The organism is Hasllibacter halocynthiae, assembly GCF_003003095.1.
Taxonomy (GTDB): Bacteria; Pseudomonadota; Alphaproteobacteria; order Rhodobacterales; family Rhodobacteraceae; genus Hasllibacter; species Hasllibacter halocynthiae.
This window is the reverse complement of the sequence record NZ_PVTT01000002.1, coordinates 826,218-882,372: the sequence shown is the minus strand read 5'-3', so window position 1 is coordinate 882,372 and position 56,155 is coordinate 826,218. Positions and strand designations below refer to the sequence as shown.

At 72.2% G+C, this 56,155-nt stretch carries 52 protein-coding genes and 1 riboswitch (2 of these 53 only partly in view); of the genes, 18 read left to right on the top strand and 34 right to left on the bottom strand.

What is annotated here, in order from left to right:
• The 5 genes in view from BCF33_RS11220 to BCF33_RS11200 are tightly spaced (at most 50 nt apart) and all read left to right on the top strand, a layout consistent with a single transcriptional unit that may run on beyond the window.
• Window positions 1-5,465 carry the 3' portion of a VCBS domain-containing protein gene (locus BCF33_RS11220; protein WP_106161010.1) on the top strand. Its footprint begins 4,801 nt before the window's first position, so only the last 5,465 of its 10,266 coding nucleotides appear in the window; its start codon lies off the left edge, out of view; its stop codon occupies window positions 5,463-5,465.
• Window positions 5,462-7,654, top strand: coding sequence for a type I secretion system permease/ATPase (locus BCF33_RS11215; protein WP_106161009.1), 2,193 nt, complete (start codon window positions 5,462-5,464; stop codon window positions 7,652-7,654). Before BCF33_RS11220 ends, BCF33_RS11215 begins: the two co-directional genes overlap by 4 nt.
• Window positions 7,651-8,823 (top strand): beta-barrel domain-containing protein, encoded by a 1,173-nt coding sequence (locus BCF33_RS11210; protein ID WP_106161008.1) that lies wholly within the window; start codon window positions 7,651-7,653, stop codon window positions 8,821-8,823. The genes BCF33_RS11215 and BCF33_RS11210 overlap by 4 nt, the downstream gene beginning before the upstream one ends.
• Window positions 8,824-8,873: 50 nt before the next feature.
• A complete protein-coding gene (gene bamE, locus BCF33_RS11205; protein WP_158259411.1) occupies window positions 8,874-9,308 on the top strand; it encodes an outer membrane protein assembly factor BamE domain-containing protein in 435 nt (144 codons plus the stop codon).
• A complete protein-coding gene (locus tag BCF33_RS11200) occupies window positions 9,305-10,642 on the top strand; it encodes a TolC family protein (protein WP_158259410.1) in 1,338 nt (445 codons plus the stop codon). The genes bamE and BCF33_RS11200 overlap by 4 nt, the downstream gene beginning before the upstream one ends.
• Before the next feature lie 117 nt (window positions 10,643-10,759).
• Here BCF33_RS11200 and BCF33_RS11195 read toward each other — a convergent pair whose 3' ends face one another.
• The 5 genes from BCF33_RS11195 to def (BCF33_RS11175) are packed head-to-tail and all read right to left on the bottom strand — an operon-like array spanning window position 10,760 to window position 13,409.
• Window positions 10,760-11,020 (bottom strand): hypothetical protein, encoded by a 261-nt coding sequence (locus BCF33_RS11195; protein WP_106161005.1) that lies wholly within the window; start codon window positions 11,018-11,020, stop codon window positions 10,760-10,762.
• Between the two features lie 2 nt (window positions 11,021-11,022).
• Window positions 11,023-11,937 (bottom strand): methionyl-tRNA formyltransferase, encoded by a 915-nt coding sequence (fmt, locus tag BCF33_RS11190; protein WP_106161004.1) that lies wholly within the window; start codon window positions 11,935-11,937, stop codon window positions 11,023-11,025.
• Window positions 11,934-12,431 carry a peptide deformylase gene (def, locus tag BCF33_RS11185; RefSeq protein ID WP_106161003.1) on the bottom strand — a complete coding sequence of 166 codons (498 nt, stop codon included), beginning with the start codon at window positions 12,429-12,431 and terminating at the stop codon, window positions 11,934-11,936. The genes fmt and def (BCF33_RS11185) overlap by 4 nt, the downstream gene beginning before the upstream one ends.
• Window positions 12,428-12,877 carry a peptide deformylase gene (gene def / locus BCF33_RS11180; protein WP_106161002.1) on the bottom strand — a complete coding sequence of 150 codons (450 nt, stop codon included), beginning with the start codon at window positions 12,875-12,877 and terminating at the stop codon, window positions 12,428-12,430. Before def (BCF33_RS11180) ends, def (BCF33_RS11185) begins: the two co-directional genes overlap by 4 nt.
• A 4-nt stretch (window positions 12,878-12,881) precedes the next feature.
• The gene (gene def, locus BCF33_RS11175) at window positions 12,882-13,409 is read right to left on the bottom strand and encodes a peptide deformylase (protein WP_106161001.1); all 528 of its coding nucleotides are present in this window, start codon (window positions 13,407-13,409) and stop codon (window positions 12,882-12,884) included.
• Between the two features lie 114 nt (window positions 13,410-13,523).
• Between def (BCF33_RS11175) and BCF33_RS14090 the strand changes: the two genes are divergently transcribed.
• From BCF33_RS14090 to BCF33_RS11160, 3 genes are read left to right on the top strand one after another with little or no spacing between them, the layout of a single operon-like run.
• Entirely contained in the window at window positions 13,524-13,937 is a 414-nt protein-coding gene (locus BCF33_RS14090; protein ID WP_106161000.1) for a hypothetical protein, read from the top strand.
• The gene (locus tag BCF33_RS11165) at window positions 13,934-14,137 is read left to right on the top strand and encodes a helix-turn-helix transcriptional regulator (protein ID WP_106160999.1); all 204 of its coding nucleotides are present in this window, start codon (window positions 13,934-13,936) and stop codon (window positions 14,135-14,137) included. The genes BCF33_RS14090 and BCF33_RS11165 overlap by 4 nt, the downstream gene beginning before the upstream one ends.
• Before the next feature lie 31 nt (window positions 14,138-14,168).
• Window positions 14,169-15,362 carry a MalY/PatB family protein gene (locus BCF33_RS11160; RefSeq protein ID WP_106160998.1) on the top strand — a complete coding sequence of 398 codons (1,194 nt, stop codon included), beginning with the start codon at window positions 14,169-14,171 and terminating at the stop codon, window positions 15,360-15,362.
• Window positions 15,363-15,397: 35 nt separating this feature from the next.
• Here BCF33_RS11160 and BCF33_RS11155 read toward each other — a convergent pair whose 3' ends face one another.
• Window positions 15,398-15,745, bottom strand: a complete 348-nt coding sequence (locus tag BCF33_RS11155; protein ID WP_106161605.1) for a hypothetical protein — start codon at window positions 15,743-15,745, stop codon at window positions 15,398-15,400.
• 41 nt (window positions 15,746-15,786) lie between these two features.
• Window positions 15,787-16,227, bottom strand: a complete 441-nt coding sequence (locus BCF33_RS11150; protein WP_106160997.1) for a response regulator — start codon at window positions 16,225-16,227, stop codon at window positions 15,787-15,789.
• 199 nt (window positions 16,228-16,426) lie between these two features.
• Between BCF33_RS11150 and BCF33_RS11145 the strand changes: the two genes are divergently transcribed.
• Window positions 16,427-17,593, top strand: coding sequence for a lytic murein transglycosylase (locus BCF33_RS11145; protein ID WP_106160996.1), 1,167 nt, complete (start codon window positions 16,427-16,429; stop codon window positions 17,591-17,593).
• 175 nt (window positions 17,594-17,768) lie between these two features.
• Here BCF33_RS11145 and BCF33_RS11140 read toward each other — a convergent pair whose 3' ends face one another.
• The 4 genes from BCF33_RS11140 to BCF33_RS11125 all read right to left on the bottom strand — a co-directional run bounded on the left by BCF33_RS11140 (window position 17,769) and on the right by BCF33_RS11125 (window position 24,345).
• Window positions 17,769-21,185: a chromosome segregation SMC family protein gene (locus BCF33_RS11140; protein WP_106160995.1), complete on the bottom strand. Its 3,417-nt coding sequence runs from the start codon at window positions 21,183-21,185 to the stop codon at window positions 17,769-17,771.
• A 151-nt stretch (window positions 21,186-21,336) separates the two neighbouring features.
• Complete coding sequence (locus BCF33_RS11135) at window positions 21,337-21,639, bottom strand: hypothetical protein (RefSeq protein ID WP_106160994.1); 303 nt, start codon at window positions 21,637-21,639, stop codon at window positions 21,337-21,339.
• Window positions 21,640-21,673: 34 nt separating this feature from the next.
• Window positions 21,674-23,305 carry a thiamine pyrophosphate-dependent enzyme gene (locus BCF33_RS11130; protein ID WP_106160993.1) on the bottom strand — a complete coding sequence of 544 codons (1,632 nt, stop codon included), beginning with the start codon at window positions 23,303-23,305 and terminating at the stop codon, window positions 21,674-21,676.
• Window positions 23,302-24,345, bottom strand: a complete 1,044-nt coding sequence (locus BCF33_RS11125) for an NAD(P)/FAD-dependent oxidoreductase (protein ID WP_106160992.1) — start codon at window positions 24,343-24,345, stop codon at window positions 23,302-23,304. The genes BCF33_RS11130 and BCF33_RS11125 overlap by 4 nt, the downstream gene beginning before the upstream one ends.
• Before the next feature lie 62 nt (window positions 24,346-24,407).
• Between BCF33_RS11125 and mnmC2 the strand changes: the two genes are divergently transcribed.
• The 4 genes from mnmC2 (at window position 24,408) to BCF33_RS11105 (ending at window position 28,138) form a co-directional block, all read left to right on the top strand.
• The gene (mnmC2, locus tag BCF33_RS11120) at window positions 24,408-25,067 is read left to right on the top strand and encodes a tRNA (5-methylaminomethyl-2-thiouridine)(34)-methyltransferase MnmC2 (RefSeq protein ID WP_106160991.1); all 660 of its coding nucleotides are present in this window, start codon (window positions 24,408-24,410) and stop codon (window positions 25,065-25,067) included.
• Between the two features lie 309 nt (window positions 25,068-25,376).
• Window positions 25,377-25,961 carry a ubiquinol-cytochrome c reductase iron-sulfur subunit gene (gene petA / locus BCF33_RS11115; protein ID WP_106160990.1) on the top strand — a complete coding sequence of 195 codons (585 nt, stop codon included), beginning with the start codon at window positions 25,377-25,379 and terminating at the stop codon, window positions 25,959-25,961.
• A 12-nt stretch (window positions 25,962-25,973) separates the two neighbouring features.
• Complete coding sequence (locus tag BCF33_RS11110; RefSeq protein ID WP_106160989.1) at window positions 25,974-27,323, top strand: cytochrome b; 1,350 nt, start codon at window positions 25,974-25,976, stop codon at window positions 27,321-27,323.
• An 11-nt stretch (window positions 27,324-27,334) separates the two neighbouring features.
• Window positions 27,335-28,138: a cytochrome c1 gene (locus BCF33_RS11105; protein ID WP_106160988.1), complete on the top strand. Its 804-nt coding sequence runs from the start codon at window positions 27,335-27,337 to the stop codon at window positions 28,136-28,138.
• A 116-nt stretch (window positions 28,139-28,254) separates the two neighbouring features.
• Here the strand turns inward: BCF33_RS11105 and BCF33_RS11100 are convergent, their stop codons facing one another.
• The 3 genes from BCF33_RS11100 to thiB are packed head-to-tail and all read right to left on the bottom strand — an operon-like array spanning window position 28,255 to window position 31,425.
• A complete protein-coding gene (locus BCF33_RS11100) occupies window positions 28,255-28,947 on the bottom strand; it encodes a thiamine ABC transporter ATP-binding protein (RefSeq protein WP_211292383.1) in 693 nt (230 codons plus the stop codon).
• Entirely contained in the window at window positions 28,934-30,472 is a 1,539-nt protein-coding gene (locus BCF33_RS11095; RefSeq protein ID WP_106160986.1) for an ABC transporter permease family protein, read from the bottom strand. Before BCF33_RS11095 ends, BCF33_RS11100 begins: the two co-directional genes overlap by 14 nt.
• A complete protein-coding gene (gene thiB / locus BCF33_RS11090; protein WP_106160985.1) occupies window positions 30,448-31,425 on the bottom strand; it encodes a thiamine ABC transporter substrate binding subunit in 978 nt (325 codons plus the stop codon). The genes BCF33_RS11095 and thiB overlap by 25 nt, the downstream gene beginning before the upstream one ends.
• 30 nt (window positions 31,426-31,455) lie before the next feature.
• Window positions 31,456-31,557: riboswitch (TPP riboswitch) on the bottom strand.
• A gap of 52 nt (window positions 31,558-31,609) precedes the next feature.
• On the opposite strand from thiB, the gene aroC reads away from it, so the two are divergent.
• On the top strand, window positions 31,610-32,701 hold the full coding sequence (gene aroC / locus BCF33_RS11085) for a chorismate synthase (protein ID WP_106160984.1): 1,092 nt from the start codon (window positions 31,610-31,612) through the stop codon (window positions 32,699-32,701).
• An 88-nt stretch (window positions 32,702-32,789) separates the two neighbouring features.
• Here the strand turns inward: aroC and BCF33_RS11080 are convergent, their stop codons facing one another.
• The 7 genes from BCF33_RS11080 to BCF33_RS11050 all read right to left on the bottom strand — a co-directional run bounded on the left by BCF33_RS11080 (window position 32,790) and on the right by BCF33_RS11050 (window position 39,223).
• A complete protein-coding gene (locus tag BCF33_RS11080; RefSeq protein ID WP_106160983.1) occupies window positions 32,790-33,197 on the bottom strand; it encodes a thioredoxin family protein in 408 nt (135 codons plus the stop codon).
• Window positions 33,198-33,212: 15 nt separating this feature from the next.
• Window positions 33,213-33,929, bottom strand: a complete 717-nt coding sequence (locus tag BCF33_RS11075) for a cytochrome c biogenesis CcdA family protein (protein ID WP_342747436.1) — start codon at window positions 33,927-33,929, stop codon at window positions 33,213-33,215.
• A gap of 51 nt (window positions 33,930-33,980) precedes the next feature.
• Window positions 33,981-34,874, bottom strand: coding sequence for a DMT family transporter (locus BCF33_RS11070; RefSeq protein WP_281260016.1), 894 nt, complete (start codon window positions 34,872-34,874; stop codon window positions 33,981-33,983).
• 247 nt (window positions 34,875-35,121) lie between these two features.
• Window positions 35,122-35,412, bottom strand: a complete 291-nt coding sequence (locus BCF33_RS11065; protein WP_106160982.1) for an HU family DNA-binding protein — start codon at window positions 35,410-35,412, stop codon at window positions 35,122-35,124.
• A 142-nt stretch (window positions 35,413-35,554) separates the two neighbouring features.
• Entirely contained in the window at window positions 35,555-37,039 is a 1,485-nt protein-coding gene (locus BCF33_RS11060) for an AMP nucleosidase (RefSeq protein ID WP_106160981.1), read from the bottom strand.
• The gene (locus BCF33_RS11055) at window positions 37,036-38,841 is read right to left on the bottom strand and encodes an adenine deaminase (protein WP_106160980.1); all 1,806 of its coding nucleotides are present in this window, start codon (window positions 38,839-38,841) and stop codon (window positions 37,036-37,038) included. Before BCF33_RS11055 ends, BCF33_RS11060 begins: the two co-directional genes overlap by 4 nt.
• Window positions 38,842-38,887: 46 nt before the next feature.
• Window positions 38,888-39,223: a hypothetical protein gene (locus BCF33_RS11050; protein WP_106160979.1), complete on the bottom strand. Its 336-nt coding sequence runs from the start codon at window positions 39,221-39,223 to the stop codon at window positions 38,888-38,890.
• Window positions 39,224-39,293: 70 nt separating this feature from the next.
• Between BCF33_RS11050 and BCF33_RS11045 the strand changes: the two genes are divergently transcribed.
• The gene (locus BCF33_RS11045; RefSeq protein ID WP_106160978.1) at window positions 39,294-40,145 is read left to right on the top strand and encodes an SDR family oxidoreductase; all 852 of its coding nucleotides are present in this window, start codon (window positions 39,294-39,296) and stop codon (window positions 40,143-40,145) included.
• Here BCF33_RS11045 and BCF33_RS11040 read toward each other — a convergent pair.
• The 7 genes from BCF33_RS11040 to BCF33_RS11010 all read right to left on the bottom strand — a co-directional run bounded on the left by BCF33_RS11040 (window position 40,091) and on the right by BCF33_RS11010 (window position 46,302).
• Window positions 40,091-40,759, bottom strand: coding sequence for an androgen-induced gene 1 family protein (locus BCF33_RS11040; RefSeq protein ID WP_106160977.1), 669 nt, complete (start codon window positions 40,757-40,759; stop codon window positions 40,091-40,093). The genes BCF33_RS11045 and BCF33_RS11040 overlap by 55 nt on opposite strands.
• Window positions 40,760-41,088: 329 nt before the next feature.
• Window positions 41,089-43,008: a 1-deoxy-D-xylulose-5-phosphate synthase gene (dxs, locus tag BCF33_RS11035; RefSeq protein WP_106160976.1), complete on the bottom strand. Its 1,920-nt coding sequence runs from the start codon at window positions 43,006-43,008 to the stop codon at window positions 41,089-41,091.
• Between the two features lie 13 nt (window positions 43,009-43,021).
• On the bottom strand, window positions 43,022-43,903 hold the full coding sequence (locus tag BCF33_RS11030; RefSeq protein ID WP_106160975.1) for a polyprenyl synthetase family protein: 882 nt from the start codon (window positions 43,901-43,903) through the stop codon (window positions 43,022-43,024).
• 3 nt (window positions 43,904-43,906) lie between these two features.
• Window positions 43,907-44,146, bottom strand: coding sequence for an exodeoxyribonuclease VII small subunit (locus tag BCF33_RS11025; protein WP_106160974.1), 240 nt, complete (start codon window positions 44,144-44,146; stop codon window positions 43,907-43,909).
• Entirely contained in the window at window positions 44,143-45,051 is a 909-nt protein-coding gene (locus tag BCF33_RS11020) for a histone deacetylase family protein (RefSeq protein WP_106160973.1), read from the bottom strand. The genes BCF33_RS11025 and BCF33_RS11020 overlap by 4 nt, the downstream gene beginning before the upstream one ends.
• Before the next feature lie 49 nt (window positions 45,052-45,100).
• Entirely contained in the window at window positions 45,101-45,820 is a 720-nt protein-coding gene (locus tag BCF33_RS11015) for a response regulator (RefSeq protein ID WP_106160972.1), read from the bottom strand.
• Window positions 45,817-46,302: a MarR family winged helix-turn-helix transcriptional regulator gene (locus BCF33_RS11010; protein ID WP_106161599.1), complete on the bottom strand. Its 486-nt coding sequence runs from the start codon at window positions 46,300-46,302 to the stop codon at window positions 45,817-45,819. The genes BCF33_RS11015 and BCF33_RS11010 overlap by 4 nt, the downstream gene beginning before the upstream one ends.
• Window positions 46,303-46,466: 164 nt before the next feature.
• Between BCF33_RS11010 and BCF33_RS11005 the strand changes: the two genes are divergently transcribed.
• Window positions 46,467-47,333, top strand: coding sequence for a branched-chain amino acid aminotransferase (locus tag BCF33_RS11005; RefSeq protein ID WP_106160971.1), 867 nt, complete (start codon window positions 46,467-46,469; stop codon window positions 47,331-47,333).
• Between the two features lie 89 nt (window positions 47,334-47,422).
• On the opposite strand, the gene BCF33_RS11000 is transcribed toward BCF33_RS11005, so the two are convergent.
• From BCF33_RS11000 to ilvD, 6 genes are all read right to left on the bottom strand, one after another.
• A complete protein-coding gene (locus tag BCF33_RS11000; RefSeq protein WP_106160970.1) occupies window positions 47,423-48,367 on the bottom strand; it encodes a DMT family transporter in 945 nt (314 codons plus the stop codon).
• Between the two features lie 9 nt (window positions 48,368-48,376).
• Window positions 48,377-49,378 (bottom strand): phosphatase domain-containing protein, encoded by a 1,002-nt coding sequence (locus BCF33_RS10995; RefSeq protein WP_106160969.1) that lies wholly within the window; start codon window positions 49,376-49,378, stop codon window positions 48,377-48,379.
• A 67-nt stretch (window positions 49,379-49,445) separates the two neighbouring features.
• A complete protein-coding gene (locus BCF33_RS10990; RefSeq protein WP_106160968.1) occupies window positions 49,446-51,458 on the bottom strand; it encodes an NADPH-dependent 2,4-dienoyl-CoA reductase in 2,013 nt (670 codons plus the stop codon).
• Window positions 51,459-51,584: 126 nt separating this feature from the next.
• The gene (locus BCF33_RS10985) at window positions 51,585-51,941 is read right to left on the bottom strand and encodes a hypothetical protein (protein WP_106160967.1); all 357 of its coding nucleotides are present in this window, start codon (window positions 51,939-51,941) and stop codon (window positions 51,585-51,587) included.
• A gap of 10 nt (window positions 51,942-51,951) precedes the next feature.
• Complete coding sequence (locus BCF33_RS10980; protein WP_106160966.1) at window positions 51,952-52,716, bottom strand: DUF6478 family protein; 765 nt, start codon at window positions 52,714-52,716, stop codon at window positions 51,952-51,954.
• Between the two features lie 113 nt (window positions 52,717-52,829).
• A complete protein-coding gene (gene ilvD / locus BCF33_RS10975; RefSeq protein ID WP_106160965.1) occupies window positions 52,830-54,563 on the bottom strand; it encodes a dihydroxy-acid dehydratase in 1,734 nt (577 codons plus the stop codon).
• 116 nt (window positions 54,564-54,679) lie between these two features.
• Between ilvD and BCF33_RS10970 the strand changes: the two genes are divergently transcribed.
• Entirely contained in the window at window positions 54,680-55,630 is a 951-nt protein-coding gene (locus BCF33_RS10970; protein ID WP_106160964.1) for a CPBP family intramembrane glutamic endopeptidase, read from the top strand.
• Window positions 55,627-56,155: the 5' portion of an acetyl-CoA carboxylase, carboxyltransferase subunit beta gene (accD, locus tag BCF33_RS10965; protein WP_106160963.1), read on the top strand. Its footprint extends 455 nt past the window's final position; 529 of the gene's 984 nt are visible here — the first part of the coding sequence; the start codon lies at window positions 55,627-55,629; the stop codon falls past the right edge of the window. Before BCF33_RS10970 ends, accD begins: the two co-directional genes overlap by 4 nt.

Genomic DNA, 56,155 nt, shown 5'->3' with positions numbered 1-56,155 from the left:
CGAGCATCGCCGACGACGGCACGGGCGCGGGGAACGATCCCACCTCCGAGCGGATCGGGCCGATCACCCTCTCGGGGCTGCCTGCCGGCGCGAAGCTGCTGGACGGGGCGGGGGACGCGCTGCTGACGGTGGGCGCGGACCCGGTGGCGATCCTGATCACGGACGTCGCCTCGGTCGCCGGGGCGACCGGCGACCTGGCGCTGACCTCGGCGGCCTACGAGGCGCTGCAGGTCCTGCCGCCCCGGAACGCCTCGGGGGATTTCGCGGTGCAGGCCGATGTCACCTCGTTCGAGGTCGACGCGGACGGCGCGCCGCGCCCGGGCGTGGCGGGCGCGCTCGCCGTGCCCGAGGTGGTCGACGTGTCCGTGCGCGCCGTGACCGACGATGCCGAGCTGCGCTTCGACGACACCGCGTCGGCCGCCGCTGTGGATGGCGTCGACGAGATCGCCTACTCGGGCGACGGCGGCGACACCGTGGCCGACGTCACCATCCGGGAGGATGCGCGTTTCGACCTTCGCGCCATCCTCGAATCCGGCTTCGCCGACCTCGACGGCAGCGAGGTCCGCGCGATCGTTATCGAGAACTCGAACGACGGGCCGATCCGCGTCGGGTCCGAGACCGTGGCGCCCGGGGGCTCGGCCACGATCCCGGCAGGCGAGCAGACCGGAGGGATCGACAGCTTCCCCCGGATCCTCGTCGGGGCCGGCCGCGACGTAAGCGGCGCGCTGGAAGGCATCCGGGTCACGCTGGTCGCGCAGGACGTCGACGCGGACGGCTTCCGCGGCGCGGAACCCGGCGCGGACGGCGTGGTCGAGGTCGACCGCTCGAACAACACGGTGACGCTGAACCTCGACGTGACCCCGGCCGCCGGCGACGTTGCGGAGGGCGATCTCGGCGTCGAGACCGCGGAGGATCGGCCCGCGACCTTCCTCGAGAATATCCGCGCGAGCGATGCCAACGGCGCGGGCGAGGAGGTGATCGATAGCGTCTCGTTCGAGGTGCCGGCCGGCTGGACCTTCGGAACCCCCGCCACCGGCGACGGGGCCGGCTTCACGACCTCGAATGCGGACGGCGTGACCACGATCGCCTTCACCGGCGGCACGCAGGCTGAGCGGGAGGCGGTGCTGGACGGCTTCACCATCACCCCACCCGCGCACAGCAGCCGCGACGTCACCGTCTCGATAGACGTCACGACGCGCGACGGCGCCGACACGGCGACCGTCACCCGCGAGGTGAAGGTCACCGTCACCCCCGTGGCGGAGGTCGAGAACGGCGCGAGCGACGACGCGGACACCGACGACCTCGGCCTCACCGCCGGTGTCGAATACGCCATGCAGGGCGCGGAGGACGAGTGGTTCGACCTCAACAGCGACGGCGCGTCCGGCCCGTTCGACCTGTCGGCCGGCTGGTCCGACGAGGATGCCGACGAGGTGGTGTTCGCCCTTCTGACGCCGACGGCCGGCGGCGGGGAAAGCGCCATCGGCGCCCGGTTCCGCTGGATGGAGGACGACGCGACCGTCACGGCGACGTTCAGCGGCGCGCCCGTGCGCATCCCGGCCGCCGCCCTCGGCACCGCCGAATTCCTTCCCCCGCCGGAGGCGTCGGGCCGCTTCACCATCGAGGTGAACGCCCTCGCGCAGGACTTCGATGACGACGCCGAAGGCGCGGGCGAGCCGGACGAGGCCGTCAGCGGGCAAGCGTTCCTGACCAATCTCGACATCCTTCCCGTCGCGGACGAGGTCGCGCTGACGCTGAACGCGCGCGCGACCGGGCAAGAGGATACCGGGATCCCGCTCGGCATCCGGCCGAGCAGCTCGGACCCGGGCGAGACGTTCGACGTCGACATCCGCGACATCCCCGCCGGCGCCCGGCTTCTCTACGACGGCGCCGCGCTGACCGTCACGGACGGCACCGCGTCGATCACGGGCTTCGACCCCGCCGCGCCGCTCTCGATCGTGCCGCCTCGGGACAGCAACGAGGATTTCGTCCTCTTGGTCGACGCTGTGTCGGTCGATGCGGCCACCATCGGCGGCGACGCGGTCGTGCGCACCTTCGACCCGCCCCAGACGCTGCCGATCACGGTCGTGGTCTCCGGGGTCGCCGACGGGGCGGACGCCGCGGTCACGCCGCGAACCTACGACGAGGCGGCGCTCGACGGCGGCGCCGACGTGGTCGCCCTGGACGAGCTGGTCACGTTCACGGCGCGCGACGCCGACGGTTCCGAGGCTCTGACGGTTCGGGTGACTGGGCTGCAGGGCGGCTTCTCGCTCTCGGAGGGGGCGCTCGTCTCGGCGCCGTCGGCGGCGGGTGCGGACCGGGTCTGGGCGCTATCGCCCGCCGATTTCGCGGCAGCCGAGGTCGAGGTGCCGCCCAACTTCAGCGGCGACGTCACCTTCCACGCTCAGGCGGTCACGACGGAGGACGACGGCAATTCGCTCACGGGCGAACGGATCGACCTGTCCTTCTCCGTCACGCCGGCCCCGGAGGCGCAGGTGAGCGACGGCGCGGTCATCGCCGAGGACGAGATCACGACCCTCGGCTTCCGGATCGATCATCGCGGCGGCGACGCGGACGAGACGATCGAACGCGTCCGCATCCGCGTGGACGAGGCCGAGGGCGAGCAATACGTCCTGTACTTGGGCGTCGGTGCAGGGGCGACGCCTCTCGCGGACGCGGGACTTCCGATCGAGACGGAAGGCAGTGTCGACTACTTCGTCCTGGCCCCCGCCCAGGCAGGCGATCTCTCTGCCCTCGCCGACCCCCACGCCGACGGCGCGATCGGGACGTTCGAGGTGCAGTACCGCATTACGGACGACGCCTTCGGCACCACGACCGGAACCGGTCCGACGACCAGCGGCTACCGGGCCACGACCTTCACCCTGACGGCGACGGCAGCGACGGACGCGCCCGACGCCGTCATCGACGCCATCACTGCGACGGGCGCGGACACCGTGATCAGCGACGGCACCCCCGGCGACGACGCCTCGCCCGATACGATCGTGCTCGGCGCGCCGGACACGATCACGGTCGGCGTGAACGTCGCCTCGCCGGACGAGGACGGCAGCGAACGCGTCACCCGCATCATCGTCGACAACGTCCCGCAGGGGGTGACGGTGACGGGCGCGGAGCTGATCGGTCCCAACACATGGCTCCTGAAGTACGTGGGCACGGACGCGGTGCGGATCGACGCGGACGGCGCCTCGATCCCGGTCGAGTTCGTCGTCGGCGAGGAGGTGGCGACCACCGATCCCGTCCGCATCGACATGACCGTTCAGGTCCGCGACCGCGGCGACAGGGCCGACGCTGGGACCGCGACCGGCGAGGACACGGTCAGCTTCACGCTCGAGGCGACCTACGGCTCGTCCGGCGAGGGCGCGCCGGCGCTGGCGGAGATCGAGGAGTGGTCCCATACCGGCAACGGCGCGACGGAGGACGCGCCGACGCGGCTGTCCACGCTCATCGAGGGACGCGTCACCACCGCCAGCACCGAGCCGAACACGCTGACCGTCGAGATCACGGGCGTTCCCTCGGGCACGGTGATCGAGGGGATGACCCGCACGGTGATCGGCGGAGTCGAGACCTTCACCGAATCCGTGACTTCCCCGGCCGGCGAGGGACCGGCAGGTGTGCAGGCCGCACTCGACGCGCTGCTGGACAGCATCGTGATCACGGCGCCCGCCAACTCGAACGAGAACAACGCCCCTGGCGCGCTCGGCTTCACCGCGACGCTGAACACCAGCGTGCAGGGCGGCGCGACCTCGCGCGAGGCTGAGGCCGCGGTCGCGGCTCCGGTGGAGCCGGTGGCGGACGAGGCCGCGATCTCGATCGTGCTCGGGAAGGCCGACGATGACGGGGCGCTCGACGAGTCCGACGCGTCCGTTCCGATCGAGATCACGCTTTCGAACGAAGCGGACGGTGCGGCCGGCCGCATCGTCGGCGGCGACCTCTACCTTCAGGTGACGGGAAGCGAGCTCGGCCTGCGAGGCGGAACGCTGACCAGCGCGGACGGCACGGAAACCTACCCACTCGAGGGCGTATCGGGCATCCCGAACATCCCGGACGGGGACTACCACGTCATCCCCGCCGCCAAGTTCGGGGAAACGGTCGGCGTCGTCTACACGCCCCCCCGGATGGTGGCCGGCGACGTCGCCGTCACCGCGACCGTCGCGAACGAGGAGGCCGGCGCCGCGCCGATCACCTCCTCCGGGACGGAGGTGCTGACGGTCGGGATCGGGAATGACGGCGCCACCCTCGCGAGCGATCCGTCCGCGGGCGACGAGGCGCCGGACGGCTCGGTCGCATCGCTGATCGAGTTGGCGGACCTCTCGGCGGCGCTCTCGGACGACGATGGATCGGAGGCGTTCGTGTCGATCCTGCTCACGGACGTGCCCGAGGGCTTCGTGATCCATGTCGGCGCGGACCGCGACAGCGCAGCCCCAGCCAGCAACGCTGGCGGCGACGGGACGGTCAACACCTGGATCGTCGCAGGCCAGGGGGAAAGCCTGCCCCCCTTCGTGGCGATCCTGCCGCCGCAGCACTTCAGCGGCACGGTCACGGGCATCAACCTCGTGGCCACCTCGGGCGAGACGGGGCTGGGCGACAAGCGTTCCGACACGATCCCGGTCGGCGACGTCACCGTGAGCCCGGTCGCGGACGGCGCCGAGGCGACGTCCAGCAGCACCTTCGGCACCGAGGGCGAGATCGTCGGCCTCAACCTCAACCTGTCGATCGTGGACGCAGAGGACGCCACGACGAGCAGCGCCGCCCCCGACGAGAACCTCGAGACGGCGACGGTCGTCCTCACCGGACTGGGCAGGTTCGCCTCCTTCCACGCCGGTGACGAGGCCCGGCACCTCGCGGACACGGTGCGCTACGATGCCGCGGCGGACGCCTACACGATCACCGGGCTGACGCAGCGGGACATCGACACGCTCAGCGTCCGGCAGGCGGCGTCCGCCCTAAACGATCAGGATCCCGGAACGGCCGGTCTGCAGATCGGGGTCTCGGCGACGACGACCGACGGCGCGGACGTCTCGGACGTGGCGTCCGCGACGGTGACCACGGTCTTCTTCGAGCAGACCAGGACGACCGGCGACGACGCGCTGTTGTTCACTGGCTTCGGTCTCGACGCGCTCGACGGCGAGGACGCCGTCGCCCTCCGAACGGGCGAGGACGTCTCAGGTCTCCAGCTTTCGGACGTGCTCGAGAACGTCGAGACCCTCGACCTCGATGCGAAGGGCGCGAACCGGATCGACGGCCTGACCCCCGAGCATCTCGCCGCGATCACGGATGGCGACGACGCGCTGACCGTGACCGGCAACGGCGAGGACCGGCTGACGCTAAGCGGGGCTTGGTCCGGCGGCGGCGGAGGGGTCTACACCGGAACGATAGGCGGCGCGGGCGGGCAGACCGTGACGCTCACCGTGCTGGGCGACCTGCAGGACGAAGTCGAGTTCGTCGCGTGAACGCGGGGCACGCCAAGCCGGCCGCGGCGACGGATCCGGCCCCTCCGGGAGAGGTCGGGGCCGGGGAGGGCCCTGCCGCCGCGGAAGCGCCGCCGCGCCCACCCGGCGCCGATTGGCTGGCCTCGGTCCTGCGGATCGCGCGCCACTACCGCATCGGCGTCTCGCCCGAACGTATGCGCCTGGACCTCGCCTGGGCTGGCGAGGCGGACCAGATCCGACGCCTCGCCCGATCCGCCGGCCTTCTAGTCGAGCGCCTGCCCGGCTCCGCCGCCGCGTTCGCCGGGGTGCGCCTGCCGGTCCTCGCGACGTTCGAGGGCAGGGCGGTCGGCGTGATCGAGGCCCGGACGCCGGACGGCTTCACGGTCGCCTTCGGCGGCGACGGAGGCCTCGCGACCCCCGTCGACGCGCCCACGCTCGCGCGGACCATCCGCGAAGCTTACGTGCTTCGCCCGGCCGCGGCCGCCCGCGACAGCCGCGTCGAGGACTACGCCCGGCCCTGGCGGCCCGACTGGCTGCGCGAGATCGTGCTGGCCGACCTCGCGCCCTATCGGGCGGTGATGGCCGCCTCGCTGGTGACCAACCTGCTGGCCATGGCGGGCATCCTCTTCTCCATGCAGGTCTACGACCGGGTCGTGCCCAGTCAGTCGATGCCGACCCTTCACGTCCTCTTCGGGGGCGTGGCCATCGCCGTGCTGCTCGGCTTCTCCATGAAGGTCGCGCGCAGCCGCATCACCGACGCGGCCGGGCGCGCGGCCGACCTGCGCATCTCGGACCGGGTGTTCGGCCACGCGTTGCGCGTCCGCAACACCGCCCGCCCGCGCGCGACCGGAACGTTCATCGCCCAGATCCGCGAGCTCGAGCACGTGCGCGAGATGATGGCCTCGACCACCGTGACCGCGATGGCGGACCTGCCGTTCTTCTTCCTGTTCTGCGCGCTCTTCTACCATATCGCGGGCGGCCTGGTCTGGATCCCCATCGCCGCGATGGCGCTGCTGATCGGGCCCGGCCTTCTCGCGCAGAACAAGCTGCGGCGCCTCGCCGAGGCGAGCGCACGGGAGGGCGCGCTGCGCGGCGCGATGCTGGTCGAGGCGATCCAGGGGCTCGACGACATCAAGTCGCTCCAGGCCGAGGCGCGCTTCCAGGATCAGTGGAACCACTACACCGAGGTCACCTCCGGCGCGTCGATCCGCCTGCGCGACCTCGTCTCCCGCCTCTCGAGCTGGGCGCAGACGGTCCAGGGGGGCGTCTTCGTCCTCGTGGTCTATTTCGGGGCGCCCCTCGTCATGGTTGGCGAGATGAGCACCGGCGTCCTCGTCGCCGCCTCCATGCTGTCCTCGCGGATGCTCGCGCCACTGACCTCGGTGACGCAGATCGTGAACCGCTGGCAGCAGGCGCGCGTCGCGCGCGAGGCGCTGGATCGCATCCTCGCCCTGCCGGTCGACCTGCCGGCAGGGACGCAGCGCATCCACAGGCCGGTCATCGAAGGGCGCTTCGCCCTCAAAGCCGCGACCTTCGGCCATGCCCCCGAGGCCCCGGTCCTCGCCGTGCCGGACCTGCGGATCGAGCCGGGCGAGCGGATCGCGCTCCTGGGGCGCAACGGGTCCGGCAAGTCGACGCTCCTCGCGGGCCTGGGCGGCCTTCTCGAGCCGCTTTCCGGCGAGCTGCGGCTCGACGACGTCTCCATGGGCCTTCTGGATCCCGCCGACGTCCGGCGCGACGTCGGCCTCGTGAGGCAGGACGCGCGGCTGTTCCATGGAACGCTGCGCGAGAACCTCGTGCTCGGCGCCCCGCTCGCCGACGACGCGGCGATCATGGCCAAGCTCGAGGATCTGTCGCTCGCCGCGTTCGTCCGGAACCTGCCCGATGGGCTGGACCACCCGATCCAGGAAGGCGGCCTGGGGCTGTCGGGAGGGCAGAGGCAAGGCCTCCTGCTGGCGCGGATGCTGCTGCGCGACCCGCGCGTCCTCCTGCTGGACGAGCCGACCGCCGCGCTGGACGAGGTCGCCGAGAACGCCGTCATCGACGCCCTGCGCGACACGCCGGATGCCACGCTCGTCATCGCCACCCACAGACCCGCCGTGCTGCGGATCGTCGACCGCCTCGTCGTGCTGAACGCCGGCGGCGTGGCCCTGGACGGACCGAAGGACGAGGTGCTGGACCGGCTGCGCCGGGGAAGGGTCGCGGCATGACGCTCGCGCTCGACTTCGGCCCGCAGGACCGGCGCGGCGAACGTCGCCTCGTCCACCTCGTCGCGGCGATGCTGGTCCTGTTCCTCGCCTGGGCTTGGTGGTTCCCCCTCGCCGAGGTTTCCAGCGGCCAGGGGACAGTGGTTCCCAGCTCGCGCGAGCAGGTCGTCCAGTCGCTCGAGGGGGGCATCCTCGCCTCGCTCGCCGTCGCCGAGGGCGATGTGGTCGAGGCGGGCGAGGTGGTGGCGCAACTCGATCCGACCCGTTCGGAGTCGGACGTCGAGGAGGCGGCCGCGCGCTACCATGCCGCGATCGCCGCCGCCGCCCGCCTGCGCGCCGAGATCGACGACCGCGACGTCGTCACCTTCCCGCCGGCGCTGGACGGATCGCGCTTCGCCGAGCTGCGAGCCAACGAGCGGGCGCTGTTCCGCTCCCGCCGGACGAGCCTTGCCGACAGGCTCGCGGGCCTGACCGAAGGGCTCGGCCTGCTCGAGGAGGAGGTCTCGATCGCCGAGCGGCTGCAGGCCTCCGGCGCCTCGAGCCGCGTCGAGTTGATCCGCCTGCGGCGCGAGGCCTCCGAGCTTCGCCTCGAGATCGCCCGTCTGCGCGCCGACCGCCAGGTCCAGGCCGGCGAGGAGCTTCAGCGCGTGAATGCGGAGGCGCAGGTCCAGTCCTCGGTCATGCGGGGGCGCAGCGACGCCGTCGATCGCCTCACCTTCCGCGCGCCGATGCGCGGCGTGGTGCAGGACGTCGCCGTCACCACCATCGGCGGCGTCGTTCCCCCGGGCGGTCGCCTCATGACCATCGTGCCCGCTGGGGACGAGCTTCTGGTCGAAGCGCGGATCTCGCCGCGCGACATCGCCTTCATCCATCCCGGCCAAGCTGCGACGGTGAAGATATCCGCCTATGATTACGCGATCTTCGGCGGGCTGGCGGGGGTGGTCGATACGATCTCGCCCAACACGATCCGCGACGAGGTCCGGCCCGAGCAGGTCTACTACCGGGTGTTCATCCGCACCGCCGCGGACCACCTCGTGAACGCCGACGGGCGCGAGTTCCCCATCGCCCCGGGCATGATTGCCACCGTCGACATCCGCACGGGCGAGAAGACCGTGTGGCAGTACCTCGTGAAGCCGTTCAACAGGGCGCAGGAGGCGCTTCGCGAACGGTGATGCCACCGCCGCGCGGCCTGCGGCCGGCGGCCTCCGACAAGGAACCAGACATGAACGCCACCCGCCTTCCCGCCGCTCTCGCCCTCAGCCTCGCCATTGCGTTCGGGGGCGCGTCGCTTCCCGGTCCCGCCGCCGCGGAGCTCGACGTTGTCGATCCCGATCGCGGCTTTCCCCGTGTCTCCCGCCCCTACGAGAGCATGGACGCCGCCTTCTCCCGCGTGGGGATCCCGCGAAGCGTCGCGCAGATCCGGCAGGTCCGCGTCGGCGGCACGAAGGCCGATCTGGTCCGTGCGCTGGGCCGCCCCGTCTCAGCCTATGCGGACGGGTCGTGGAACTACGACCTCTCACTCGACTACCCCCAGGCGAACCGCCTCGTATGTCAGTACCGGGTCTACTTCGACGCGGCCGGCCGGGTGGAGGAGACGGTCTGGAGGCGTCCGCAATGCGCAGCGGTGGTCCGCGGCGGCAGGCGCCGGGCACCGTGACCGGCGCCCGGGCCGCACGCCGGGGCCGTACCCTCGCGCCCGCCGCCGCGGCGGTGATCCTGGGGGCGTGCTCCCTTCCGGCGCCAGACGGTCTGGAGGCGAGGCTCATCGCGCGGACGGAGGGCCTCACGCCGCTCGTCGCGGCGGAAGGGGACGACGCCCGCGCCGTGGTCCGGACCGGTCTGTCCCTCAGCCCGGAGGTCAGGACCGCCGCTGGCGAGGTCGCAGCCGCCGCCGACGCGATCCGCATCCAGCGTGCCGCCCGCTTCCCGGCCCTCGGGCTGTCGATCGGCGGGGGTGTCGGCGACGCGGCCAGCCGCGCGGCGGGCGCCGAGCTGCGCGGGCGCCAGCTTCTCGTCGATTTCGGCCGGACCGGGCGGGCCGTCACCGCCTCCGACATGGACATGCGGATCGGCTACGTCACGTTCCAGGAAGCGGTGGACGAGGCCATCGTCGAGATCCTGGTCGCCTATGACGCGGTGCGCGCCAACGTCCGCCTGCTGGAGGTGCGAGAGGACCAAGTCGCTGCCATGGAGACCCTTCAGGACCGCATCGCGGAGCGCACCGCGATCGGCGCCGCGCCGCGCTCGGACCTTTTGGAGACCCGCATCCGCGTTCGCGCCGCCCGGTTCGAGGCCCGGGACGCCGAGCTCGCGCTCGCCGAGGCGCGCGACCGCCTCGCGGTGCTGACCGGCCAGTCGCGCGGCGGCACGGTGCCCGCCATCCGGCCTGAGAGCTGCGCCGCACCCGACGACGCCGGCGATGTCCTCGTCGCGCGGCTGCGTCTCGCCAAGGCCGATCTGGCGCTGGCCGATGCCGAGGCCGCGCGTCTGCCCAGCCTGTCGGTCGAACCCGTCGCACGGCGGACCGAGGGCGATGGCCGCATGCGGATGGGCCTCGACGTCTCGGTGGATTCCGACCTGCTGAGGGGCGGAGCGCTCTCCGCCGCCGCCGATGCCGCCCTGGCCGAGCGCGAGGCCGCCGAAGCCGCGGTCGCCGCGGCGCGGCGCGAAACGGTGCTGCGAACCCGCGGCCGGCTGCGCGACATCGCCGCCGCCGAGCAGCGGATCGCCCTTCTTCAGAGCCAAATCGACCTTCTGGGCGAGGCCCGCGGGATCTACCGCGACCAATACCTCGAGTTGGGGACCCGGCGCATCGCCGAGCTTCTCGACAACGAGGAGGCGTTCTACGACCGGCAGGCCCAGCTGGTCGAGCTGCGCTCCGAACTGGCCGCGGACCTTCTCGGCTGCGCGGCCTCCGAGGACCGGCTGCGCAGCGTCGTCGGCGTCGAGGGCACGACCTTGTACGACCTTCCCCTGTCCGGCCCCGCCTAGCGGGCCCGTCCGAGGGCGAGCCGTGCCGGGGCCGCGCCTAAGGCCCCCGTCATCGGTTCGGGGACCGCCGGGCGGCGCATCCTCCGGCAGCGTGGCCCTCGCCGCGAGCCCCCCGCGTCAGCGCCGTTTCCGCTGCTTACGGCGATAGGACGCCTCCGTCGGGATCAGCGCGAGCGCCCCGACGGCGCCGATGATCGCATCCACCCCGGGCGAGCCGATCCGCAGCCCGAACATGATCCGCACGAAGTAGAGAAGGAACACGCCCCCCACCGCGATCACAATGGAGGGAAGGATCCCGTTATGCGTCCAGCCCCACTTCTCGGCCAAGTATCCGACGATCCCGGCGATCACGACGCTGCCGAACAGACCCAGGAACATCGCTATCCTCCGAAGACGTCGCCCGGCGCGACGGGATTTCCGTGCAGATAGGCGGCCGCGTCCTGCTTCGCACGCCCCTCCGCCTGAATCTCCAGGAGTTCCACCACGCCCGTGCCGCAGGCGACGCGCAGCCCGGGCCGGGCAAGGGCCGTGCCGGGCACTCCCTCGCCGGGAACGGCACGCGCGCGCAGGAGCTTGAGGCGCCTGCCGCCGCGAACGGTCCAGGCGCCGGGGAACGGGGCCAGGCCGTTGGCATGACGGGCGACATCACCCGCCGGGCGCAGCCAGTCGATAGGCGTTTCGGCCTTCTCCACCTTGGCCGCGTAGGTGACCCCTTCCTCCCCCTGCGGCGCCTCCGCGAGGTCCGGCAGCCGCTCCAGCGCCTCGGCGATCATCCGCGCGCCCATCCCGGACAGCCGGTCCGACACGTCCCCGGTCGTGTCCGTCTCGCCGATCCGGATCGCCTCGCGCAGGAGGACCGGTCCGGTATCCAGCCCCTCCTCCATCCGCATGATGCAGACGCCAGTCTCCGAGTCCCCGGCCATCACGGCCCGGTGGATCGGCGCCGCTCCCCGCCAGCGCGGCAGGAGGGAGGCGTGGATGTTCAGGCATCCCTGCCTGGGCGCTTCGAGGACGGGCCTGGGCAGGATCAGACCATAGGCCACCACGACCGCCACGTCGCATCCCAGCGCGGCGAAGACGGCCTGCTCGCCCTCGTCGCGCAAGGTGCGGGGAGTCCACACCTTCAGCCCCAGCGCGTCGGCACGAGCATGGACGGGCGAGGGGCGCTCGCGCTGGCCGCGTCCCGCCTTTCGGGGCGGCTGCGAATAGACCGCCGCCACCTCGTGCCCGGCCTCCACCAGCGCCTCCAGCGCGGGAACGGAGAACTCCGGCGTACCCATGAACGCGATCCTCATCGCCGTGCCTTCCGCAAGAGCATGTGCCGCCGCGTCCGCGACAGCCGGTCGAAGAACATGCGCCCATCGAGATGGTCGATCTGGTGCTGGACGGACGCCGCCCAGATCCCGTCGAACCCTTTGGAGAGGCGTCTGTTCCGCTCGTCGGTGAAGGCCACCTCGATCCGTGCGGGCCGCGTGACCTCGGCGCCCAGCATCCTTCCGTCCCGGCCGCGGACGTTGGGCGAGCCCTCCCAGTGCGTCGCCTCGCCCTCCCAGGTTCGCACGATCTCCGGATCCGCCAAGCGCACGGCCCGCCCTCGCCCCTCCGAGGCATCCACGACGGCCAGGCGCAACCCGATCCCGATCTGCGGCGCCGCGAGGCCCACGCCAGGCATCGCCTCCATCGCCTCGACCATCCGGTCCCAGATGTCGCGATGCTCCTCCGTCACCTCGCCCACCGGGGCGGCGGGCGAGCGGAGCACGGGGGCTGGCCAGGGAACGAAGCCGCTCATCGGTCGAGGATCAGCACGCCGTCCAGATGGTCCAGCTCGTGCTGGGCGCAGCGCGCTTCCATGCCCCGCAGGCGGCGGTGGACCCGCTCGCCCCCAAAGGCGGTCCAGGCCATCGTCACCTCCGAAGGACGCATCACCCGGCGCGGCTCGCCGGGGATCGAGAGGCACGCCTCCTCGGTCCCGCCTCGCGCCTCGGAGAGGTCCAGCACCTCCGGGTCGACCATCACGACGGGCGCGGCCTCGCCGTCCTTCCAGCCGACGTCCATCACGAACAGTCGGCGCAGCACCCCGACCTGCGGCGCCGCGAGACCCCTTCCACCCGCGTCGTACATCGTCTCCAGAAGGTCGTCGGCTAGCGCCCGCACCTGCCCCGTCACCGCGCCCACGGGCGCGCAGACCGCACGGAGGCGTTCGTCGGGATGAAGGACGATCGGGCGGACGGGCAAGGGCTCAGGACGCCTCCCTCGCGCGTTCCTTCTTCATCTTCAGCGCCTTGCGCGTGATGAGCTGGCGCTTCATCGGGCCCACGTGGTCGATGAAGAGCACCCCGTCGAGATGGTCGATCTCGTGCTGCACGCAGGTCGCCCACAGACCGTCGAAAGTCTCCTCCCGCCGTTCGCCGCCGGGATCGGTCCATCGGACGGTCACGGCCGAGGGCCGCTCCACGTCGGCGAACTGCTCGGGTATGGAGAGGCACCCTTCCTCGTAGACGTTCCGCTCCTCGGAGGACCAGGCGATCTCCGGGTCGATCAAGACGAGGGGGCGGGGCGTCGCGCCCTCCTCCTTCTCGCAGTCCATGACGATCATCCGCTCGAGCACGCCGACCTGCGGCGCGGCAAGGCCGATGCCCGGCGCGTCGTACATGGTGGCCAGCATGTCCTCGGCCAAGGCGCGGTGCGCGTTCGTGGGCACGCCGATCGGGGCGGCGCGCTTCTTGAGCCGGGAATCCGGGTGCAGGAGGATCGGTCGGATCGCCATGAAGGGGAGATAGGCGGCGAGGCGCCAAGGCGCAATCGGGGCGCGGCGTGTAACCTTGACGTTACCCTCCAGGCTGGGAACATGCAATCCGCAGGTTACGCCAGGAGGCCCGCCATGCCCCGCCCCGCCGAACGCGCCGCCGAGATGATCCGCCTGGGGGCCTACGCCGTCCTAGGGGCGGCCTTCCTCCTCTTCGCCGGGCTCGGGGCGGCGGGGCTGCTGGACCGGGTGCCGGCCTGGGCGTCGCTCGCCTTCGGGCTGGGGACCGCCGCGCTGGTCTTCGTGGCGGCCTTCGCGCTGCCGCGCGCCGCCGTCGAGGCCGCGCATGACGAGGGCGCGACGGCCCTCTGGCTCAGGGCGCAGGCGGCCGGCTACTGGGCCGCGGTCGGCGCGTTCGCCTCGATCGGCTGGGGGCCGGAGGCGATCGGGATGGGATACGACCGCTACGTTCCGATGATCGGCTTCCTGGCGGCGGCGGTGCCTTTCGTGCTGGTGCTGATCGCCGAGGCGAGGCGGGCGCGCGGGTGAGGCTGATCGTGCGCCTGCGCGCGCACAGGGAAGCGGCCGGGCTGACGCAGGCCGCCCTCGCCGATGCGGTCGGGGTCTCCCGCAAGACGGTGAACACGATCGAGAACGGCGTCTTCGTCCCCTCCACCGAGCTAGCGCTGCGCCTCGCAGCCGCGCTCGGCGCCCGGGTCGAGGACCTCTTCGCCCTGCCCCCGGATTGACCTCCGCATCCGGCCCCACCATTCGGAACGGATGACAGATCACGATCCCCGCTTCGACACGATCATCGACCGCCGCGGCACCCACTGCGTGAAGTGGGACATGATGGAGCCGATCTACGGCGTCCCGCCGGAGGACGGCATCGCCATGTGGGTGGCGGACATGGAGTTCCGCCCCCCAGAGGTGATCCAGGACGCTCTGCAGGGGATGCTGGATCACGGCATCTACGGCTATTTCGGGGATGATTCGCGCTACATCGAGGCCATCCGCTGGTGGATGAGCGAGCGGCACGGATGGGACGTTGACCCAGAGGCGATCTTCACCACCCATGGTCTGGTGAACGGCACGGGCATGTGCATCGACGCATTCACCGCGCCCGGCGACGGCGTGGTCCTCCTGACCCCCGTCTATCATGCCTTCGCCCGCGTGATCCGCGCCTCCGGCCGCGATCTGGTCGAGCTGGAGATGCCGATCGAAGAGGGACGCTACGTGCTGAGCGAGGAGGCGTTCGAAGCTTTCGATGCCCAGCTGAAGGGCCACGAGCGGATGCTGATCCTCTGCTCGCCCCACAATCCCGGTGGGCGCGTCTGGACCCGGGAGGAGCTGGAGCGCGTCGCTGCCTTCGCCCGGCGCCACGATCTCGTCCTCGTCTCGGACGAAATCCACCACGACCTGGTCTATCCCGGCCATCGCCACGTTCCGATGACCGCCATCGAAGGGATCGAGGACCGCCTCGTGATGATGACGGCGACCACCAAGACCTTCAACATCGCAGGCTCCCACACCGGCAACGTGACCGTACCGGACGAAGGGCTGCGCGCGCGCTTCGCTGCCCGGATGGCCGCCCTTGGGATGTCGCCCAACAGCTTCGGCCTCTTCATGACGACGGCCGCCTACTCACCCCGGGGCGCGGCTTGGGTGGACGGGCTGATGGACTATCTCGACGGCAACAGGCGGCTCTTCGACAGGGCCGTCGAGAACGTTCCCGGCCTGCGCTCCATGCCGCTGGAGGCGACCTATCTCTCCTGGGTCGACTTCGCCGGCACCGGCATGCCGCGGGAGGAGTTCACGCGCCGCGTCGAGCGGGACGCCCGCATCGCGGTGAACCACGGGCCCACCTTCGGCAAGGGCGCGGATACCTGGCTGCGCTTCAACATCGCCGCCCCCCGTGCCCAGGTCGCCGAGGCGTGCGAGCGCCTCTCCGCCGCCTTCGGCGATCTTCAGTAGCCGCGGCGCGCGTCCCCGGAACAGGGGCGCGATCGTCAGTGCATGAGGAGGGCGACCGGCGCGTCCGGCGCCCGCTCGTAGTCGATGGCGGGCGTGTCGGCGATCGGGGTGGCGCGCTTGTACTCGTAATACATCTCGCCGCCCTCGGCCTCCGAAGCGACGATGAGGCAGCTCGTCCGGTGCACCGCCCCGTCATAGAGGTCCACATGCCCCCGGAGGCGGGGGGCGTCCGACAACGCGAGCGCGAAGCCTCGCGCCGTCTCGCGCAGCACGGGGAAGCTCGCCGTGCCGACCCTGACGCGCAGCCGGCTGCGGGCGGCGGCACGGGCATGGCGGGCGGCGGCGACGTCCTCGATCATCTCGGGCGGAAGGAAGGTTGTCATGGCGATCTCCCCCATCGCAGGACCCGCACGGCCTTGCGACATCATGGCGAGTCGGCAACGCCGGAAAGAGGCGGGAGTTCCGCGTCCCGGCGGCCGGGCGCCGCGCCCGGCGACGATCGGCCGAGGACGCCGCCGTAGTGCTCGGCCATGGCGGCGAGGTCCTCGGGCGAGGTGCCCGTGCGGACGAAGGCGCGCGCGTTGGGCATGTGCTGGAAGATCGAGCCGTCCGAGAAAAAGGACGAGGAAGTGACGGTTATGACCTGCGCGTCCGGGCGCGCATAGCCGGCGTAGTCCGCCGTGGCGATGGCGGATCCCTCCTCGAGGACGAGGTCGAGGATGATCACCTCGACCGCGCGCTCCCGGATCGTCCTCACCGCGTCGCGCTGCCCGCGCGCCTCGAAGACCTGGTGGCCCAGCCTGCGCAGGACCCTCGCCCAAAGCGCCGAAAGCGCGGCGTCCGGCTCCACGATCAGAACGTGCATCGTATCATGTCCCCCGCCCGCCCCCGCGACGATCCACCGCAACGGACAGGACCCTTGGAATCCGAGTCGCAGGAGAACCCATCCTTGCATCCGGTGTCACCCCCCATTCTGGGGGAGGCCCGTGGAGCGCCCCCGACGTGGCCTTGCCATCGGCCGACATGCGCGCCATCGCCCGCAACGCACCGCACGGAGGAACGCCATGCCCCGACCGCTCGCCCTCGTCCTCGCGCTTCTCGCCGCGCCCGCCGCCGCGCAGGACTGCGGAGGTCCCTTTCCCGCCTTCCTGGACGGCCTGCGCGCCGAGGCGGTCGCCGGGGGCCATGACGCGGCGACGGTCGACGCCTTCCTCGCAGGCGTCCGCCAGGACGAACGGACGCTTGCCGCCGACAGGCGCCAAGGGGTGTTCCAGCTCCCCTTCACGGACTTCGCGCGGCGCATCATCTCGGGTAGCCGGATAGAGGCGGGCCGCCAGAACGCGGACCGCCACGCCCCCGTCTTCGACCGCATCGAAGGCGAGACGGGCATTCCCGCCGGCGTGATGCTGGCCTTCTGGGCGCTCGAGACGGATTACGGCGCCTTCCAGGGCGACTACGGGACGCTGAACTCCCTCGTGACCCTCGCCCATGACTGCCGCCGGCCCGAACTGTTCCGACCGCAGATCTTCGCGGCCCTCGACCTCTACGAGCGGGGCGGGTTCGATCCCGCGGGCACCACGGGCGCCTGGGCGGGCGAGATCGGGATGGTGCAGATGCTGCCCGAGGACATCCTGAACCACGGTACGGACGCGGACGGGGACGGCCGCGTGGACCTGAAGGGGTCGGCGCCCGACGCCCTCGTCTCCGGCGCGCGGATGCTGGCGGGGCTGGGATGGCGCCCGGGCGAGCCGTGGCTGCTGGAGGCGGTGGTGCCCGCCGGCCTCGACCCCGCCGTCTCCGGCTTGGAGGGACGGCGCCCCATGTCCGAATGGCGCGACTTGGGCGTCGTGCCCCGGACGGGGGACGCCCCGGCCGACCTTCCGGCCGCGCTGCTGCTGCCGCAGGGCGCGAATGGGCCGGCCTTCCTCGCCTTCCCGAACTTCGGCGTCTATCTCGAGTGGAACCAGTCCCTGACCTACGCCATCACGGCCGCCTACCTCGCCACCCGCCTGGAAGGCGCGCCCGTCTTCGATTCCGGCAACCCCCGCCCCGGCATCGGCGACGGGGAGATGCGCGAGCTTCAGCGCCGCCTGGCGGCGCGCGGCCACGACGTGGGCGAGGTCGACGGCATCCTCGGCGCGGGCACCCGCGCGGCCGTCCGGGCGGAGCAGGCGCGCCTCGGCCTGCCCGTGGACGGCTGGCCGGACGCGCGCCTCCTCGGCGCGCTCTAGCCTGCCGGCCGATCGGGGCTTCGACGCCCCCGGCCCGCCGATTTGCGAGGCGAGCCCCCGGCGAGCTGCTGGCGGCGATCTGCCGGCCGGCGGCGCGGCGGAGGCCCGGAAAGTACGAGCAGGCCCCTTGCCGAGCGGTGGTGGCGCCACCCCGCGCTGCGGGGCGTTCCCTACGTCACGCGACCAGCGCCTCTGCTCGGCCGAGATCGACGGAGACGAGTTGGCTGACCCCCTGCTCGACCATCGTGACCCCGAAGAGACGGTCCATCCGGCTCATGGTGATGGCGTGGTGCGTGATGATCAGGAAGCGCGTGTCCGTGCGCTTGGTCATCTCGTCGAGAAGGTCGCAGAACCGTGTGACGTTCGCGTCGTCGAGCGGGGCGTCGACCTCGTCGAGCACGCAGATCGGCGCTGGATTGGCGAGGAACACCGCGAAGATCAGCGCCATCGCCGTCAGCGTCTGCTCGCCCCCCGAAAGGAGCGAGAGCGTGGATAGCTTCTTGCCCGGCGGCTGGCAGAGAATCTCGAGTCCCGCCTCTAGCGGGTCGTCCGCCTCGACCAGCTCAAGCCGCGCCTCGCCACCTCCGAAGAGGTGGGTGAAGAGGGTACCGAAGTTGCGGTTCACCGTCCCGAACGCGTCGAGAAGGCGCTGGCGCCCCTCGCGGTTCAGCTCCGCGATGCCCCTGCGGAGGCGGTCGATGGCCCCGCGCAGGTCCTCCGCCTCCGCCCCAAGGACGTCGTGCTCGACGCGGACCTCTTCGGCATCCTCCTCCGCGCGCAGGTTCACCGCGCCCATCGCCTCGCGCTGGCGGCGCAGCCCAGCGAGGTCGGCCTCCGCCTTCTCCACCGGGGGGAGCGCGGCCGGATCGCCCAGGGCGGCGAGCAGCTCGTCCGGCCCCGCCTCCGTCTCCTCGCGGATGCGAGCATCGACGGCGGCGCGGGTCTCGGCCGCCGCGGAGGCCCGGGCTTCCGCGCGGACGCGGGCCTCGCGGGCCTCGCCGGCGCGCCGTTCGGCGTCCCGCTCGGCGATCTGCGCCTCGCGCTGCGCCGTCTCGGCGAGGCGACGTGCTTCCTCGGCGGCGGCGAGCCGCGCCTTCGCCTCCTTCAGCTCGCCGTCGATGCCGGCCAGCCGCTCCCTCAGATCGGCAGGGGCTCCTCGTGCGGCGAGAAGGTCCGCCTCGGCCTTCTCGCGCCGGCGGTGAAGCTCGGCGGCATGGCCGTCCGCGGCGAGGACGCGCTTGGTCCAGCCGGCAAGATCCTTCTCGACCTGCGCGAGACGGGCGGCCCGGGCCTCCGCCTCGCGCCGGGCCGCGGCGAGGGCGTCCCGCGCCGTGGTCATCGCCTCGCGTGCCTCGGCGACCTCTCGGCGGGACATCTCGGCCTCCGCGCGGGCGGCGTCGGCGTCGCCCAGCCCCTCGAGCGCGGCGGCGGCCTCCCTCCGGGCCTCCTCCGCGGCGGCGGCCTCCTCGTGGAGGCGGGCGGCCTGCGCGTCCAAGGTCTCGATCCGGCCCTTGGCCAGCTCCCCCGCCGCCTCCGCGGAGGCCAGATCGCGGGCGGTGCGGGCGGCCTCGCGCCCCGAGGCCTCACGGGCGGCGCGGGCGAAGCGGTCGGCCTCCACCGCCTCCCGTGCGGCGGCCTTGGCAGCGGCGTGGTCTTGGGCCGCGGCCTCGGCCCGTGCCTCCGCCGCGCTCAGATCGGCTGCCAGCGCCGCCAGCCGGTTGCGCTGCGCCAGCCGCATCGCAGCGGCGCCGCCCTCGCCCGCGGGGCGGCCCAGCCCGTCCCACCGCCAGAGCGCGCCCTCGCGCGACACGAGCCGGACCCCCGGCCTCATCGCGGCCCTGTCGGGCACGCCCTCCACCACCCCGACGAGGGCGAGACGGCGGGACAGGGCGGCAGGCGCGCGGACATGTCCGGCCAGCGGCTCGGCCCCCGGGGGAAGCGCAGCCGAGGAGAGATCGGGCAGAACGGCCCAGTCGGCCTCGGCCGTCTGAAGCTCCTCTCCCAGGGCGGCGCCCAGGGCGGCTTCATAGCCCGGCTCGACCGACACCGCATCCAGGAGGGGCGCGTCCCCTCGCCCCGCGGCGAGAAGACGCCCGAGCGCGCGAACCTCGGCCCGGATCGCGCCTGCCCCGCCTGACGCCTCGGCTTCCGCTGCCCGTGCGACCGCCTCGGCCTGAACGGCGTCGGCACGGGCGGCATCCGCCTGCAGCAGCGCCGCCTCGGCCCGTTCGGCGGCCTCGCCCGCCACCTCGGCCGCCTTGCGCGCCTCTCCGGCATGCACCTCCGTCCCCTTCGCAGCCTCCTGCGCCGCGTCAAGGCCTTTCGCGGCCTCCCCGGCCGCGGCGGCGAGGCGCGCGGCGGCGCGTGCCGTCTCCTCGGCCCGCGCCGTGGCCGATTGGTGGCGGGCGGCGAGACGGGCTGCGAATTCTCTGGCGCGATCCCCGCGCGCCTCCGCTTCACCCAACCCCGCCGCCGCTGCCTGCGCGGCGACCTCGGCCTCCGCGATGCGCGCTCGCTCGCCCTGCCCCTTCGCGGCGAGCGCATCCCGTTCCTCGCCTAAGGCGCCCATCGCCCCCGCGGCGTCGCCCTGCTGAGCGTCCTGCCGTGCGAAGTCCTGCTCTATCTGGCCGAGACGACCCTCTATCGACCGAATCGCGCCCTCGGCCCGGCCCAGCCGGTCCCGCACCTTGTCCCGCTCCACCGTGGCGCGTTGGACGATCGCGCCAGCGACGGCCTCCTCCTCGCGCACGGGGGGAAGGCCGGCATCGGCTTCCTCGCGCGCCTGGGCGGCCCCGCGCGCGGCGGCCTCCGCGCGGCCCGCATCGACCAGGCACCCCTGCAGGGCGGCGCGCGCTTCCTCGAGGACGTCGTCGGCCTCCTGCCAGCGACGCCAGAGGAGGGCACCCTCCGCAAGGCGCAGCCGCTGGCCGATCTCGCGGTAGCGGGCCGCCGCCCGTGCCTGCCGCGCCAGCTGCGAGAGCTGCTGGGCCAGCGCCTCGAGAAGGTCCTCGACCCGGTCCAGGTTGCCCTCCGCCCCCCGCAGCTTCAGCTCGGCCTCGTGGCGGCGCTGGTAGAGGCCCGAGATCCCCGCCGCCTCCTCCAGGATGCGCCGGCGGGCCTTGGGCTTCGCCCCGATCAGCCCGGCGATCTGCCCCTGCCGGACCAGAGCGGGCGAATGCGCGCCCGTCGAGGCGTCCGCGAACAGCATCTGCACGTCGCGTGCGCGCACCTCGCCGCCGGCGGCCCTGTAGGCCGATCCGGCCTCGCGCGTGATGCGGCGGGTGACGTCGATGCTCGCGTGATGGTTGAACGCGGCGGGCGCGGTGCGGTCCGAGTTGTCGAGGTCGAGTTGGACTTCCGCGAAGTGCCGCGCGGGACGGGTCGCGGTGCCGGCGAAGATCACGTCCTCCATCCCGCCGCCGCGCATGGCCGAAGGCCGGTTCTCGCCCATCACCCAGCGCAGGGCCTCGAGGAGGTTGGACTTGCCGCAGCCGTTCGGCCCGACCACCCCGGTCAGCCCCGGCGCGATCACCAGCTCCGTCGGATCGACGAAGCTCTTGAAGCCGTTGAGACGCAGCCGGATGAATTGCAAGGCAGGGTACCTGCGGTTGGATCGACGCGGGCATACAACCGCAAGGGTGATTCGCGGTCAACGCCGTCGCCGCGACCCCTCATCGACCCTCACCGTCCTGATCGTCTTCGTCCGTCCGTTCCAGGTTACCGGCGGCGGGCTTCCCGGCGCTTCAGCCGCTCCCGTCCGGATCGCAGCGGACGGAGAGGCGGATCACGGCCGGATCGCCGGAAAGGCTGCCCGGGATCGGCACGCACCCGGTGGCCGCCCGCGCGGCCGCGAGAGCGGCCGGATAGGCGCGCGGCAGGCGCCGCGGCGGCACGAAGCCGGTACGCACCAGCTCGACCTCGCCGCCCGAACGGCGGACGTGGAAGGTGAAGCCGTCGCGCTGCACCGTGGCGGCGGGTACGCCGCGGAAGGCGGGCTGCGGTCCCGAGCAGGCGGCAAGGAGGAGGATGACAAGAAGAAGGCGCATCCCCTGACCTTGCCTCCGAGTCGTTGAGAAAGGGTTAACCGCCCCGGACCTCCGAGAGGGTGCGCGAGGTGGTCAGCGCTTCGGGGTCCTGGATCAGGTGGATCAACCCGACCCGTCCGGCCCGCGCTGTGGCGCGCGCGCCCTCCAGCGCCTCCGGGAAGGCGCCGTCCGCCTCCACGCGCCAGCCTTCCCCGCCATGGGCGCGGGCCAGGGCGACGAAGTCCGGGTTGCGGAGGTCCGTGCCCGCGCGGCGCGCGGGATAGCGCATCTCCTGGTGCATGCGGATGGTGCCGTAGCGGCCGTTGTCCACCACTATCAGCACGAGGCCCGCCCCGTGCTGCGCGGCCGTCGCCAATTCCTGAGAGGTCATCTGGAAGCAGCCGTCCCCGGCCAGCGCCACGACCTCGCGCGCCGGATGGATGAGGGCTGCGGCGATGGCGGCGGGCAGGCCGTAGCCCATCGAGCCCGAGGCCGGCGCGCCCTGCGTGCCGGGCCGCTTCCAGACGAAATGCCGGTGCAGCCAGGCGGCGTAGTTGCCCGCGCCGTTGGTCACGATCGCGTCCTCCGGTAGGGCGTCCGAGAGATGGCGGATCGCGTTCTCCAGACGCAGCGCCCCGGGCGAGGCGCCGCCCTCGCGCCATTCCTTCCATTCGGCATGGGCGGCGGCGGCGCGGGGGCCGGGGCCGCCGCCCTTGGGCATGTGCGGAAGCAGGCAGGAGGGGTGGATCGCGCAGAACGGGTCCGCAGGCCAGAGGCGCCCCCGCTCGGACGGGCCGGGGTGGACCTGGGCGATGCGGGGCGGCGCCTCCGGGCGGACCAGGGCGTAGCCCGAAGTCTCGATCTCGCCGAGCTCGGCCCCGAGGAGGATCAAGGCGTCCGCCCCCCGCAGCCGCCGGGCGAGGGCAGGGTTCATCCCCGTTCCCAGGTCGCCCGCATAGCAGGGGTGGCGGTTGTCCAGGTGGTCCTGCCGCCGGAACGCCGCCGCCACGGGAAGGTCGCGATGCGCCGCCCAGAGGCCCAGCGCCTCGGACGCCTCCTCGGTCATGCCCCCGCCGCCGACGATGACGAGGGGACGCTCGGCGCGGGCGGCGAAGGCGTCGACGGCATCCGGCATCGTCCCGGCGGCGGGGGGGATGGCCCGCGCGGGCGCCAGGTCCGGCGCGTCGGCCTCCGCCGCCAGCATGTCCTCGGGCAGCGTCACCACGGCGGGACCGGGGCGCCCGGAGGTGGCGGCGTTCCAGGCGCGGGCGGCGACCTCGGGCAGGCGCGCGGTCTCGCGGCAGGTCTCCACGTGCTTGGCCAAGGCGCCCCACATCGCGGCGAAGTCCACCTCCTGAAAAGCGCGCCGTCCGGCCTGCGCCCGCGCCACGTCGCCTACGAAGAGGAGCATGGGCGTGCCGTCCTGCATCGCGACGTGGACCCCGGCGGCGGCGTTCGCCGCGCCGGGCCCGCGCGTGACGAAGGCGACCCCGGGCTCGCCCGTGAGCTTGGCGTGGGCCTCGGCCATCATCGCGGCGCCGCCTTCCTGCCGCGCGGTGACGAGGTCGATCCCCGCGTCGTGCAGGGCGTCGAGCGCGGCGAGGAAGCTCTCTCCCGGAACGTGGAAGACGCGGGACACGTCCCGTGCCCGGAGGAAGTCGATCAGGATCCGTCCGCCGTGCCTCATGGCCGGACACTCCCCCGGTGCGGGTCGGGCGGCAAGGGGGCGGCGGGCCCGGGGCGCATCCCATCGGGCACGTCGTCGCGCCCCTCGAGGGCCAGGTCCACCGCCAGCCGCGCCACCTCCGGCGCGATGCCGAAGCCGATCTTGAAGCCGCCGTTAGCGATCACCGCGCCCGAGGGAAGCCGGCCGATCACCGGCTCGCGCGTGCGGGCGCGGGGGCGGATCGCGCCCCAGCGCTCGATCACCGGGGCGTCCGCGAGGGCCGGGACGGCGACGCGGGCACGGGCGATCACGGCATCCACCGCCGCGTCGGGCGCGGCATCGGTCCATTCGCCCTCCGAGGTCGAGCCGATGCCCGTCGTCCCGTCGAGATGGGGGATCACATGAATCCCGCCGGTGTAGATCTGCGGCTCGCCCCGGGCGTCGAAGCCCAGCAGCGCGCCCTGGCCCTTCTGCCCCGCGCCGAGATCATGCTCCCGCAGCCCTTCCCAGCCCGTCGCCTCGATCACCGGGGCGCCAGCGGGCGCCGCCTCCGGTCCGATCGTGCCGCCGGCGGCGCGGATGGCGGCGGCGAGGGCGGAGCAGGCCCGGCGCGGGTGCAGGTGCGCCGCCAACGTGTCGCGCAACACGAGGCCCGTGGCGCTGGCCGGGCCCCAGCCTTCCGGCGCGGAGACGACTTCCCACGTGGCGGCCGTGCCCCAGTGCCGCAATGCGCCTTCGGCCCGGTCCCGGGCGCGCCTCACCGCGGCCTCGTCCACGAGTGGCTGGAGGCGTCCGGCGCGGGCATATCCGGTAGAGATGCCCGAAGCATCCTCGACCTCGGGCCAGAAGCCGCGGGCGGCGACGAGCGCGCGAAGCTGCAGCGCCTTCGCCGGCGTCCACCGTTCGGGCGCGTGCGGCGAGAGCGCGCCGACGACGCCCCCCGACGCGCCCGAGGCGACCCCGCGCGGCTCGGTGATCGCCACGCGCGCGCCCCGGCGGAGCGCCGTCCAGGCGCAGGCCAGCCCGATCACCCCCGCTCCGCGGACGACGAGATCGACCATCGCGCGCCTCCCTTCGTCGAAGAGCCCTTTTCAACGCCAGGCGGAAGGCGTTGGATCATGCCATGACCTCGCCGGTGACGGAATGGAAGGATGGCGTGCCGGTGGCGGGGCGATACGACGACCCCTACTACTCGCTGGAGGACGGGCTGGCGGAGACGCGGCACACGTTCCTCGGCGGCTGCGGCCTGCCCGAAGGGTTCCGCCCGGGGTTCCGCATCGCCGAGCTGGGCTTCGGCACCGGCCTGAACCTCGCCGCCGCCCTGCGGTCCTGGCGCGAGGCGAGCATCGCAGGGCCCCTGCGCTATACGGGCTTCGAAGCGCATCCGATGCCGCCGGCGGACCTGCGGCGCGCGCTCGCCGCCTTTCCAGACATTGCAGGCGAAGCCGGAGAGATCGCCGCCGGCTGGGAGCGGGGGCCCTCGATCCGCCTTCCGGACCTCGAGGCCGAGATCGTCATCGGCGATGCCCGCGCGACGGTGCCGGGATGGCGGGGCGAGGCGGACGCCTGGTTCCTGGACGGCTTCGCCCCCGCCCGGAATCCCACCCTCTGGGAGGCGCCGCTGCTGGCCGCCGTGGCGGCCCGCACGGCCCCGGAGGGCCGCCTCGCGACCTATACGGCCGCCGGCGGCGTCCGCCGGGCGCTGGCCGATGCCGGCCTCGAGGTCGAGCGGCGCCGCGGGTTCGGCCGCAAGCGGCACATGACGGTCGCCCGCCGACCCTGAGGACGTTCCAGCCGGCGCCGCGCCGCCAGCCGTTGCCCGCAGGGGCCGCCATGGGCCGCTATCGGCTAGCGGCGGCGTGACGCACCGGGGCTGTCGCCGCGCGGGCGCCGCTCTAGGTAGCTGCCGGAGGATCCTGCTAGGCATGCGCCATGGCGGCCCGGCGGGGCGGGGCGGGCGGATTTGTCCGCTGGACGCGTTGCGAGGCCGCCTTTATGGAGCCGCTGGCCCATCGGCTCGCGCACCTGCGGGCCGCCCGAACACATTGCCCGCGCCCCGCGGGCCCCGCCGAGACGACCCGAGGAGCGTACCTTGTCCGACGCCGAGCATCACCCAGAGGAAACGACCCGCCGCGACTTCATCTACTACGCGACAGGCGCGGCCGGTGTGGTGGTGGCGGGCGCGGCCGTGTGGCCGCTGATCGATCAGATGAACCCTTCGGCCGACGTGCAGGCGCTGTCCAGCATCCGCGTGGACGTCGGCGGCATCGAGCCGGGGACCCAGCTGACGGTCCAGTACCTTGGCAAGCCCGTCTTCATTCGCCGCCGCACCCCCGAGGAGATCGAGGCCGGGCGTGCCGTCGACGTGGACGACCTGCCCGACCCCCTGGCCGAGAACCCCAACGTTCCCGCGGACTCGCCCGCGCTGGACGAGTTCCGTACCCTGCCCGACTTCTCGGGCGAGAACACGGGCGAATGGCTCGTGATGATCGGGGTCTGCACGCACCTGGGCTGCGTGCCCCTGGGCAACGGGGCGGGCGACTTCGGCGGCTGGTTCTGTCCGTGCCACGGCTCGCACTACGACACGGCGGGGCGCATCCGCCGCGGACCCGCGCCAGCCAACCTCGCCGTCCCCGTCGCGTCGTTTGAGGACGAAACCACCATCCTGCTCGGTTAAGGAGGGCCCGCCATGGCCGGTATCCCGCACGACCATTACGAGCCTAAGACCAAGGGAGAGAAGTGGGTCGAGTCCCGCCTTCCGCTGATCGGGCTCATCCACGACACCCTCTACATCCCGACGCCCAAGAACCTGAACTGGATGTGGATCTGGGGCATCGTGCTGACCTTCACGCTGGTGCTGCAGATCGTCACGGGCATCGTGCTCGTGATGCACTACACGCCGCACACGGACCTCGCCTTCGCTTCCGTCGAGCACATCATGCGGAACGTGAACGCGGGCCACATGATCCGCTACCTGCACTCCAACGGCGCCTCGCTGTTCTTCGTGGCGGTCTACGCGCACATCTTCCGGAACCTCTACTACGGCTCCTACAAGTCCCCGCGCGAGATCACCTGGATCATCGGCATGCTGCTCTACGTGCTGATGATGGCGACGGCCTTCATGGGCTACGTGCTGCCCTGGGGGCAGATGTCCTTCTGGGGCGCGACCGTCATCACCGGCCTCTTCGGCGCGATCCCGTTCGTAGGCGAGGGGCTGCAGACTTGGCTGCTGGGCGGTCCGGCCGTGGACAACGCCACCCTGAACCGCTTCTTCTCGCTGCACTACCTGCTGCCCATGATCATGATGGGCCTCGTGATCGTGCACATCTGGGCGTTCCACTCGACCGGCAACAACAACCCCACCGGGGTCGAGGTGCGCCGCACCTCCAAAGCCGAGGCCGAGCGCGACACCCTGCCCTTCTGGCCCTACTTCGTGATCAAGGACCTCTTCGCGCTGGCGATCATCCTCCTGGTGTTCTTCGCGATCGTCGGCTTCATGCCGAACTACCTCGGGCACCCGGACAACTACATCGAGGCCAACCCCCTGGTGACGCCGGCGCACATCGTGCCCGAATGGTACTTCCTGCCCTTCTACGCGATCCTGCGGGCCTTCACGCCCGATGTCTGGATCGTCGCCTTCTTCACGTGGATCTCGGGCGGGGTCATCACGGCGGCGTTCTTCGGCGTGCTGGCCATGTTCGGCGCCATCGCCGCGATGGCGGCGGCGCCCTGGCTGGACACCTCGTCGGTCCGGTCGGGCCGGTACCGGCCGGTTTTCAAGTGGTTCTTCGCGCTACTCGTCGTGGACTTCTTCGTCCTGATGTGGGTCGGCGCCATGCCCGCGGAGGAGCCATACAACACGATCGCCCTCATCGCCGCGACCTACTGGTTCGCCTACTTCCTGGTGATCCTGCCGCTGCTCGGCGTCTTCGAGAAGCCGATCCCGGTGCCCGCGACGATCGAGGACGACTTCCGCACCCACTACGGCGAAGCCGACGTGCCGCCCGCCGCGCGCCCGGCTCCGACGCCCGCCGAATGAGGACCGAACCGATGATCCGCAAGCTCGCTCTCGCCGCCGCCTTCGCGATGGGCACGGCCACCGCCGCCGCCGCCGCGGGCGGCGAGGGGCATGTCGTCGATTTCGACTTCTCCTTCGAGGGGCCCTTCGGCACGTTCGACCAGATGCAGCTTCAGCGGGGGCTGCAGGTCTATTCGGAGATCTGCTCGAACTGCCATGGCCTGCAGTACGTGCCGATCCGCACGCTCGCCGACCCCGGTGGCCCCGAGCTGCCGGAGGAGCAGGTTCGCGAGTATCCCGACTTCATGGGCTGGGAGGTGTTCGACGAGGACCTCGACGACTTCCGGCCCGCGGTCGAGACGGACCATTTCCCCGGCTCGGCCCTCGAGAACGCGCCGGACCTCTCGCTGATGGCCAAGTCCCGTGCGGGCTTCCACGGGCCCTACGGTCTCGGGCTGAACCAGCTCTTCCGAGGCATGGGGGGGCCGGAATACATCGCCTCGCTCCTCACCGGCTACACCGGCGAGGAGAAGGAGGAGGCCGGCGCCATCCTCTACGAGAACACCGCCTTTCCCGGCGGCTGGATCGCGATGTCGCCGCCTCTCTGGGGGGACGACGTGTTCTACGAGGACGGCACCGAGGCCACCATCGAGCAGCAGTCGCTGGACGTCGCGGCCTTCCTGATGTGGGCGGCTGAGCCGAAGATGATGGCCCGCCAGCGCGCCGGCCTGACGGGTGTGATCTTCCTCGCCGTGCTCACCGTCCTTCTCTACCTCACCAACAAGCGCCTCTGGGCACCGGTGAAGCACCGAGCGAAGGGCGAGCCGGCGGAGTGATTCGCGCAGCATGACAAAGGAGGCCCGCCCCCCGGCGGGCCTTTTCGTACCGGTCCATGACGATGCTTCGGATTGTCCTGGGGCGGGATCCGTTCCGGTCGCCCGCGCCCCGCCGCCTACGTTCCCAGATAGGCGCGCAGCGCCTCCGGTGGGTCGGACAGCAGCGCCTCCGTCCCGACCGGCCGGTGCGCGATTCCCTCCGCCACGAGGATCGTCTCCGGGCAGATGCGCCGTGCGTCCTCCGGCTCGTGCGTCACCATCAGGAGGGTCCGTCCCCCTTCGGCGGCCAGCCGGACGGTCCGGTCCAGCATCTCGGCCTTCAGCGCCGGTCCGAGCCCCGAGAACGCCTCGTCGAGGAGGAGGATCGGCCGGTCCTGAACCGCGATCCGCGCCAACGCCACCCGCGCCATCTGGCCGCCCGAAAGGTCCCCAGGGAGGCGATCCCCGAAGCGTCCGAGCCCCGCATCCTCGAGGGCGGCGTCGACCCGGGCCCGGTCCCGCGCGCCGAGCCGCCCGTCGGGCCGCACCCCCAGCGCCACGTTCCGCCGCGCAGAGAGATGGGGAAAGAGGTTCCCGTCCTGGAACAGGGTCGCCACCGGGCGCCGCCCTGGCGGAAGACCGTCGATCGGCGCTTCCTCCCAGAGGACGTGCCCCGCATGCTCCTCGAATCCCCCGATCACCGACAGAAGCGTCGATTTCCCCGCCCCGGACGGCCCCATCACCGCCACCGCCGCGCCCTTCGGCACCGCTAGATCGGCGCGAAGGAACCAGCCCTCACGCTCGACGCGGACGCCCTCAAGCCGCAGCACGGCGCACCCTCCAGGCCCGGCCAGCGCCCCGCGCGCCCCATCCATCGCAAAGGCGGAACGCGCCGAAGGCCAGCGCCGTCAGCAGCACCGCGGCGCCCATCGCCTCGTCCATCCGGTAGGCCCCCATCAGGCGGTACATCTGCAGGGGCAGCGTCGCACGCTCGGCGTCCGCAAAGAAGGCGATCACCCCGAGGTCCCCCATCGACAGGGCCGCCGCGATGCCTGCCGCCGCCCCGATCTCGCGCCGCATCCCCGGCAGGGTGACGATGCGCAGCCGGGTCCACCTCTCCATTCCCAGCGAGGCGGACAGGCGGCCTTGCGTCGCGCGGATGCGTCGCGCGGCGGGCACGAGGAAGCGCAGCGCGAAGGGCAGCGCCATCACCGCGTTCACCATTCCCGTGACCGGAAGCGCCAGTTCGGCAGGGTCCACGAACGGGATCACGGCGAGGAACAGCCCCGTGCCGATCACAAGGGGCGAGATGGCGATCGCGGTGGTTCCTACCCCCTCCTCCAGCCGCCCGCCGCCGATCGCGATCGCCAGCGCGAGGAGGAGGCACAGCGCCGCGGAGGCCGCCGCCGTCAGGAGCGAGTTGCCCGCCGCCACCCAGACGGAAGGCGGCAGCGCCGCGACATGGACGGCACCCCGCAGGACCACCGCCACGACCGGCGCCGCCACGAAGAGCGCGGCGAGCGCGATCAGGACGGCGTCGAGCGCCTTCCCGCCCCCGCCCCAGCGGCGCGGCGCCCGGCCCAGCCCGCCCGCTAGGCGGGGCATCGGCACCAGCAGGCCCAGCCCGACGGCCCCGAGGCCGAGCGCCGCCTGGATCAGCGCCAGCCGCGCTGCGCGGCCGGTGTCGAAATCGAAGAGGAACGCCTCGTAGATCGCCAGCTCCACCGTGGTCGCGCGCGGCCCGCCGCCCAAGGTCAGGGCGACCGCGAAGGAGGTCAGGCAGATCACGAACACCACCGCGAGCGCACCCGGCAGAACGGTTCGCAGGAGCGGCCACTCGATCAGTCGGAACGTCGCCCACGGCCCCGCCCCGAGCGAGGCGGCGAGGCGCAGCCGCTCCGCCGGGACGGCTTCCCACCCTGCGAGGATCAGCCGCGCGGCGAGGGGAAGGTTGAAGAAGACGTGCGCCGTGACGACGCCCGAGAGGCCGTAGATCGACACGGGCGGCAGTCCGACCCAGCCCAGCACGGCGTTCGCCGCCCCCGCTCGCCCGAACACTGCCACGAGGCCGAGCACGGCGACGATCACCGGCAGGATGAAGGGCGCAGTCATCAGCGCCACGACCACCCCCCGCCCCGGAAAGGCCCGCCGCGCCAGCGCCCGCGCCACCGGCACCGCCAGAAGGCAGGAGATCGCCGCCGACAGCGCCGCCTGCACCAGCGTGAACCGCAAGGCCGCCCAGTCGGCGGGGCGCATGGCCCCCGCATCGGCCGATCCCGCGACGACGAGGAGCGGCCCCAGCGCTAGGGCCGCGACCGCCGCGGCCGTGATCAGCGCGAGAGCGCGTCCCGCCATGTCGCGATCCCTTCCTCCGCGCGGTCGCGCGCTTCCCCGGGTGGCAGGAGAAGCGAGGTCGAAGGCGTCACCAGCGTGTCGAACCCTTCCGGCAAACCATCTTCCGGGATCACGGCCGGGTACATCCAGTTCGTCGTCGGGATGGCGGACTGGAACCCGTCCGTCAGCATGAAGGCGAGGAACTCGCGCGCCAGCGCGGGCCGGTCGGTGCCCGCCAGCATCCCGGCGACCTCGACCTGCATGTAGTGCCCTTCCTCGAAGGGCGCCGCCCGGAAGCCGTCGTCGTCTTCCGCGATGAGATGATAGGCGGGCGATGTCGTGTAGCTCAGCACCATGTCCGCCTCGCCCTCGAGGAAGAGGCCGTAGGCCTCCGACCAGCCGCGGGTGACGGTGACGACGTTGTCGGCGAGCCCCTCCCAGATCGCGCCGGCCCGAACCCCATGGGCCGCCTCGACCCAGAGGATCAGCCCCAGCCCCGGGGTGGACGACCGGGGGTCCTGGATCAGGATCGCGGCGTCCGAATCGGCCAGCGCCTCGAACGATGCCGGCGGCTCGAACCCTTCGCGGTGGACGAAGGCGAACCAGCCCCAGTCGTAGGGCAGGAAGGTGTCGTCCTCCCACGCGACGGGCAGGTCGAGGGGCGGCACGTCGATCCCGTGCGGCGCGAAGAGGCCCGAAGCCTCCGCCTCCGCCGTCAGGGCGGTGTCGAGCCCGAGGACCACGTCCGCGTCCGTCCGCGCGCCCTCCAGGCGCAGGCGCGCCAGAAGCGCGGCGCCGTCGCCCGCGGCGGTGAAGCGCAGGTCGCAGCCGCAGGACGCCTCGAACGCCTTCTCCACCGCGGGGCCAGGCCCCCATTCCGCGATGAAGCTGTCGTAGGTGTAGACCTCGAGGACGGGCCGGTCCTCGGCGACGGCCGGAACGGCGGCGAGGATCAGGGGGAGGGCGTGTCGCATTCGGTTCTCCTTCGTCTCACGGGGAATGAAGGAGCGTTGCGCGACCTTCCCTCCGCCGGTGCGAGCCGGTTCAGGTTCGACGGGTCCGCTTTCGCGTCTCAGCCCGTTGTCAGGGCGCCCCGAGGTGCCCCTGACCTAGGCCGGGCGGATTGCGGGGGCAAGCCGGGGCCGCTACCTGCGCCCCATGTCCCTGAACACGTTCGGCCACCTCTTCCGCGTCACCACCTGGGGCGAGAGCCACGGGCCTGCCCTCGGCGCCACCGTCGACGGCTGCCCCCCAGGGGTCGAGATATCGGAGGACGCGATCCAGCACTGGATGGACCGCCGCAGGCCTGGCCAGTCCCGCTTCACCACCCAGAGGCGCGAGGCGGACGAGGTCCGCATCCTGTCCGGCACGTTCGAGGGGCGCACCACGGGCACCCCAATCCAGCTCCTGATCGAGAACACGGACCAGCGCTCGAAGGACTACGGCGAGATCGCCCAGACCTTCAGGCCAGGCCACGCGGACCTCGCCTATCACCAGAAGTACGGCCTGCGCGATTACCGGGGCGGCGGCCGTTCCTCCGCGCGCGAGACGGCGGCGCGGGTCGCGGCCGGCGGCGTTGCACGCGCCGCCCTGGGGGCGCTGGCGCCCGGCGTGCGGATCGCCGGCTACATGGTCGGGATGGGCGAAAGATCGGTCGGGACGGTGAAGCCGGACGAGGCCGAGAACCCGTTCCGCGTGCCCGACGCCGCCTTGGTCGACGAATGGGCCGCCTATCTCGACGGACTTCGCAAGTCCGGCGAGAGCGTCGGCGCCACCATCGAAGTCCGCATCGAAGGTTGCCCGCCCGGCCTCGGCGCGCCGGTCTACGGCAAGCTCGACGCCGACCTCGCGGCCGCGATGATGTCGATCAATGCCGTGAAGGGCGTCGAGATCGGCGAGGGGATGGCCGCGGGCCGCCTGACGGGATCGGCCAACGCGGACGAGATCGTCATGGGCGAGGACGGCCCCGAATATCTGTCGAACCATGCGGGCGGCGTCCTGGGCGGAATCAGCACGGGCCAAAACATCGTGGTGCGCTTCGCGGTGAAACCGACCTCCTCAATCCTGACGCCGCGCCGTTCGGTTACGCTCGGCGGCGAGGAGACGGAGGTGGTCACCAAGGGCCGCCACGATCCCTGCGTGGGCATCCGCGCCGTTCCCGTGGCCGAGGCGATGGCGGCCTGCGTGGTGCTCGATCACCTCCTCCTCGACCGGGGGCAGACGGGGGGCGTCCGGGGGATCGTGGGCTAGCGCCCCTCTCGGCCCCTTCCGAATGGCGCAACGATGGGGAGCCACGGCATGCCCTCCGAGGACGCGCCCAACGGCCGGAAAGGCGCGATCAGTCCGCCGAGGCGGCGAGGGCCGCGTCGAGCAGCCCCTGGATCTGGCTCGTCCCCGTGCCCGCGATGACGCGCCCGATCTCTTGGTCGCCCTTCAGGGCCACGAGGGTGGAGCGGCGGGGGACGTTCAGCCGGCGGGCGAGGTCGCTGTCGCCGTGCTGGTCCCAATCGACCTGAATGAAGGTGATCGCACCTTCATAGGCGGGGTTGGCGGCGGTCAGTTCCTCCATGGTGCGGCTCTGCGAACGGCAGGTGCTGCACCAGGATGCCCAGAAGTCGACCAGAACGGTATCGCCCCGGGCCAGGGCCTCGGCCACGGCCTCGGGTCCGGCCGGCCGACCGAAGGCGGAGGCGGCACCGGCCCATGGCGCGGTGGCAGCGGCGAGCAGGAGGGTTCGGCGGTCCATGGAAACGTCCTTTGTCTAGAGCGCTACGGAGAGATCGGTGAGCCAATGGGGCAGCCTGTCCAGAAGCCAGGCATCGATAGCATGGTTCCACCGCATGAGGAGCGCGACCCCCACGAGAAGGAACACGCCGCCCATGATCGGCCGCGCGGCGGAGGACAGGCGGCGCATGGCGTCGCGCCGCCGCAGGATCGCAGCCCGCGCCCCATAGCCGAGGGCGAGCACGATCGTGGCGACCCCCAGCGCGAAGGCGGACATGATGACGAGGACCCGCCCCGGCGACCCCCCCGTCGAGGCCAGGGCGATGGCCCCGCCAAGCGTCGGGCCGATGCAGGGCGACCAGACCGCCCCGAGCAGCGCGCCGCCCGCGAACTGCCCGCCGAGCCCGGAGCCGTCCGCGGCGGCGTCCGCCCGGGCCGCCATGCCGGCCGTGGCGGTGGCGAACCCGGCCGAGAGAGGCGGGATCAGCAGCACCGCGCCGAAGCCGATCATCAGGGCGGCTCCGATCTGCGTCAGCCCCTCCGGCGTCAGGCCTATGGCGCGACCGAACACGGCGACGACGAAGCCGAACAGGATGAAGGAGGCGCCCATCCCGGCCGCCATGGCGGCCGGGCCGTGGCGCGCCGACTGTAGGGAGGCGGCAAGGACCACGGGCAGCACCGGCAGGACGCAAGGGTTGATCAGGGTGAGCAGCCCGGCGGCATAGGCGAGGATCGGCTCCATGCGCCGGAGCATGGCGCGGGAGGCAGTCGCGGTCCAAGGGATTCGCCTTCCCTCGCGGAAACGTCAGTCGCCGCGGGCCCGCTGGACGAGGAGGATCCCAGCCGCCACCACCGCCACCCCCAACATGTCGGACCAAGCCAGGCCTTCGCCCAGGAAGGCCCAGGCGATCAGCACGCCGAAGGGCGGGGTCAGGAAGTGGAATGTTGCGGCCCGCGTGGCCCCTATGCGGGCGACGAGGCGGAACCAGACATAGGTCGCGGCGAGGCCGGGGATCAGCAGCGTGTAGAGGAAGGCCCACCCAAGGCGCGCGGTCCAAACCACGTCCCACTCCTCCAAGGCGGCCCCGACGGGACCGAGGAACACGGCCGCCACGAGCATCTGCACGCCTACGACGAACATCGGGTTCCCGCCCGAGATCGCCCCCCGAAGCGCGAGCGTCGCGAAGGTCAGCGCCAGCACCCCCACGACGCAGAGCGCGAAGCCCCCCGGATCGACCCCGGCCGAGAGCCGCGTTCCCATGACGAGGGCCGCGCCCGCGAATCCCAGCCCCAAGCCCATAATGCCGGCCCGGGGCAACCGCTCGCCCCCGAACCAGAGGGCGGCGGACACGAGGAGCGGCATGGTCGACGCCACGATGGCGGCGAGCGACGCCTCCACCGTGCGCATCGCAGCGAAGTTGAGCCCCAGGTAGAGGCAGTTCTGGAAGATGCCGAACAGCACGGCTGCCCGCCATTGCGCGGCCGTGAGGCGCATCCGCTCGCCCAGAGCGGCGGAGAGCAGCAGCGCGAGCACGCCGGAGAGGGCGAAGCGCAGCGCGAGGATCAGGACGGGAGGGGCGGTCTCGACGATGATGCGGGCGGAAGTGAACGCCGAGGCCCACATAAGCGCGAAGGCGACCCCGAGAGCCAGGGCGGCGAAGTCGAGGCGGCGGAGGGTCGAGGCTGCTGCATCGCTCACGACGGCCTCACTGGCACGGGAAAGGCGCGTTCAGCCACCCCCGGTCGGCGGCGGCAGGGCGCCCGGACGGAAAGGCCGCCGCTCCGGGCGGCACCGACGCGATCGCCCGCGGTCCCCGAGACGATGCGCGCACCGTGCTCGGGCCGCTTCCCTACGTGGGAGCCAGAGCTTCCGAAGGTTGCGAGGATGGTCTTCGGAAAGCGGCGGGGCGCTTTGGAACGGCCCGCCGCTTCCCGCGCTGGGCGGGTCAGCCGTTGGCGCTGTCCTTCAGGGCCTTGGCGATCGTGACCTTCACGACCTTGTCCGCGTCCTTCTTGATCTGCTCGCCCGTGGCGGGGTTGCGGACCATGCGCTCGGGACGCTCGCGCAGGTAGAACTTGCCGACGCCCGGCAGCGTCACGGCGCCGCCGTTGGCGACCTCCTCGGTGATGACTCCGGTCACGGCGTCGAGCGCCGACTGAGCGGATTTCTTATCCGTGTCCATGCGCTCTGCGAGCGCGGCGACGAGCTGCGTCTTGGTCATCGGCTTGGCGGTCATGCGGTGATCTCCCTGGTGACATGGCCCGTGCAGCCGGACCTCCGGCGTTCAGCTAACGTGATTTGCAGTTTTGTCACAACGGCCAAACTCGGCGATCGCAGGCGAGACGCCGCCTTTTCCGCGACGGGCTGCGACCTTCGGGTCACAGGAACGCCGTTTCCTCGAAAGAGCGGAGCTTGCGGCTGTGGATCCGCTCGAGCGGCATGGCGCGCAGGCGCTCCATCGCGCGCACCCCGATCATCAGGTGGCGGCTGACCTGCGTGCGATAGAACTCCGTCGCCATGCCGGGCAGCTTCAGCTCGCCGTGGAGAGGCTTGTCCGAGACGCACAGAAGCGTGCCGTAGGGCACCCGGAACCGATAGCCGTTCGCCGCGATGGTGGCCGATTCCATGTCGAGGGCCACGGCTCGCGACTGCGACAGGCGCTGGACGGGGCCGGACTGGTCGCGCAGCTCCCAGTTGCGGTTGTCGATGGTGGCGACGGTGCCGGTCCGCATCACGCGCTTGAGGTCGTAGCCCTCCAGCTCGGAGAGCTCGGCCACGGCCTCCTCCAGGGCGACCTGGATCTCGGCGAGGGCGGGGATGGGCACCCAGATCGGCAGGTCGTCGTCGAGGACGTGGTCCTCGCGCAGATAGGCGTGGGCGAGGACGAAGTCCCCCAGCGACTGGCTGTTGCGGAGCCCCGCGCAGTGCCCGACCATCATCCAGGCGTGCGGGCGCAGCACGGCGACGTGGTCGGTCGCCGTCTTGGCGTTGGACGGGCCCACGCCGATGTTGACGAGGGTGATGCCGTCCTGCCCCTCTCGCGCGAGGTGGTAGGTCGGCATCTGCGGCAGGCGCCCGGGCTGGGGCATCTCGCCCGCGCCGTCGGTGATGGTGACGTTGCCGGGTCCGGTGAAGCTCACGTAGCCGGAATCGGGGTCGTCCAGCATCCGCCGGGCGTAGGCCTCGAACTCGTCGATGTAGAACTGGTAATTGGTGAACAGGACGTGGTTCTGGAACCAGACCGGGTCGGTCGCGGTGTAGTGGGCCAGCCGCGCGAGCGAGTAGTCGATCCGCTGCGCGGTGAAGGGCGCCAGGGGCTTAGAGCCGTCCGGGAACGCGGTCCGGGTTCCGTTGACGATGTCGTCGTTCGTGATGACGAGGTCGGGCACGTCGAAGAGGTCGCGCAGGGGCACGCCAAGCGCGCCGTCCTGCGGCACGGTCATCTCGGCCCGGGCGACGGCGAAGTGCACCGGCATCGGCGTGTCCGAGACCCGGATGGTCACTGGCTGCTCGTGGTTCGCGATCAGAAGCGCGATCTGCTGCGTAAGGTAGTTCCGGAAGAGGTCCGGCCGCGTCACGGTCGTCGAGTATGTCCCCGGCTGGGCGACATGACCGAAGGACAGGCGGCTGTCGATCCGCTGGAAGCTGGACGTGGTGAACCGGATCTCGGGGTAGAAGGCCCGGCAGGGGGCGTCCGGCATCTCGCCCGCGATGGTCTCGGCGAAGCGCGCGGTGAGGAAGTCGGCCGCCAGCTCGTAGAGCGTGATCAGCCGTTCCACCGCGGCCTCGGCGTCGTCGAACGTCTCGGCCGGAGGGGTGTCCGGAGTCAGATAGGTGCGAAAATCGTCCGAGGCGGCGTTCATGTCGAATCCAGGATCAATGCGGTCCTCTCGAACCGGGTGACGTCGATGAGGCCAAGATCGCTGATGCGAAGCTCGGGGATCACGACGAGGGCGAGCAGCGAGTGCTGCATGAAGGCGTTGTTCAGGGTGCAGCCGGCGTCCCGCATCGCCTGCGCGAGGGCCTCGGCCGCGGCGGCGACCTCTCCGGCCGGGGAATCGGACATGAGGCCCGCGACGGGCAGGCGCACCAGCGCCCGTTCCTCGCCGTCCCGCCAAAGGGTCGCGCCGCCGCCCACCTCGCCTAGCCGGTTCGCCGCGGCCGCCATCATCGCCGGATCGGTGCCCACGACGATCATGTGGTGCGAGTCGTGCGCCACCGTCGAGGCCAGCGCCATCCCCGGCGCGTAGCCGAAGCCCGAGACGAGGGCGTTTGTGACGCCCCCCGTACCCCGGTGCCGCTCGACGAGGGCAATGCGCGCGACGTCGCCTTCGGGGGCGGCCTCGGGGTCGAGATGACCGTCGCGCACGGGGACGGTCGCGGTCAGCGCCTTCGTCGGGGCCTGGTTCTCGACCACGCCGATGACGCGGACGCGCGCCTCCCGGCCCGAAGCGGGAACGGCGAAGTCGTCGGCGGAGAGATCCCTTCCCAACCGGACCGTTCGCCGGACGTCCGCGGGCCATCCGAGATGGGGGCATTCCGCCAGCATCCGCCCGCCTTCGGCGACCCGGACCCCGCGGCACCACACGGCCTCCGCGCGGAACTCCGGCAGGGACGGGGTCAGCACGAGGTCGGCGCGTCGTCCCGGCGCGATCTGCCCCACCTCGCGCGAGAGGCCGAAATGGCGCGCGGGATTGATCGTGCACATCTGCAAAGCGACCAGCGGGTCGCAACCGCAGCCGATCGCGTGGCGCAGGACGCGGTCCACGTGGCCGTCCCGCACGAGAGTCGGGGCGAAGCAATCGTCCGTGCAGAGGATGAAGTTCGCCGGATCGAGCCCGCGTTCCGTCACGGCGGTGATCTGCCTCTCCACGTCGTACCAGGCCGAGCCGAGGCGCATCATGATCGCCATCCCCTGCCGAACCCGGGCGATCGCGTCCTCCTCACGCGTGCCCTCGTGGTCGTCGGCGGGCCCGCCGGCGGCATAGGCGTGGAAGGCGGGGCCGAGGTCGGGGCTGGCATAGTGCCCGCCCACCGTCTTGCCCGCGGCCTGCGTCGCCGCGATCTCGGCCAGCATCCGGGGATCGGCATCGACGACGCCCGGGAAATTCATCATCTCGCCCAGGCCGACGATCCCCGGCCAGCCCATCGCCTCGGCCACGTCCTCGGGCCCGATCTCGCATCCCGTCGTCTCGAGCCCCGGCGCCGAAGGCGCGCAGGAAGGCATCTGAACCCACATGTTCGCGGGCTGCATCAGCGCCTCGTCGTGCATCATCCGCACGCCCGCGAGGCCGAGGACGTTCGCGATCTCGTGCGGGTCGACCATCATCGTCGTGGTGCCCCACGGCAGCACGGCGCGCGTGAACTCCGCCGGGGTGAGCATCCCCGATTCCACGTGCATGTGCGCATCGACGAGGCCGGGGGCCAGCACCTTTCCGGCGGCGTCCACCACCTCCGTCCCCTCGCCCACGCAATGCGACGCGTCGGGCCCGACATAGGCGATCCGCCCGGCCGCGACGGCCACCTCCCATTCGAGCAGCTCGCGCGTCTGGACGAGGGCGACCCACGCGCCGACGATCACGAGGTCGGCCGCCTCGCGGCCCGCGGCGACGTCGACGAGGCGCCTCGCGCTCTCCTGCCATGTGGGGATCGGTGCCATGCCCATCCCTGCCGCCCTTCGGCGCGAGGGGCAAGGGAGGATGCGGGATCGATCAGTCCTCGGCGGGGATCGGGGTCTGCTGGTGATGGATCAGCTTGCCGCCACGGTAGATCGTCGAGCAGTTGGCGTGGAACACCGCGCCATCGCGCCGGCCGGTGGCGCGATAGGTCAGCACCTCGATGCCCTCGCCCAACTCCTGCCGGCGCAGGTCCTCCATGTCCACCTCGTCCCAGATGCCGGAATCCTGGATGATCCGGGCGGCGGCGGCGTGGTCGAGGATACCGTCCTTCTTCGGGACGACGTAGATCGCCTCTTCGTCGGCATGCTCGTCGTAGTGATCCCCTCCGTTCAGCCAGAAACCGCGCTCGCGTTCGATCAGGTCGGTCATCTCGGTCCTCCGTTTCGGGCTTGAACGCCCGGGGCTGGACTTCGTTGCGCCGCCCGTCGGATCAGGGGGCATGCCGACGCTCCTCTCCTTCGGCCACGGCTACTCGGCCCGCGCGCTCGCGCGGCGGCTGGAGGGATGGCGCGTGATCGGCACGACCCGCTCGGAGGAGAAGGCCGAGGCGCTGCGCGCTGAAGGGGTCGGGGCCTTGATCTGGCCCGGAGAAGGGGACGTGCCGGTGGAGGAGGCGACGCACCTGCTGTCCTCCGTGTCCCCGGGCCCGGAGGGCGATCCGGTGCTCGCCGCCTTCGGCTCGCGCATCGCGGCGCATGCCCCTAGGCTCCGCTGGGCGGGCTATCTCTCGACCATCGGGGTCTACGGCGACCGGGAGGGCGGCTGGGTCGACGAGGAGAGCGAGCTTCGGCCCACCACCGACCGGGGCCGCGCGCGCGTCCGCGCCGAGGAGGCTTGGCGCGCCGTGCCGGGGCTGCCGCTGCACGTCTTCCGGCTCGCGGGGATATACGGCCCCGGACGCGGCCCTTTCGAGAAAGTGCGCCGCGGCACGGCCCGGCGAATCGTGAAGCCGGGCCAAGTCTTCGGTCGCATCCACCGGGAGGACATCGCCTCCGCGCTCCTCGCCTCGATTCGCGCGCCCGATCCCGGCGCCATCTACAACCTCTCCGACGACGAGCCCGCGCCGCCCCAGGACGTGATCGCGGAAGCCGCGCGCCTCCTCGGCGTGCCGGTCCCGCCCGAGGTCCCGTTCGAGGAAGCCGACCTCTCGCCCATGGCGCGGAGCTTCTACGCCGAGTCGAAGCGCGTACGGAACGACCGGATGCGCGCCCTGATGGGCCCTTTGGCCTTTCCCACCTACCGCGAGGGGCTTGCTGCCCTGCTGGCGGAGGAGAAGGGCCAGGCACGCTGAAGCCCCCAGAACGCGCCCAGCGCGAGAAGCGACATGCCGAGCTGCATCCCGTAGAAGGCAAGGCGGGCCTGGACCTCCATGTCGTTGAGGAACGGATAGGGCAGGCCCGTGGTGACGGCGCCGCCCGGCACCTCGTTCAGGGGCTGCACGGCCAGCTCGATCCACAGGACGTAGGCGGCGACGACGCCCAGCACCGCAAGGGCGGACGAGGGCAGGCGCGTGAAGGCACGCGTCAGCACCAGCGCCTCGACCCACTGCAGCGCGGGCCCCAGCGCGTGAAGATACCACTCCTGTACGGGGGGCAGGGCCGTCGTACCGTTCACCTGCTCCGGGTTCTCGAGGTAGAGGCGCCAGTAGAGCAGGACGACCATCGCGTTGATCACCGCCGTCGCGGCCATCAGCGTGCGGTGCGGACTGTCTGACCAGCCGAGCGAGACGCGCAAGACGAACCAGCCCGACAGCATCGAGAGCGTGAGCGCCCAGACCGTCAGGAAGCGGAACTGCCAGCCGAAATCGGCCATCTCCTGCGTAGCGAACTGATACAGCCAGAACCCTGCCGCGAGAAGGAAGACCCCCAAACGCCAGAGACCCAGGGCCCCGCCGATTCTATCCATCGCTCTGCCCGCCAACGTGTCTGATGCCGTTGTTGGGCGGATCGTGGCCTACGCGGCACCCCGAAGTCCAGCGAAAACGTGCCTACTTTCCGTGCCGATCGAGCCACGGCGAGTTGCGTGGAAGACGCCTACGCAGGTCTGCTTCCCCCGATTCCGCGGGTCAGAAAGCCGCTGGCGCGAGGCATTCGGGCGGCCGCACGGATGACGGACGGACGGAAAGATGGGCGAGGGGCCTGCACGAGGGGGCAGGTGCGGGGAAAGGCGGCCGCCGGCGGCAGGATCCCGGCCCGAGCCCTGCTATCGACGCCGGTCGGAGCGCCCGGGCCCCTTCAGGCCCGCCCTCGCAGGGAGGCTACGTCCAGCACGTCCAGGACCTGCCGCTCGATGTCGTCCGCCGAGAGGCCCGCCAGGGCGTACATGTCCGCCGGGCTGGCCTGATCGATGATGCGATCGGGCAAGGTCATCATGCGGAAGCGCAGCCCTCCGTCGAACACGCCCTCCTCCGCGAGAAGCTGCGCGACATGGCTGCCGAAGCCGCCGACCGCGCCCTCCTCGACGGTGATCAGCGCGTCGTGCCGCGCCGCGAGGTCGAGGATCAGCTCACGGTCGAGCGGCTTGGCGAAGCGCGCGTCGGCCAGCGTCGGGGCGATGCCGCGCGCGGCCAGCGCCTCGCACGCCGCCTCGGCATGGGAGAGGCGCGTGCCGAGCGAGAGGATGGCGACGCCGGACCCCTCGCGCACGATCCGGCCCTTGCCGATCGGAAGGATCTCCCCGCGCTCGGGCAGCTCGACGCCCACGCCCTCGCCACGCGGGAAGCGGAACGAGATCGGGCCCTCGTCATGGGCGGCGGCCGTGACCGTCATGTGCATCAGCTCGGCCTCGTCGGCGGCGGCCATCACCGTGAAGCCCGGCAGGTTCGCGAGGTAGGCGATGTCGTAGGCCCCCGCATGGGTGGCGCCGTCCGCCCCCACCAGCCCCGCGCGGTCGATCGGGAACCGCACGGGCAGACCCTGCAGGGCGACGTCGTGCACGACCTGGTCGTAGCCCCGCTGCAGGAAGGTCGAGTAGATCGCGCAGAAGGGCCGCATCCCGGCCGCCGCCAGCGCCGCGCAGAAGGTGACGCCGTGCTGCTCGGCGATGCCGACGTCGAAGGTGCGGGCCGGGAACCGCTCGAGCATCTTCGTCAGGCCGGTCCCGTCGGGCATGGCCGCGGTCACGCCAACGATCCGCTCGTCCCTGGCGGCGAGGTCCACGAGCGTCCCGCCGAACACGGAGGTGTAGGAAGGGGCGTTCGAGGGCGCCTTCTTCTGCTCGCCGGTGACGACGTCGAACTTCGAGACGCCATGACCCTTGTCCGCGGCATCCTCGGCGGGCGCGTAGCCCTTGCCCTTGCGCGTCACCACGTGGATCAGCACCGGCCCGTCGGCGCGGGCCTTCACGGCACGCAGCACGGGCAGGAGGCTTTCCATGTCGTGCCCGTCGATGGGTCCGACATAGGAAAGGCCCAGTTCCTCGAAGAGCGTGCCGCCGAAGGTCATGCCCTTGATCATCTCCTTGGCGCGCCGGGCGCCTTCCTGGAAGCGCGGCGGCAGGAAGGAGACTGCGCCCTTGGCGGCGGCCTTCAGCTCCTGGAAGGGGGCGCCGGCATAGAGCCGGGAGAGGTAGGAGGACATCGCCCCTGTGGGCGGGGCGATCGACATCTCGTTGTCGTTGAGGATCACGAAGAGGCGCTTGCCCAGGTGCCCGGCATTGTTCATCGCCTCGTAGGCCATGCCCGCCGACATGGCGCCGTCGCCGATCACCGCGATGGCGTCGCCGACGCCCTCGGGCGCGCCGAGGTCGCGCGCGACCGCGAAGCCGAGCGCCGCCGAGATCGAGGTGGAGGAGTGCGCCGCGCCGAAAGGATCGTGCGAGGACTCGCTGCGCTTGGTGAAGCCGGACAGCCCGTCCTTCTGCCGCAGGGTGCGGATGCGGTCCCGCCGTCCGGTCAGGATCTTGTGCGGGTAGCACTGATGCCCGACGTCCCAGATCAGCTTGTCGCGCGGGGTGTCGAAGACCGCGTGGATCGCGACGGTCAGCTCGACCACGCCGAGGCCGGCGCCGAGGTGGCCGCCGGTCTCGGACACCGCCGAGATCGTCTCCGCCCGCAGCTCGTCCGCGAGGCTGGAGAGGTCGTCGTCGCCGAGCGCCTTCAGGTCGGCGGGCGAGGCGACGCGGTCGAGCGTCGGCGTCTTCGGGCGGTCTGGCATCGGCTGGCCTTCCCTAGTGGTCACGTGAGACTGTGTAACGCGCGAGAAGGCGAAGTGTATCCCCGCGGGCCCCGAACGGCGCGAGCGCGTCGCACGCCTCCGCGGCGAGGCGGCCGGCCTCGGCGCGCGCGCCCTCGACCCCGAGGGTGCCCACATAGGTCGCCTTGCCGGCCGCCAAGTCCTTTCCGGTCGCCTTGCCGACGGTCGCGGCGTCGCCCGTCGCGTCCAGGAGGTCGTCCGCGATCTGGAAGGCCCGCCCCAGCGCGTGTGCATAGGCAGCCAGCGGCTTGGGGTCCTCGCCCGCGAGGACGGCCCCCGCGGTCGCGGACCACTCGAAGAGGGCGCCGGTCTTCAAGGCCTGCATGGCGGCGATGGCCCGAAGATCGCCCGACGCGGCCCCCGCCTCGATGGTGAGGTCCCAATGCTGGCCGCCGACCATCCCGCGAAGGCCCGCCGCCGCGGCGAGCCGCGCCGAGAGAGCCAGCGCCCGCTCGGCCGGGACGCCGCGGATCGCGGCGACCTCCTCGAAGGCCAGGGCCTGCAGCGCGTCGCCCACGAGGATGGCGGTCGCCTCTCCGAAGGCGACATGGACCGTGGGACGACCGCGCCGCAGCTCGTCGTCGTCCATCGCGGGCAGGTCGTCATGCACGAGGGAATAGGCGTGGAGCGCCTCGATCGCGGCAGCGGCGGGCAACGCGGCCTCCTCCGGGACGTCCCAGAGACCGGCGGACTCCAGCACCATCAGCCCGCGCAGGCGCTTGCCGCCCTCCAGCGCGTGGCGGCACGCCTCCTCCAGCGAGGCCAGCGCGGGAGCCGCGCCCGCGAGGCGCGCGGCGAGACGCGCGCCGACGTCGCCCCGCGCCCGCGCGGCGGCCTGCGCGAGGACGGCGTCCACCCCTCAGCCGTCCAGCGGCTCGGTGCCGTCGGCGCGCCCGTCCGCATCGGCGCGGATCTTCTCGACCTTCATCTCGGCGTCCTTCAGAAGGGCCTCGCAACGCTCGCGCAGCGCGGCGCCCCTCTCGTAGAGCCTGATGGACTGATCGAGCGGCACGTCGCCGCTGTCGAGCTGCTGCACGACGCCCTCCAGCTCGCGCATCGCCTCCTCGAAGGACAGCGCACCGGGCTTCGCGTCGCTCATGTCCCCACCCCCTCGGCATAGGCCCGCGCCGCGCGGCCCAGAGCGTGGAGGTCATAGCCCCCTTCCAGCACGCTGACCAGCCGGCCGCCCGCGTGCTCCCGCGCCAACGTGCCGATCTCCGTCCCTAACCAGCGGAAGTCGTCCTCGTCCCATTCGAGCGAGGCGAGCGGATCGTCCCGATGCGCGTCGAACCCCGCCGAAACGAGGACGAGCTCGGGCCGCGCCCCGGCGAGCCAGGGCAGCAGCTCCTCGCCCCAGGCACGGCGAAGGAGGGTGCCGTCCGCGCCCGCTGGCAGGGGCCGGTTGCGGATCTGCCCGTGGGCGCCACACTCGGACGCGTCCCCGGTGCCCGGCCAGAGGGGCGATTGATGGCTGCCGGCGAGGCGGACCCGAGCCTCGTCCCAGAGGAGCGCCTGCGTGCCGTTGCCGTGGTGGACGTCGAAGTCGATCACCGCCACGCGTTCGAGGCTATGTTCCTCGAGCGCGCGCCGCGCCGCGATGGCGACCGTCCCGAGAAGGCAGAAGCCCATGGGGGTCCCGGCCTCGGCATGGTGGCCGGGGGGGCGCATGACGACGAAGTGATGGGCGGGGCTGTCCAGCACCTCGTCCACGGCGGCGCAGGCGGCGCCCGCCGCGCGCGCGGCCGCTTCGAACGAGCCCGCCGTCATCCAGGTGTCCGCGTCCATCTGGGTCCTTCCCGTCGCCGGCTCGGCCTCCCGAAGGCGATCGAGATGGCTCTGCGGGTGGCAGCGCAGCAGGTCGGCGTCCGCGGCCACGGGCGCCCCGCGGACCTCGCCCAGGCCATCCAGGGCCTTCAGGACGGCGGCGCGGCGGGCGGTCTGCTCGGGGTGGCCGGGCGGCGTCTCGTGGCGGTCGGCGGAGGGGTCGGTGTGGATGCGCAGCATGGGCCCTTCGTGGGCTTCGCCGCCGCGCTTCGCAAGCCCGCCATGGGGATCAGTCGGGGACCAGCATGTACCCCGCGCCCCGCACGGTCTGGAGATAGCGCGGCTGCTTGGGATCGGCCTCGATCTTGCGCCGCAGGCGGGTGATCTGCACGTCGACCGCCCGCTCCTGGATCGCGTCGCCGCCCGATCGCCCCAGCTCCTCCGTCAACTCGCTGCGGGCCAGGGGGCGGCCGGGCCGGCCCGCGAATACCCTCATGAGCTGGGCCTCGGTCCCGGTGAGGTGCACGGCCTCGTCGCCGTGCCAAAGCTCGCCGCGCTCGACCTCCCAGCGCAGGGCGCCGAGCCGCAGCGCGCCGGGGATGCCGGACGCGTCGGCGGGAACGTCCGGAACGCGGCGCAGGATTGCGTTGATCCGCAGGAGCAGCTCCTTCGGCTCGAAGGGCTTGGCGAGATAATCGTCCGCACCCGCCTCCAGCCCCTCGATGCGGTCGCCGCTCTCGCCCCGCGCGGTCAGCATGAGGATCGGCATGTTCCGTCCCGTGCGGAGCGCGCGCGTCAGTTCGATCCCGCTCTCGCCGGGCATCATCACGTCGAGGACGAGGAGGTCGAAGTCGAGACCCGCGAGGATGCGCCGCGCGTGCGCGGCATCGCCCGCCGTCGTCACGAGAAAGCCGTTGTTCCTGAGGTAGCGGGCCAGGAGGCTGCGGATGCGCTCGTCGTCATCGACGATCAGAAGGTGCGGATCGGGCTGGGAGAAAGGATCGGTCATCGCTGGCCGTCCTGATACCTTCGCCGCATCTCGGGGTCCATCATGGCCTCCAGGACGCGGCGGAACCCGGCGACGGCCTCGGGCCCGGCCTGGAGGTACGCCTGACGCATCCGCGCGCGCTGGGCGTCCGACAGTGCGGCCTCCAGCGCCTCCCCCTCCGGGGTGAGGGCGAGGCGACGCTCGCGGCGGTCGCGCTCGCCCACCCGGGCGGAGACGAGATCGTCGGCCATGAGCGTCCGCAGGACGCGGTTCAGCGACTGCTTGGTGACGCCGAGTGTGGTGAGCAGCTGGCCCACCGTCGTTCCCGGAAACCGCCCAATGAAGTGCAGCGCCCGGTGGTGGGCACGCCCATAGCCCCGCTCGGCGAGGATGCGGTCGGGGTCCTGGGTGAAGGCGCGGTAGGCGAAGAACATCGCCTCGATCCCGCGGCGCAGCTGCTCGTCCGTCAGGAAGAGGAGGTCGCCCTCCGCGTGATCGTCCATGCCCGCGCCTCCGCTCCGGACCAGCATAGGTCAGCGTCGTTGACGGACCAAGGTCGGGTTGCTAACCCCCATCTGGTTCTTCGCAATATCATGGCCGGATCGCACGTATCCGCGCAACTTTCGGTGTGGAGAGGGCGGTGGGCGAGACGAGCGAACTTGATCCGGTGCCGGCCTATGACGATCGGGACGGGAAGATATGGCTGGACGGCGCATTGGTGGCCTGGCGCGACGCGCAGGTCCACGTGCTGACCCACGGGCTGCACTACGCCTCCTCCGTGTTCGAGGGCGAGCGGGCCTATGGCGGGCGCATCTTCGAATCGCGTCGCCATAGCGAGCGCCTGCACTTCTCCGCCCGCGAGATCGACTTCGAGATCCCCTGGAGCGTCGACCGGATCGAGGCGGCGAAGGCCGAGGTCCTGAAGGCGAACGATCTGTCCGACGCCTATGTCCGTGCGGTCGCCTGGCGGGGCGCGGGCCCCGAGATGGGCGTCGCGTCGCGTGCCAACCCGGTCCGGCTCGCCGTCGCGGCGTGGCACTGGGGGAACTACTACGGAGACGCGAAGACCAAGGGCGCGCGCCTGGACGTCGCGAAGTGGCGGCGGCCCGCACCCGACACGGCGCCGTTCCGGGCCAAGGCGGCGGGCCTCTACATGATCGCGACCATGTCCAAGCACGCGGCCGAGGCGAAGGGCTGCTCGGACGCACTGATGATGGACTACCGGGGCTACGTCGCCGAGGCGACGGGCGCCAACGTCTTCTTCGTGAAGGACGGTGAGGTGCACACCCCCTTGCCCGACTGCTTCCTCGACGGGATCACGCGGCGGACGGTGATCGGCATGCTGCGCGACCGGCAAATCGCCGTGCACGAGCGGCACGTGATGCCGGACGAGCTGGAGGGGTTCGAGCAGTGCTGGCTGACCGGCACCGCCGCGGAGGTCACCCCCGTCGGCGAGATCGGCCCCTATCGGTTCGAGGTCGGCGCGATGGCCCGTGACATCGCGGACGCCTACGAGGCGCTGGTGCGCGCCTGAAGGCGTTCGGGGCGTGCCTCCGGCGGCGCCCGCCCTCCGCGCCGGAGCGCGCCCCGGGGGCGGGGGAAGGTCGGATGGGAAGGGTCGGATCACCCCTCCTGCGACTTCGCCGCCCGCGCCCGCCGCCGCTCCAGGCCCAGGCGCCGCTCCCGCACCGCCACGAGGATCCCCGCCCCGATGACGAGCGCGGCGCCCGCCAGCGTGCGGGCGTCGGGCGCCTCGTCGAAGAGGACCATCCCGATCCCGATCGCCCAGAGAAGCGAGGTGTAGTCGAAGGGCGCTACCGTGCCGGCGTCGGCATAGCGGTAGGACGCCGTCAGGAAGATCTGCGCGACCCCGCCCACCAGCCCGGTGACCGCCAGGAGCGTCGCCATCCACCAGCCTGGCCAGATCCATCCGAAAGGCGCCGTCAGCGCGGAGAGGACGACGCCGGAGACGGCGAACCAGAACACGATGGCCGCGGTGCCCTCGTGCTCGACGAGCCTGCGGATCATCGTCTGCGCCATCGCTGCGAGCGCCGCCGAGGCCAGCACCGCCGCCGTGCCGACGAGGGCCGCCCGCGACCGCTCCATCCCCCCGAGGTTGGGCCACGCGACGATCAGCACCCCGGCAAGGCCCAGAAGCACCGCGAGGGACCGGGTGAGGCGCACCCGCTCGCCGGCGAAGAGGACGGCGAAGACCACCACGAGCAGTGGCGTGGCATAGCCGATGGCCTGCACCTCGTAGAGCGGCAGAAGGCCGAGCGCGAGGAAACGCAGCCCCATGGCCGAGGTCCCGAACACCCCCCGCGCGAGGTGCCCCGGCACGGAGCGGACCCTCAGCCCGTCGTGAAGATGCCCGGTGGCGGCCAGCCAGAGGAGGATCACCGGCAGGGAGAAGAGCGAGCGGAAGAACACCGCCTCGCCCGGGGGGACGCCGGCCCCGGCGGCCGCCTTCACGATGGCCTGCATCCCGACGAAGAGGGCGACGGCCGCGCATTTCAGCGCGATCCCCCGTGCCGGATCATCGGTTCGCGTGGTCTCGAGGGCGGCCATGGGCGGGCCTTACGCGCCCCGCCGCAACTCCGGTAGGTCCCAGAGGTCGCCGCCGTGATGCACCGGTACCCCCATGGCCTTCAGCGCGGCGAGGGCGCGGCGCGATCCCTCGTCCGGGCCGGGCCCCGGCTCGCGCAGGATCACCCGCCGGACCCGGCCCTCGTGGCGCAGCGCGGCGTCGAGATAGACCTCCGCGTCGTGCTGGCCCGTGTCGCCGATCAGCACGAAGGAGAGGTCCGGATGCGCCGCGAGGATCGTCTCGATCGCCGAGCCCTTGTGGCCGCCATGGCTCTCCGAGATCAGCGAGGTCTCCGAGATGCCGTAGTCCTTCAGGAAGAGCGGCCCCTCGGGCAGGCCCGCCCGGGCGAAGACGTCGCGCAGGAAGTCATGCAGGTTCCAGGGCGAGGAGGAGACGTAGAACACCGGGTTCCGGCCATCCTCCGAAAGCGCCTCCATCAGCTTGAGGGAATCGGCGAAGACCTCGCGCGTCAGCGCGTTGCCCGTGAAGCTGGTCCAGAGGTTCTTGGCCAGCGAGTAGGCCCCCGTTCGGATCATCGTGTCGTCCACGTCCGAGATGATCCCGAACCGGGCGTCGGGCCGGGCGACGAGGACGGGCAGCGACGCCTCGTCGCCGACCTCCGCACCTTCCACCGTGGCCCGTATGTCCGTCCAGCCGGGCAGGGCGTCGCCGCGGGGCAGGACGAGGTGGAAGTAGCCTTCCGCGTCCGTCACGGCCGTCACGCCGCGCGCGGCGACAGTCACGCCCTCGACCTCGGACGTCAGGAAGAGCGAGGCCATCTGCCGCAGGTTGCCCAGGCGCGATTGCCCCTCGCGCGCCTCGCCTCGCTTCAGGGCCGTCAGCACCCGGCCCCGCGCGACGAGCGTCTCGGGGGTGGCGTAGCCGAGATAGGGGTCGATGACGGGCGCGCCGCGACCCCGGCGCGCGACGCGGCGATCGAGGGCGCGCTCGCCCTTCAAGGCGAGGCGGTGAAGCGAGGGGAGGATGCTCATGCGCCCCCAACACGGCGCGGGCGACACGGTTGCGTCCGTCCCGCCGGCCCATCCGGAGAGGCGCCCGTCACAAAGTCGCCGCGAGCCGCACCGCCTGGTCGATGGCGCGCTTGGCGTCCAGCTCGGCCGCCTCGGCGGCGCCGCCGATGACGTGGACGCGGCGACCCTTCGCCTCCAGGGCGTCCGCGAGGGAGCGTTCGCTCTCCTGCCCGGCGCAGAGGACCACGGTGTCCGCCTCGATCAGCTCGGGCCCCTCGCCCCGGTCGACCCAGAGGCCGCGATCGTCGATCCGCTCGTAGGAGACGCCGCCGACCATGCGGACCTCCTTCATGGCGAGCGCGGCGCGGTGGATCCAGCCCGTGGTCTTGCCGAGGCCGCGGCCGTGCTTGCCGGCCTTGCGCTGCACCAGCGTCACCGCGCGGGTGGCAGGCTCGGGGCGGGGCCCTTCGGGGTCGAGCCCGCCGCGCGCCTCGTCCGGCGGGACGACGCCCCACTCCTCCAGCCATTCCCGGAGGTCCACGGTCGGCGAGTGGTCCGTCACCAGGTAGTCCGTCGTGTCGAAGCCCACGCCCCCCGCGCCGACCACGGCGGCGCGCGGACCGACCGCCGCGCCATGCCTGAGGACGTCGACATAGGTGACCGCCCCCTCCTGGCCGGGGATCCCTGGATCGCGCGGCACGACGCCCGTGGCGACGATCACCTCGTCGAATTCCTCCAGGTCCTCCACGCGCGCCTCCGCCCCGAGGCGCAGGTCGATCGGCAGCGCCTCGACCATGCGCTCGAACCACTCGACGTAGCCGCGGAACTCCTCCTTCCCGGGGATGACCTTGGCCATGTTGAGCTGCCCGCCGACCGCGCCGTCCCGCTCGAAGAGGGTGACGTCGTGGCCCCGCCCGGCGGCGGTGATGGCGGCCATCAGCCCGCCGGGGCCGGCGCCGACCACGGCGACGGACTTGGGCGCCTCCGCCGGCTCGAGGACGATCTTGGTCTCGTGGCAGGCGCGTGGGTTCACGAGGCAGGAGCTGATCTTCATCGAGAAGGTGTGGTCCAGGCAGGCCTGGTTGCAGGCGATGCAGGGGGCGATGCGCCCGGCCTCGCCGCGCGCCGCCTTCGCCACGAAGTCCGCGTCCGCCAAGAAGGGCCGCGCCATCGAGACCATGTCGGCGCAACCCGTCGCCAGCACCTCCTCGGCCACCTCGGGCGTGTTGATCCGGTTCGAGGTGACGAGCGGGATGGAGACCTCGCCCATCATCTTCCGCGTCACCCAGGCGAAGGCGGCGCGGGGGACGGAGGTGGCGATGGTGGGCACCCGCGCCTCGTGCCAGCCGATCCCGGTGTTGATGATCGACGCGCCCGCCGCCTCGACGGCCTTGGCCAGCATCACGACTTCTTCCCAGGAGGAGCCGTCGGGAATCAGGTCGATCATGGAGAGGCGGTAGATGACGATGAAGTCGTCCCCGACCTTCTCGCGCACGCGGGTCACGGCCTCGACCGGTGCGCGCATCCGATTCTCGTAGCGGCCGCCCCAGCGATCGGTCCGGCGGTTGGTGTGGGTGACGAGGAACTGGTTCAGGAAGTAGCCCTCCGAACCCATCACCTCGACCCCGTCATAGCCCGCCTCGCGGGCTCGGGCGGCCGCCGTCGCGATGTCGTCCAGCTGCCTCTCGATCCCGGCGTCGTCCAGCTCGCGCGGAGGGAAGGGGGAGATCGGGGACTTGATCGCTGACGGCGCCACCGCCTCGGGCGAGTAGGCGTAGCGGCCCGCATGGAGGATCTGCATCGCGATCCGCCCCCCGTCCGCATGGACCGCGTCCGTGACGGTCCGGTGGCTCGCCACGTCCTCCGGCGTGAAGAGGCCCGCCGCGCCGGGCAGCACGCCCCCCTCGCGGTTCGGCGCCATGCCGCCCGTCACCATCAGGCCCACCCCGCCGCGGGCGCGGGCGGCATAGAAGGCCGCGACCCGGCCCCAGTCGCCCGTCTCCTCCAGGCCGGTGTGCATGGAGCCCATGAGGACGCGGTTGGGCAGCGTCGCATGGCCGAGGTCGAGGGGCCGGAAGAGGTGGGGGTAGAAGTCGGGCATCCATGCGCTCCCGGAAAGGGTGACGTGCGCGTCAGGTGATGCCCCGCCGGAAGGCGGAGGTCACGGAGGACGCCGCGTCAGGCCCCTTTCATGGCCATGCCCACGGCGGGGGCCCGGCATGTGGGGTCACCCGCGGGCGGTCCCGGCGCAGTGGCGGCGGAAGGCGCGCTTCAGAAGGTCCAGCTCGGCCCGCAGGAGGTCCACCTCCGCCCGCAGATCCGCGCCCGCGTCCTCGCCCGCGACCAAGGTGAAGTGCGCGAGGCGCCGCCCGCCCGGCTCCGCGACTATGCCCGTCTGGATGCCCTCGCCGATCAGCGAGGGCGGGATCGGCACGCGCACCTCCCAGAGCGTTCCCTCTATGCGCGCGACCTCGTGGGGCACCTCCCGGTCCCTCAGGGTCACGGCGAAGGGCCCCGGCTCGCCCTCGCTCTCGAGGCGGGCGGACCAGACCCCTTCGCGTATCCTTCCGTCGGTCAGGCGCACGGGCGGTGCCTCACAGCTCGGCGCGCGGACGACGGCTCAGCGTCACGTCGCGCAGCATGATCTGGTTCATCTCCGGCTCCTCGAGGATCAGGTCGAGCCAGGCCTTCCCGATCCGCTTCTCGTCGATGTCGGCGTAGGCCAGGTCGAACTCCGCCGAAGGCGTCCGGTCGCCCAGGTCCAGCTTGCGGACCATCCGGGCCGTGTTGGGCCCATGCTCGAGGTTCAGCCGCGCGAGGGCCCCCAGCGGCCTCTCGGCCTCGGCCTGCAGGTCGAGGCGCAGGACATGATGGCGGCGCAACCGGCGCGCGGCCTCCTCCGGCAGGTCGATCGCGAGCGAGAGGAAGCTGCCGTCGAAGCCGAAGACCTCCATGCGGACCCCGAACGGGGCGAGGTCCCCCTCCCGCAGGTTCCGGACCTGGCGGAGGGCGATCTCGCTCTCGGCGCAGTCGTGGAAGAGGCGCACCTGCTGTCCCAGCATGGCGCCCGACGAGACCGAGGTGATCCCGATCGGGCGAACCGGCCCGCACCACGGCTCAGGGCGGTGGGCCCAGTCGGTGCCGGCGCGCTTCGGCATCGCCTTCGATCCGATCGCCGGAAGCTGGAGGCGGCCGTCGATGACGCGGATCACCCGGTCGAGCCGCATCCGGAGGTCGCCGGCGTCCCGGCGCATCCGGCGCAGGGCCGGAAGCGGCAGCTCGCGGGCCTGCGCGAGCGCCTCGTCCCAGCGCCTGAGGACGCGCCGCTGCCGCCACCTCGGTATCCGTCCGACTGCCATGCGCCCCGTGTGCCCGCCCGTCCCCGAAGGGGGGTTAGCGCGGGACGGCGCCGGCCGGAAGGCCGTGCCGGCCCCGGCGCGGAAGAAGGTCGCGCCGCCGGGGCGGCGCCGCCTCAGAGATCGGCGTAGACGTGCTTCTCCTTCGCGGCGCCCGGGTGCGTGACCGCGCCGAGGCGCGCGCCCCCGACGAGCTGCGCGTACTTCCAGAGCGCGCCGGAGGCGTAGATCGTCTCCTTCGGGCCCTTCCACCCGGCGCGCCGCCGCGCGAGTTCCTCGTCCGAAAGGTCCACGCCGATCGCGCCCCGCACCGCGTCGATGGTGACGAGATCGCCGTCGCGCAGCAGCCCGATCGGCCCGCCATGCGCGGCCTCCGGGCCGACATGGCCGACGCAGAAGCCGCGCGTGGCGCCGGAGAAGCGCCCGTCGGTGATGAGGGCGACCTTCTTGCCCATGCCCTGCCCGGAAAGGGCCGCCGTGGTCGCCAGCATCTCGCGCATGCCGGGCCCGCCCGACGGGCCCTCGTTGCGGATGACGATGACCTCGCCCTCCTCGTAGCGGCGCTGCTTGACGGCCTCGAACGCGTCCTCCTCGCACTCGAAGACGCGGGCGGGGCCGGTGAACACCTGCTCCTCGGCCGACATGCCGGCAACCTTCACGATGGCCCCCTCCGGGGCGAGGTTGCCCTTCAGGCCCACCACGCCGCCGGTCTTGGTGATCGGCTGGTCGACGGGGTACACCACCTTGCCATCCGCTTCGGAGGTGACGCGGTCCAACTCCTCGCCCATGGAGCGGCCCGTCGCGGTCACGCAGTCGCGGTGGATCAGGCCGGCGCGGTCCAGCTCCTTCATCACGACTGGCACGCCGCCCACCTCGTAGAGGTCCTTGGCCACGTACCGCCCGCCGGGCTTGAGATCGACGAAATAGGGCGTGTCGCGGAAGATCTCGCACACGTCGTCGAGGGTGAACGCGATCCCCGCCTCGTGCGCGATGGCCGGCAGATGGAGGCCCGCATTGGTCGAGCCGCCCGTGCAGGCGACGATCCGGGCGGCGTTCTCCAGGCTCTGCCGCGTGACGACGTCGCGCGCCCGGATGCCGGATTCCAGCAGCGCCATCACCGCCTGGCCGGACGCCTCGCCCAGCGCGTCGCGGCTCTCGTAGGGGGCGGGCGCGCCGGAGGAGAGAGGCAGCGCCAGCCCGATCGCCTCGGCCACGCAGGCCATGGTGTTGGCAGTGAACTGCCCCCCGCAGGCCCCGGCCGAAGGACAGGCGACCTTCTCGAGCTTCTCGAGGTCCTCGGCGCTGTTCAGCCCGGCCTGATGGCGGCCCACGGCTTCGAACACGTCTTGGACGGTGACGTCGCGCCCCTCGAACCGCCCGGGCAGGATCGAGCCGCCGTAGAGGAACACGCTGGGCACGTTCAGCCGCACCATGGCCATCATCATGCCCGGCAGGGATTTGTCGCAGCCCGCGAGGCCGACGATCGCGTCATAGCAGTGCCCGCGCATGGTCAGCTCGACCGTGTCGGCGATCGCCTCGCGCGAGGCCAGGCTGCTGCGCATCCCCTCGTGCCCCATCGCGATGCCGTCCGTGACGGTGATGGTGGTGAATTCCCGCGGGGTGCCGGAGGCGGCCTTCACCCCCATCTTCACCGCCTGCGCCTGCCGGCCCAGGGCGATGTTGCAGGGCGCCGCCTCGTTCCAGCAGGTGGCCACGCCGACGAGGGGCTGGTGGATCTCCTCCTCCGTCATGCCCATCGCGTAGTAGTAGGAACGATGGGGCGCCCGGCTCGGACCTTCCGTGACGTGCCGGCTGGGCAGCCTCGACTTGTCGATGACGCGCTTGAGCATGGACCTCTCCCTCGATCTGCCGGGCGGGGGCATACCGCCGCCCGGGCGGGGCGTCCACGCGCCCGCTTCGCGCAGGGGCCCTTGCCCCCGCGGCCCGGCCGTCGGACCACGCCCGCATGAGTCCGCACGACGCCTTCATCGCGCCCGCCCGCGCCCGCCCGGCCCTCTGGCGCCTCGCCCTCGGGGTGGTGCTGATCGTCCTGCTCTGGGCGCTGGGCACCATCGGGACGCTCCTGGCCGGCTGGGGCAGCGGCGCCATCCTGCCCGAGAGGCGCTTCGACGTCGCCCTGTGGCTGGAGGACGCGGCCGCGGGGTCGCGGCCGGACACGCTCGCGCTGGTTCTGCTGACCTTCGCGGCCCTCGCCCTCGCGACCTGGCTCGCCGCGCGCGTCCTGCACGGGCGTGGCCTGCGTTCCCTGGTCGGACGGGGCGAGGGCGGGGCCGCGCGCTTCGGGATCGGCTTTCTCGCCATCGCCCTGCCGGCCGCGCTCGGCCTCCTGCTGCCGTTCGGCGCCGGGATCGAGGCCCAGGCGAACCTTCCGCCGAACGTGTGGCTTCTCTGGCTCGCGCCGGGGCTCCTGCTCGTGGCGCTGCAGACCGGCGCGGAGGAGCTGGCCTTCCGGGGCTACCTGCAGCAGCAGATGGCGGCGCGCTTCCGGTCGCCCCTGGCTTGGATGGTCCTTCCTTCGCTCCTGTTCGGCCTCGTCCACTGGGACGGCCAGACCTTCGGTCCGAACGCGCCGCTGATCGTGGCGGCGGCCACGCTCTTCGGCCTCGTCGCCGCCGACCTGACGGCGCGCACGGGCTCGCTCCACGCGGCCTGGGGGGTGCACTTCGGGAACAACGCCTTCGCGATCCTCCTGACGACGACGCCCGGGCCGCTCTCCGGGCTGGCGCTGGGGCTGATCGACCTCGACCTCGCCGATCCGGGCGTCATGGCGCCCCTCGTCGCGCTCGACATGGGGACGCTCGTGGTCTCGTGGGGCCTGGCGCGCTGGGCGCTCGCCCGCTTGCGGCCCATGGCGGGTCCGCCTATCTCGACGCCACCGCCGGAGGCCCCCCGATGAACTGGATCACCAACTTCGTCCGCCCAAAGGTCAACGCGCTGTTCGCCCGCCGCGACACGCCCGAGAACCTTTGGACCAAGTGCCCCGAATGCGGCACCATGCTGTTCCACCGCGAGCTGACGAAGGCCCTGATGGTCTGCACGAACTGCGATCACCACATGGCCATCTCGCCCCGCGACCGGGCCGCCTCCCTCTTCGACGGCGGCACCTATGTCGAGGTTCCGGTCCCCGCGCCGATCGAGGATCCGCTGAGGTTCCGCGACCAGAAGCCCTATCCCGCCCGCCTGAAGGAGGCGCGCCGCGCCACCGGCCAGCACGAGGCCATGCTGGTGGCCGAGGGCGAGATCGGGCGTACCCCCATCGTCGCCGCGATCCAGGACTTCTCGTTCATGGCGGGCTCGATGGGGATGTACGTGGGCAACGCGATCGTCGCCGCCGCCGAGCGCGCGGTCGAGCGGAAGGCCCCCCTCGTCCTCTTCTCCGCCGCGGGCGGCGCGCGCATGCAGGAGGGGATCCTCTCGCTCA

Coding starts and splice junctions, on each gene's coding strand:
- BCF33_RS11055 (WP_106160980.1), bottom strand. CDS start 38,841: ATGGGCATGGCACCGATCCCCACATGGCAGGAGAGCGCGAGGCGCCTC.
- BCF33_RS11045 (WP_106160978.1), top strand. CDS start 39,294: ATGCCGACGCTCCTCTCCTTCGGCCACGGCTACTCGGCCCGCGCGCTC.
- BCF33_RS11110 (WP_106160989.1), top strand. CDS start 25,974: ATGGCCGGTATCCCGCACGACCATTACGAGCCTAAGACCAAGGGAGAG.
- BCF33_RS11065 (WP_106160982.1), bottom strand. CDS start 35,412: ATGACCGCCAAGCCGATGACCAAGACGCAGCTCGTCGCCGCGCTCGCA.
- BCF33_RS11135 (WP_106160994.1), bottom strand. CDS start 21,639: ATGCGCCTTCTTCTTGTCATCCTCCTCCTTGCCGCCTGCTCGGGACCG.
- BCF33_RS11050 (WP_106160979.1), bottom strand. CDS start 39,223: ATGACCGACCTGATCGAACGCGAGCGCGGTTTCTGGCTGAACGGAGGG.
- BCF33_RS11125 (WP_106160992.1), bottom strand. CDS start 24,345: ATGGTCGATCTCGTCGTCCGCGGAGCGGGGGTGATCGGGCTGGCCTGC.
- BCF33_RS11000 (WP_106160970.1), bottom strand. CDS start 48,367: ATGGCCGCCCTCGAGACCACGCGAACCGATGATCCGGCACGGGGGATC.
- fmt (WP_106161004.1), bottom strand. CDS start 11,937: ATGAGGATCGCGTTCATGGGTACGCCGGAGTTCTCCGTTCCCGCGCTG.
- BCF33_RS11025 (WP_106160974.1), bottom strand. CDS start 44,146: ATGAGCGACGCGAAGCCCGGTGCGCTGTCCTTCGAGGAGGCGATGCGC.
- BCF33_RS11040 (WP_106160977.1), bottom strand. CDS start 40,759: ATGGATAGAATCGGCGGGGCCCTGGGTCTCTGGCGTTTGGGGGTCTTC.
- BCF33_RS11160 (WP_106160998.1), top strand. CDS start 14,169: ATGACAGATCACGATCCCCGCTTCGACACGATCATCGACCGCCGCGGC.
- BCF33_RS11145 (WP_106160996.1), top strand. CDS start 16,427: ATGCCCCGACCGCTCGCCCTCGTCCTCGCGCTTCTCGCCGCGCCCGCC.
- BCF33_RS11095 (WP_106160986.1), bottom strand. CDS start 30,472: ATGGCGGGACGCGCTCTCGCGCTGATCACGGCCGCGGCGGTCGCGGCC.
- BCF33_RS11155 (WP_106161605.1), bottom strand. CDS start 15,745: ATGACAACCTTCCTTCCGCCCGAGATGATCGAGGACGTCGCCGCCGCC.
- mnmC2 (WP_106160991.1), top strand. CDS start 24,408: ATGACCTCGCCGGTGACGGAATGGAAGGATGGCGTGCCGGTGGCGGGG.
- bamE (WP_158259411.1), top strand. CDS start 8,874: ATGAACGCCACCCGCCTTCCCGCCGCTCTCGCCCTCAGCCTCGCCATT.
- BCF33_RS10995 (WP_106160969.1), bottom strand. CDS start 49,378: ATGAGCATCCTCCCCTCGCTTCACCGCCTCGCCTTGAAGGGCGAGCGC.
- BCF33_RS11150 (WP_106160997.1), bottom strand. CDS start 16,227: ATGCACGTTCTGATCGTGGAGCCGGACGCCGCGCTTTCGGCGCTTTGG.
- BCF33_RS11210 (WP_106161008.1), top strand. CDS start 7,651: ATGACGCTCGCGCTCGACTTCGGCCCGCAGGACCGGCGCGGCGAACGT.
- BCF33_RS11075 (WP_342747436.1), bottom strand. CDS start 33,929: ATGCTCCGGCGCATGGAGCCGATCCTCGCCTATGCCGCCGGGCTGCTC.
- def (WP_106161003.1), bottom strand. CDS start 12,431: ATGAGCGGCTTCGTTCCCTGGCCAGCCCCCGTGCTCCGCTCGCCCGCC.
- BCF33_RS11105 (WP_106160988.1), top strand. CDS start 27,335: ATGATCCGCAAGCTCGCTCTCGCCGCCGCCTTCGCGATGGGCACGGCC.
- BCF33_RS11020 (WP_106160973.1), bottom strand. CDS start 45,051: ATGCTGCGCATCCACACCGACCCCTCCGCCGACCGCCACGAGACGCCG.
- thiB (WP_106160985.1), bottom strand. CDS start 31,425: ATGCGACACGCCCTCCCCCTGATCCTCGCCGCCGTTCCGGCCGTCGCC.
- BCF33_RS11060 (WP_106160981.1), bottom strand. CDS start 37,039: ATGAACGCCGCCTCGGACGATTTTCGCACCTATCTGACTCCGGACACC.
- BCF33_RS11015 (WP_106160972.1), bottom strand. CDS start 45,820: ATGACCGATCCTTTCTCCCAGCCCGATCCGCACCTTCTGATCGTCGAT.
- BCF33_RS11080 (WP_106160983.1), bottom strand. CDS start 33,197: ATGGACCGCCGAACCCTCCTGCTCGCCGCTGCCACCGCGCCATGGGCC.
- BCF33_RS10990 (WP_106160968.1), bottom strand. CDS start 51,458: ATGCCCGACTTCTACCCCCACCTCTTCCGGCCCCTCGACCTCGGCCAT.
- BCF33_RS11010 (WP_106161599.1), bottom strand. CDS start 46,302: ATGGACGATCACGCGGAGGGCGACCTCCTCTTCCTGACGGACGAGCAG.
- def (WP_106161001.1), bottom strand. CDS start 13,409: ATGGCGATCCGACCGATCCTCCTGCACCCGGATTCCCGGCTCAAGAAG.
- BCF33_RS14090 (WP_106161000.1), top strand. CDS start 13,524: ATGCCCCGCCCCGCCGAACGCGCCGCCGAGATGATCCGCCTGGGGGCC.
- dxs (WP_106160976.1), bottom strand. CDS start 43,008: ATGCCAGACCGCCCGAAGACGCCGACGCTCGACCGCGTCGCCTCGCCC.
- BCF33_RS10980 (WP_106160966.1), bottom strand. CDS start 52,716: ATGGCAGTCGGACGGATACCGAGGTGGCGGCAGCGGCGCGTCCTCAGG.
- BCF33_RS10970 (WP_106160964.1), top strand. CDS start 54,680: ATGAGTCCGCACGACGCCTTCATCGCGCCCGCCCGCGCCCGCCCGGCC.
- BCF33_RS11130 (WP_106160993.1), bottom strand. CDS start 23,305: ATGAGGCACGGCGGACGGATCCTGATCGACTTCCTCCGGGCACGGGAC.
- ilvD (WP_106160965.1), bottom strand. CDS start 54,563: ATGCTCAAGCGCGTCATCGACAAGTCGAGGCTGCCCAGCCGGCACGTC.
- BCF33_RS11195 (WP_106161005.1), bottom strand. CDS start 11,020: ATGTTCCTGGGTCTGTTCGGCAGCGTCGTGATCGCCGGGATCGTCGGA.
- aroC (WP_106160984.1), top strand. CDS start 31,610: ATGTCCCTGAACACGTTCGGCCACCTCTTCCGCGTCACCACCTGGGGC.